At 61.6% G+C, this 57671-nt stretch carries 46 protein-coding genes and 2 pseudogenes (2 of these 48 running past the window's edge); 11 read left to right on the top strand and 37 right to left on the bottom strand.

Features of this window, described 5'->3' with window-relative positions:
- The 21 genes from V1277_RS14080 to V1277_RS13980 all read right to left on the bottom strand — a co-directional run.
- On the bottom strand, positions 1-2375 hold the 5' portion of the coding sequence (locus V1277_RS14080; protein WP_334416722.1) for a phage tail protein. It extends 1030 nt beyond the left edge of the window; the window shows 2375 of its 3405 coding nt (coding positions 1-2375); the start codon lies at positions 2373-2375; its stop codon lies beyond the left edge, outside the window.
- A gap of 72 nt (positions 2376-2447) precedes the next feature.
- Positions 2448-3437 carry a hypothetical protein gene (locus V1277_RS14075; RefSeq protein ID WP_334416721.1) on the bottom strand — a complete coding sequence of 330 codons (990 nt, stop codon included), beginning with the start codon at positions 3435-3437 and terminating at the stop codon, positions 2448-2450.
- A 29-nt stretch (positions 3438-3466) separates the two neighbouring features.
- Complete coding sequence (locus V1277_RS14070; RefSeq protein WP_334416719.1) at positions 3467-4807, bottom strand: hypothetical protein; 1341 nt, start codon at positions 4805-4807, stop codon at positions 3467-3469.
- Between the two features lie 375 nt (positions 4808-5182).
- Positions 5183-7378, bottom strand: coding sequence for a phage tail protein (locus V1277_RS14065; RefSeq protein ID WP_334416718.1), 2196 nt, complete (start codon positions 7376-7378; stop codon positions 5183-5185).
- Entirely contained in the window at positions 7375-9348 is a 1974-nt protein-coding gene (locus V1277_RS14060) for a hypothetical protein (RefSeq protein ID WP_334416717.1), read from the bottom strand. Before V1277_RS14060 ends, V1277_RS14065 begins: the two co-directional genes overlap by 4 nt.
- The gene (locus V1277_RS14055; RefSeq protein WP_334416716.1) at positions 9345-14216 is read right to left on the bottom strand and encodes a baseplate J/gp47 family protein; all 4872 of its coding nucleotides are present in this window, start codon (positions 14214-14216) and stop codon (positions 9345-9347) included. The genes V1277_RS14060 and V1277_RS14055 overlap by 4 nt, the downstream gene beginning before the upstream one ends.
- Before the next feature lie 179 nt (positions 14217-14395).
- Positions 14396-14815 (bottom strand): GPW/gp25 family protein, encoded by a 420-nt coding sequence (locus V1277_RS14050; protein ID WP_334416715.1) that lies wholly within the window; start codon positions 14813-14815, stop codon positions 14396-14398.
- A gap of 4 nt (positions 14816-14819) precedes the next feature.
- Entirely contained in the window at positions 14820-15116 is a 297-nt protein-coding gene (locus tag V1277_RS14045; RefSeq protein WP_334416714.1) for a PAAR domain-containing protein, read from the bottom strand.
- A 7-nt stretch (positions 15117-15123) separates the two neighbouring features.
- Complete coding sequence (locus tag V1277_RS14040; protein ID WP_334416712.1) at positions 15124-15756, bottom strand: phage baseplate assembly protein V; 633 nt, start codon at positions 15754-15756, stop codon at positions 15124-15126.
- Positions 15744-16853 (bottom strand): phage late control D family protein, encoded by a 1110-nt coding sequence (locus V1277_RS14035; protein WP_334416710.1) that lies wholly within the window; start codon positions 16851-16853, stop codon positions 15744-15746. Before V1277_RS14035 ends, V1277_RS14040 begins: the two co-directional genes overlap by 13 nt.
- The gene (locus V1277_RS14030) at positions 16831-17520 is read right to left on the bottom strand and encodes a CIS tube protein (RefSeq protein ID WP_334416708.1); all 690 of its coding nucleotides are present in this window, start codon (positions 17518-17520) and stop codon (positions 16831-16833) included. Before V1277_RS14030 ends, V1277_RS14035 begins: the two co-directional genes overlap by 23 nt.
- A gap of 9 nt (positions 17521-17529) precedes the next feature.
- On the bottom strand, positions 17530-18519 hold the full coding sequence (locus tag V1277_RS14025) for a hypothetical protein (RefSeq protein WP_334416706.1): 990 nt from the start codon (positions 18517-18519) through the stop codon (positions 17530-17532).
- Positions 18520-18560: 41 nt separating this feature from the next.
- A complete protein-coding gene (locus tag V1277_RS14020; RefSeq protein WP_334416704.1) occupies positions 18561-18983 on the bottom strand; it encodes a phage tail protein in 423 nt (140 codons plus the stop codon).
- 8 nt (positions 18984-18991) lie between these two features.
- A complete protein-coding gene (locus tag V1277_RS14015; protein ID WP_334416702.1) occupies positions 18992-19174 on the bottom strand; it encodes a DUF6760 family protein in 183 nt (60 codons plus the stop codon).
- On the bottom strand, positions 19171-19572 hold the full coding sequence (locus V1277_RS14010) for a hypothetical protein (RefSeq protein WP_334416700.1): 402 nt from the start codon (positions 19570-19572) through the stop codon (positions 19171-19173). Before V1277_RS14010 ends, V1277_RS14015 begins: the two co-directional genes overlap by 4 nt.
- A 17-nt stretch (positions 19573-19589) precedes the next feature.
- Positions 19590-20024: a phage tail protein gene (locus tag V1277_RS14005; protein ID WP_334416698.1), complete on the bottom strand. Its 435-nt coding sequence runs from the start codon at positions 20022-20024 to the stop codon at positions 19590-19592.
- 12 nt (positions 20025-20036) lie between these two features.
- Entirely contained in the window at positions 20037-21584 is a 1548-nt protein-coding gene (locus V1277_RS14000) for a phage tail sheath family protein (protein ID WP_334416697.1), read from the bottom strand.
- A 48-nt stretch (positions 21585-21632) separates the two neighbouring features.
- Complete coding sequence (locus V1277_RS13995; RefSeq protein WP_334416696.1) at positions 21633-22589, bottom strand: hypothetical protein; 957 nt, start codon at positions 22587-22589, stop codon at positions 21633-21635.
- Between the two features lie 22 nt (positions 22590-22611).
- Complete coding sequence (locus V1277_RS13990; RefSeq protein WP_334416694.1) at positions 22612-23355, bottom strand: hypothetical protein; 744 nt, start codon at positions 23353-23355, stop codon at positions 22612-22614.
- Positions 23352-23963 carry a Pvc16 family protein gene (locus tag V1277_RS13985; protein ID WP_334416692.1) on the bottom strand — a complete coding sequence of 204 codons (612 nt, stop codon included), beginning with the start codon at positions 23961-23963 and terminating at the stop codon, positions 23352-23354. The genes V1277_RS13990 and V1277_RS13985 overlap by 4 nt, the downstream gene beginning before the upstream one ends.
- A gap of 7 nt (positions 23964-23970) precedes the next feature.
- A complete protein-coding gene (locus tag V1277_RS13980) occupies positions 23971-26382 on the bottom strand; it encodes an ATP-binding protein (protein ID WP_334416691.1) in 2412 nt (803 codons plus the stop codon).
- A gap of 748 nt (positions 26383-27130) precedes the next feature.
- Between V1277_RS13980 and V1277_RS13975 the strand changes: the two genes are divergently transcribed.
- The 9 genes and pseudogenes from V1277_RS13975 (at position 27131) to V1277_RS13935 (ending at position 40046) form a co-directional block, all read left to right on the top strand.
- Entirely contained in the window at positions 27131-27769 is a 639-nt protein-coding gene (locus V1277_RS13975) for a response regulator transcription factor (RefSeq protein WP_334416689.1), read from the top strand.
- A gap of 218 nt (positions 27770-27987) precedes the next feature.
- On the top strand, positions 27988-30204 hold the full coding sequence (locus V1277_RS13970) for a hypothetical protein (RefSeq protein ID WP_334416687.1): 2217 nt from the start codon (positions 27988-27990) through the stop codon (positions 30202-30204).
- A gap of 162 nt (positions 30205-30366) precedes the next feature.
- Complete coding sequence (locus V1277_RS13965; RefSeq protein ID WP_334416685.1) at positions 30367-32778, top strand: hypothetical protein; 2412 nt, start codon at positions 30367-30369, stop codon at positions 32776-32778.
- A gap of 522 nt (positions 32779-33300) precedes the next feature.
- Positions 33301-34863 (top strand): patatin-like phospholipase family protein, encoded by a 1563-nt coding sequence (locus tag V1277_RS13960; protein ID WP_334416683.1) that lies wholly within the window; start codon positions 33301-33303, stop codon positions 34861-34863.
- 367 nt (positions 34864-35230) lie between these two features.
- Positions 35231-35544: pseudogene (locus tag V1277_RS13955) on the top strand (IS21 family transposase); the annotation flags it as partial.
- Between the two features lie 127 nt (positions 35545-35671).
- Positions 35672-36013 (top strand): hypothetical protein, encoded by a 342-nt coding sequence (locus tag V1277_RS13950; protein WP_334416680.1) that lies wholly within the window; start codon positions 35672-35674, stop codon positions 36011-36013.
- Positions 36014-36024: 11 nt separating this feature from the next.
- Positions 36025-36903 carry a hypothetical protein gene (locus tag V1277_RS13945; RefSeq protein WP_334416678.1) on the top strand — a complete coding sequence of 293 codons (879 nt, stop codon included), beginning with the start codon at positions 36025-36027 and terminating at the stop codon, positions 36901-36903.
- An 87-nt stretch (positions 36904-36990) separates the two neighbouring features.
- Positions 36991-37204: pseudogene (locus V1277_RS13940) on the top strand (GreA/GreB family elongation factor); the annotation flags it as partial.
- 754 nt (positions 37205-37958) lie between these two features.
- On the top strand, positions 37959-40046 hold the full coding sequence (locus V1277_RS13935; protein ID WP_334416677.1) for a hypothetical protein: 2088 nt from the start codon (positions 37959-37961) through the stop codon (positions 40044-40046).
- A gap of 32 nt (positions 40047-40078) precedes the next feature.
- On the opposite strand, the gene V1277_RS13930 is transcribed toward V1277_RS13935, so the two are convergent.
- The 14 genes from V1277_RS13930 to V1277_RS13870 form a co-directional block, all read right to left on the bottom strand.
- Positions 40079-40810, bottom strand: a complete 732-nt coding sequence (locus V1277_RS13930; protein WP_334416676.1) for a hypothetical protein — start codon at positions 40808-40810, stop codon at positions 40079-40081.
- 653 nt (positions 40811-41463) lie between these two features.
- Positions 41464-43095, bottom strand: coding sequence for a TnsD family Tn7-like transposition protein (locus tag V1277_RS35000; RefSeq protein WP_442894486.1), 1632 nt, complete (start codon positions 43093-43095; stop codon positions 41464-41466).
- A gap of 277 nt (positions 43096-43372) precedes the next feature.
- The gene (locus V1277_RS13925; RefSeq protein ID WP_334416675.1) at positions 43373-44854 is read right to left on the bottom strand and encodes a TnsD family Tn7-like transposition protein; all 1482 of its coding nucleotides are present in this window, start codon (positions 44852-44854) and stop codon (positions 43373-43375) included.
- Positions 44844-46307: an ATP-binding protein gene (locus V1277_RS13920; protein WP_334416674.1), complete on the bottom strand. Its 1464-nt coding sequence runs from the start codon at positions 46305-46307 to the stop codon at positions 44844-44846. The genes V1277_RS13925 and V1277_RS13920 overlap by 11 nt, the downstream gene beginning before the upstream one ends.
- 74 nt (positions 46308-46381) lie before the next feature.
- Positions 46382-48565 (bottom strand): Mu transposase C-terminal domain-containing protein, encoded by a 2184-nt coding sequence (locus V1277_RS13915; RefSeq protein WP_334416673.1) that lies wholly within the window; start codon positions 48563-48565, stop codon positions 46382-46384.
- Position 48566: 1 nt separating this feature from the next.
- A complete protein-coding gene (locus V1277_RS13910) occupies positions 48567-49367 on the bottom strand; it encodes a TnsA endonuclease N-terminal domain-containing protein (RefSeq protein ID WP_334416671.1) in 801 nt (266 codons plus the stop codon).
- Between the two features lie 199 nt (positions 49368-49566).
- Positions 49567-50244 (bottom strand): hypothetical protein, encoded by a 678-nt coding sequence (locus V1277_RS13905; RefSeq protein WP_334416669.1) that lies wholly within the window; start codon positions 50242-50244, stop codon positions 49567-49569.
- A gap of 121 nt (positions 50245-50365) precedes the next feature.
- Positions 50366-50566 carry a hypothetical protein gene (locus V1277_RS13900; RefSeq protein WP_334416667.1) on the bottom strand — a complete coding sequence of 67 codons (201 nt, stop codon included), beginning with the start codon at positions 50564-50566 and terminating at the stop codon, positions 50366-50368.
- A gap of 136 nt (positions 50567-50702) precedes the next feature.
- Positions 50703-51074, bottom strand: coding sequence for a DUF6634 family protein (locus V1277_RS13895; RefSeq protein WP_334416666.1), 372 nt, complete (start codon positions 51072-51074; stop codon positions 50703-50705).
- Positions 51075-51113: 39 nt separating this feature from the next.
- A complete protein-coding gene (locus tag V1277_RS13890; RefSeq protein ID WP_334416664.1) occupies positions 51114-52259 on the bottom strand; it encodes an AAA family ATPase in 1146 nt (381 codons plus the stop codon).
- 264 nt (positions 52260-52523) lie between these two features.
- Positions 52524-53342 (bottom strand): metallophosphoesterase, encoded by an 819-nt coding sequence (locus V1277_RS13885; RefSeq protein WP_334416662.1) that lies wholly within the window; start codon positions 53340-53342, stop codon positions 52524-52526.
- A 3-nt stretch (positions 53343-53345) separates the two neighbouring features.
- Positions 53346-53546 (bottom strand): hypothetical protein, encoded by a 201-nt coding sequence (locus V1277_RS13880; protein ID WP_334416661.1) that lies wholly within the window; start codon positions 53544-53546, stop codon positions 53346-53348.
- A gap of 5 nt (positions 53547-53551) precedes the next feature.
- Positions 53552-54091: a hypothetical protein gene (locus V1277_RS13875; protein ID WP_334416660.1), complete on the bottom strand. Its 540-nt coding sequence runs from the start codon at positions 54089-54091 to the stop codon at positions 53552-53554.
- A 1-nt stretch (position 54092) separates the two neighbouring features.
- Entirely contained in the window at positions 54093-54554 is a 462-nt protein-coding gene (locus V1277_RS13870; protein ID WP_334416659.1) for a hypothetical protein, read from the bottom strand.
- Positions 54555-55520: 966 nt separating this feature from the next.
- Between V1277_RS13870 and V1277_RS13865 the strand changes: the two genes are divergently transcribed.
- Positions 55521-55790 (top strand): helix-turn-helix domain-containing protein, encoded by a 270-nt coding sequence (locus V1277_RS13865; RefSeq protein ID WP_334416657.1) that lies wholly within the window; start codon positions 55521-55523, stop codon positions 55788-55790.
- 281 nt (positions 55791-56071) lie between these two features.
- Here V1277_RS13865 and V1277_RS13860 read toward each other — a convergent pair whose 3' ends face one another.
- Together V1277_RS13860 and V1277_RS13855 are read right to left on the bottom strand one after the other, a co-directional pair.
- Positions 56072-56422 carry a type II toxin-antitoxin system PemK/MazF family toxin gene (locus V1277_RS13860; protein ID WP_334416655.1) on the bottom strand — a complete coding sequence of 117 codons (351 nt, stop codon included), beginning with the start codon at positions 56420-56422 and terminating at the stop codon, positions 56072-56074.
- Entirely contained in the window at positions 56419-56643 is a 225-nt protein-coding gene (locus V1277_RS13855; protein ID WP_334416653.1) for an antitoxin MazE family protein, read from the bottom strand. The genes V1277_RS13860 and V1277_RS13855 overlap by 4 nt, the downstream gene beginning before the upstream one ends.
- A 715-nt stretch (positions 56644-57358) precedes the next feature.
- On the opposite strand from V1277_RS13855, the gene V1277_RS13850 reads away from it, so the two are divergent.
- Positions 57359-57671 carry the 5' portion of a hypothetical protein gene (locus V1277_RS13850; RefSeq protein ID WP_334416652.1) on the top strand. It continues 35 nt past the right edge of the window, so the window shows 313 of its 348 coding nt (coding positions 1-313); its start codon is at positions 57359-57361; its stop codon lies off the right edge, out of view.

The raw sequence follows: 57671 nt of genomic DNA, 5'->3' as shown, positions 1-57671 counted from the left end.
ACCGCGGCCGCCATCCGAGAGAGATTGCCGCCGACGATCGCCGCCAGGGTATCGAGGATCGCGTTGATCAAATCGACGAGCTGACGGCCGCGTTCGATGAAGAACATCACGATGTCGTAGATGGCCTTGCACGCCTTGATGAAGGCGGACGCAGGATTGAGCAGGCCTATCACCCAAGTGATGCCGGCCTTGATCACCTGCGTGATCACCATCTCGCGGATCTCGCCGAGCGCCTGCTCCTTGAGCGCGTCGAGCTTGTCCATTAGGAACCGCCATAGCCCGGCCGGTCCTTCGGTGATCAGGACCTTGAAGATTTCCGCGGTCTGCTCGAGCCGCGCCACGAGCGGCTCGCCGAGGAGCGCTACCGCGCGCGCGCGGATGTTTTGATAGGTGAGACCGAGCACCTCCAGGAACAGGCCGAGAATCTCCTTCGGGCCGAAGGCCGACGGGATCTTGATGCCGGCCGAGGCGAGCGCGCCGAACATCCAGGCGAGCAGCCCTTCCTTGAGATGATCGAGGATGTTGTCGACGAAATTCGACAGCCCGAGCTTGACGCCGTCGACGAGGTTGCCGAGAAAGCCGATCGGGTCGCTCAGGATCGCACCAATGATGCCAGCGGCGCGCGCCAGCACGTTGAGGAGCATGTCCTTGAAGGCGAGGATGGTCTTGATGACACCGACGGTCGCGTCGTAAATCCGCCGCCATAGGCTCTTGTTCTCTTCGCGCAGCTTCTGTTCGAGCGCGCTCACGCGCTTCTGCGATTCGCTGTATTGCTGAACCAGACTGTTGACGAGGCTGTCGCGGCGCTGGTCGATCTCGCCGTTCATCGCCTCGAAGTCGGCGCCGATATTCTTGTTCGCTTCCCGACCGAACTCCGCGACCCTCGTGTCGAGGCTTGCGACGAAGCGGTCGGCCTCGGCTTTTCCATCCTGGACGCGGCGCTTCGCCTGCGCGAGTTTGCCCTCGACATAGATGGCGACGAGCTCGATCGTGAACGAGACGCGGTTGTGGTAAGCTTCCATGGCTTTCGCCAGGGAGTTCTCGATGAGTTCCTCCCAGTCCTCGCCCCAAGTGGTCAGCCACGTGCCGACGCCGCCCTTCTCTTCCTCGAACACCCCCGCATAGTCTACCTCCGCCTGCTTAAGCCCGCCCCCGAACATCTCATTCGCCGTTCTCTCCATCTCGGCAAGGATGTCGGTGACGTCGGCGCGGGTCTGGTTCTTGATGCGCTCGAGTTCCCCCGTAATGTGCGTGCGCTCGGCGGCGCTGACATTCCGCGTCGTGGTCTGCTGGCCTGCGACCTTGCCGATGCGGGCGACGCGGTGACCGTGCAGCTCGCCGAGCCCTTGCGCTATTGAGCCCGCGGCGGTGGAGCGCGCCCGTACGCGCACAGCCGCTTCGCCCGCCCGGAGCTCATCCGGCATCTGCGCCTCGCGCGCCTCCACGTTCTGGCGCTCTTGCACGACCGCGGAGAACTCCGGCTCGTTGGCGCGCTGCATCTGCTCCTGGGTCACCGCGTTGTCGGCCATCAGCTGGTCGGTGGCATTGCGCTCGGAGGAGAAGTCGCCACGTTCGGCCGGCAACGGTTGCGGCACGACGCTGTCCGGCGCGACGGGCGCGGGCGGAGCGCCAGCCTGTTCGGGAGTCAGCGGGACCCCCCGCTCCAGCGAGCCCTCGGGAGGGGTCACTTCGGCACGCGGGGCGGCCGCCGTCGCCATGGGCGCAGCGGCTTGGCTGCTTTGCGTATGCAACTCACCGCTGACGACGGCGCTCGCGTTCTTTGCTCCTTCGCGTATCACACGCTCGGCCTCGCTCTCCGAGGTCGGCTTTTTCGTCGCGGCGATGGCTTGCTTGAGCCGCGCCCTGAACGCGTCGCGGTCGACTGCGCTTTCCACCCTCGCAGCCGCGGCGATGTTGGATACGGTGGCGGTGGCGATTCCCCGCCGCAGCTCCGTCTCCTTGGTGATGGCGCCGACGTGCGCCGCTTGAGCGGCGGCGCGAGCCGCCTTGCCCGGCTCTCGGGCGCGCGCGGCGCGCGCGCGGGCGGCGATGGCCCCGGCGGCAGGGGCGATCGCTTCGCGCGGCGCCAGCGGCGCGACTTCCGCTGGCGCTCCGGGTGGGGCCGCGGGTGACGGCGGGGCCTCGGCGGGCGCGGCCTCGGCGGTGGCCGCGGGCGCTTCCGGCGTTACTTCTGCCGTCGGCACTTCCGTGGCACCGGGCGCCGGTGCTGCCGGAGATGGCCCGAGTGGTTCTGGTGCGGGCGCGAACCGTGTCCGCAACAAGGCCTGCGTGCCGAGATTGCCGAACCGCAGCTGCAGAGCCAGCCCCGCGCTTGGCGGTGCCGTGAGCGCAAAGCCGCGCACGAGACTTCCCATCGCCCTCACGGGCCGGAGATCGGGAGCCGTCTCTCGGCGCGGCTCTGCGCTGGCGACCGGCATCGACAGCCCTCAAATGATCGGCGGCTGGGCGTCCGTCGGCGGAGTGGTCGTATCATTTCCTGCTTGTTCGCACTTTGCGCGCAAAGCCGCGTTGACCATTGGATCGGCAGCAAGCCGCGGCCGTATGAAACGGCGCACGCCGTGGTCGACGCGTCGCGAGTTCGGGTTTGCGGTGTCCTGCGGCAGCTGCGTATTCACCTTCGCCAGAATGACCCAGCCCTCGCCGCAGCAGCAGTCGCAGTCCCGGCCGCATTCGGCGCAGCCGCACCCGCACTCGCCGCAATAGTGATCGCGGTGGCAATCCCAATCCCATTCCTCTGGCCCCGCGTCACTTTGCTGCGTCCCCGTCGCGTTCGCCACACTTCTCACCGCATTGTCGGTCGACTTTGCCGCGGCCGCTTGCTTCGCCGTATCGTCCGCGCGCCGGGTGCGGGATCTCTTCGCCGCCGAGAGATCCGAGCCCACGTCGCGCTGGGCCGCTGCGTCGCCTTGCGCCTCGTCGCGAAGCAACATGGCGGGTCGCGTGCACATGCAGGCGCCCTCCGGCGGTTCCTCGAACAGCTTGATCTCGAAGCAATCCTTGCTGCGCGTCGGCTCGTGCGCGCTGCTTCCGTCCTCTGGTACGCAGACCACGTCGCGCGGCGCGCAGGAATGCTCGCCACTGCGCCGGATCGCGATCCAGAGGTCCTCGGGCAGCTTCTCGGCGCATTCGCTACCGAGCGTCTGCGGCTTGCACATCTCGATCGGATCGCCGTGGCAATCGAGCGCCACGCCGGGCGCCACCGTCACATTAAGATTGCCGCATTCGACCCGCGCCGTGACCTTGAATCCGCAGATCACCCCGCAGCCGAACAGCGAGCGGAACAAGAGCCGGCTGAGATTGCGCGTGTACCTGATGCTCTCGGTGAGGTCCTCGTCGAGCAGCACGATGCCCGGCGCGAAGCGCGGCCAGATCAGCGAGCCCGATACCTTGAGCGACGATTTCAGCTTGGCGGACATGGTGCGGCTCCTTTCAGATCAGGCGTGACTCAGCGGCGCGCGCGCCGGAGTTCCGGCGGTTCCGGCGCGACGCGGAAAGTGAAAGTGCACGTGCCGCCCGGCGACCCGTTGCCGGTCGGCGTGATCATCGGTCCGTTCGCATTGGCATCGACCTGCATGCGGCTGCAGGCGAGGATGCGGTTGCCGTCGATCGTCACCTCGACCAGCGGGTAACGGCGCTTCCGATCGTAATCGACGTCGAATTTTGAATCCCGCTGCCGGAGATTCTCGATCTCATCGCGGAACCAGCTGCGGCGGACCACAACGATCGCCCGGCGGGTCGTGTCGGCCGGGTCGTTGCCGGTCGGCGGATCCCATAAGAGCCGCGAGACCGGGACGCGATAGGGGACGCCCCAGCCGCTCGAGGTCTCGCGGAAGAAGGCTGTGATGGTGACGACGTCCGGGCGCAGCGTATCGACCAGCACCGGACCGCTGAATGCGATGCCGAATTCGGTGCGGCATTCGTTCTCGGGATCGTCGAGACCGGCTGTGTCGTTCTCCTTGAAGCTGTTGCGGAATTTCTCCCAGGTAACGATTCCTTCGCCCTGCGCCCAGTCGACCCAGCTGATCTGCGTGATGCGCGTGAGATCGCAGCCGCGGATCAGGTCAAACAGCATGTCGTTGCGCTTGACGATGCGCCGCGGCGGACATTCCTCCACCTCGCCAAAGACCGGGTCGCCACATTTGTCGATATCGATGATCTCGACACAGGCGAGCGGAACGGGATCGCACGGGTCGAGGCAAAGCTCGTCCCAGGCGCACAGATGCCCTTCGTCGCATTCGACCTCGGCCTTGCGCGACCAGCAGCACAAGGTGTGCTGCGGCCCGCGCGGGTAGGGCGTAAGCGTCCGCGGGGGGCACGGCTTGCACTCGCCCTGCTCCGGCGGTTTCTGTTCCGGCGGCTCGTCCGCGGGCGGCTTTTGCTCGGGCGGTGACTCACCTTTCTCCGGCGGCTCCTGCTCCTTGTCGGGCGGATATTGCTGCTGGCGCGGATTCTGCTGTTTGACGTCAGCTCGCTGTTGCGCAGGCCGCGCCGGCTGCCGCCGCTTCGGATCTTGCGACTCCGGCGAATATTGCTGCTCGGGCGGCGTCTCTGGATATTTTTGTTCCGGGGTGTCCGTCGACTCCACGCATTCCGGCGGCGGACAGCCGCAATCGCACGGACATTCGTCCTGGTAAGGCGGGCAGCAGACACCCTTGACGCGGGTGAGCGAGAAGACGACGGTCTCGCAGGTGCGATTCCATTCCGGGCAGCCGCAATCGCCGCAGGCGCCGGGCAGCCGCACCGGATCGACCGGCCCCGCTCGGCATAATGCACCGAGAGCAGCCACTTGCCCTTGCCGAGCGGCGTGTCGGACGGCTCGCATTTGCCTTTGTCGAGCACGAACAGATCGCGCTTCCGGACGCGATGTCGCTCCAGCAGCCCGATCTCGCGGCCGTGACGGTCGAGGGCCAGGCCGCAATCGGCGGTGAGTTCGCCGTCCTCAACCTTGACGCCGAGCCCGAACACCACGCCCCAGCCGAACATCGCGCGGTTCATCAGCCGCCGGCGTCCGATCATGTAGGCCTGCTCGCGCGAGAAATCCTCCGCGGTCATCACCTTGCGGCGGAAATAACGGTTGCGGCTGCCGGAGATGCAGGACGGATCGTCGTCGTCGCAGCAGCGGTGATGCTTCGTCATGGTGTCCATGGTCGCTCTCCGTGCATCATTGCAGCTCGAATCCAGTCGCAAGCCCGTCGGGTCGCAGCCGACCGGACGTCTCGCGGGACAGGGTGACGCGCCCGAGCACCGCGTCGTGGTCGAGGATTGCCAGCCGGTATCCGTCGAGCACGAAATTCTCGAGGCTGATGCCGGCGCCGGCGGCTGGCGGCCAACGCAGGGTCCACCGGATTCCGGCCGGGACGAAGTCGCTCAGCAGGACGCGCAGGATCGGATCGAATTGCCGTTGCTCGCGCGGGCTCGCGCTGATCTCGATGCGCAGTTTTCCTTCCATCGCGGCGAGCGGGTCGCAGGAATTGTCTTCGCGGCAGGGCAGCTGCATGCGCCCGAGCACGGCATGCGGGCTGCCCAGCACGCGCGCGCGGTTCGGCCGGCCGAGCAGCACGGCCGGCAGCGACGTTGCGCAAGCGCCGGAACGGGCGCCGATGATGATCGGCTCGAGATCGACCGCGGTGTCGACGATCCGCACGCGGCGGCCGGGCAACAGGCAGCGCAGCAGGGCGAGAACGCCGGCGCGCGTGCCGCGGGTCTTCAGGAGGATTCCGGCGGTCGTGATCAGCGCACGTTTCGCCCGCTCGGGCAGATCGTCGTGCCAGGGCAGGCCAAGCCAGGTAGCGAGGAAATCGAGCCATAGTGCCGGCGCGGTGTTCGGGTCGACCAGCGTGCCGAGACGCTCGATGCGCTCGTCGAGATCTTGCGTAGTCGCCTCGAGCACGGCGACGATGCGGCGGAGGAAGGTGTTGCGGCTTTCCTCGCTGCGGTAGATCGCGGGGAGGTGCCGTATCAACGACAATTCCGGATAGCGCACCCGCAATTCGCGCAGACACGGCGCGCGATCCGGCGCGGGGGCGCGCAGTTCGACCTCGAGCCAGAGCCACGGGTCGGGAGCGGCGTGCAGCGGCGCGATCCGGACCGGTTGCGGCGGCTTTTCCTCGCCGCAGCCGCGCGGCTCTTCCTGCTCGCCGACGAATTCGAGCGGCTCGCTCCACAATCCCTGCAGCGCGGCGGCGACACGTCGCCGGCGCATGCCTTGCGGCAGGCTCTTGTCCTCCGAGATGGCGACGACCTGGTCTTTTTTCGAGATGCTGTCGGTCGACGCATAACGCACGCGCATCATCGCGCCCGGCGGCAGCTCGGCCACGAGTTCGGCGCGCAGCCAGCCGCTGTCGCGGCCCTGCGGCGAGATCAGGAGCGGCGTAACGAACCATCCGTCGGCGAGGCGATGGCCGCTGGCCGCATCCGGAGTGAACCGGTGCAGCCCTTGCGCGTCCGCCACCCAGAGCGTGTCGCCGAGACCGGTCAAATCGCCGGCGGAAGAGGGGGGCGGTCCGCGGTCGAGATAATCGACCAGCCCGCCGCTTGCATCGAGAACGAGCACGAGACGATGTGCGGGTGACAAGGTGCTCGTGTCGTCCGGCAGTCGCGTCGCGTCGCCGGCGAGCAGGACGCGATCGGTACCGTTGCTGCCGAGCGCGAGCGAGACGACGGTCGGCGCGACCGCGTCAAGGGCGAGGGTGACGACCTGCTGGGGCGCTGCCACTGGAACGAAATGCAGCTTGCCCGCGGCGGGATCAAGTAGCACGAGAATCCGTTCGCGGCCGCCGATGGTCGTCAGGCAGGTGACGCCGGCCGGCACCGCGATCGACTGGGTGCGCGTGGCGTGCGCGCGCAGCCGATAGGCGCGGTGCTGTCTGCCGACCAGCAACCACAGGCCGTCGTCGCCGTCCGGCGCGATGTCGCAATCCTCACAACCGGGTGCGATCGGCGCGCCGGCGATCTGCGTCAGCGAGACGCTTTCCGCTTGCTGCAGACTGTCCGCGTAATAGCGGGTGATCGTCGCGCGCTGCCGGTCGAACGCCCACAGCCATTTGCGCCAGGCGACCAGCCGCGCGGCTTGCGCGATCGCGCCCGCCGCGTTGACGTCGCATCCGGGGTCCGGCGTGCAGGATTCGTCTTGCGGCGGGGGGCGCGTATGCAGCCGTCCGCCGCCTATCCAGAAGAGCTCGCCGCTACGGCTCACCGCTACGGCGTCCACCGCGCCGGCATATTCGTCGTCGGACGATTGCCTGAGCCGGGCCAAGGCGCTGAGCCCATCGTCGCTCAAGGAGAGGCGATCGAGCAGGCCGGCCTGCCATTGCGCCGAGGTAGCGAAGCGATAGACCTTGAGGTGCTCACCGTTCATGCGCAGCCTCCCCATGATCCGGCTTCACCGGATCCGCGCGATGCGCCCTCGACGGAGATGTCGTCCGGGCCGAGCAGGAGGCGGGGCAAGCCGTGTTGCGGGATCTGCAACGGCGCGACGCCGAGTCGACTGGGCCGGCTGCCGATGCGCAGGTCGCGCACCGCGACGACGCCGTCGAGCAGGCGCAGCCATCCCATGAGATCGTGCGGCGCGACATCTCGGCCGAGCGGCCAGAATTCTCCGCCCGGCGCGGCGGCGACCGGCGCAAGCCGTGCTTCGAGCAGACAACGAGCCTTCTCGACGATCTTTGCCGCATTGCGGTTCGGCGCGATTGCAAGCCGGGCGCGCAGGTGCAGGTCGAGGTAGCGCGGCCCGATGATGCGCACGCGGTCGCCGAGCGGAAGATGCGGCCGCAGCCGCCGGCGGAGCGCGCGCAGCCACGCCGCGGTTTCGGTCTCTATGCCGGGAATTTTTCCGGAATCGTCGCGCACGACGACGAGCGTGCGGGTCGCGCCGGCGTGGCCGGGCCGCCGGCGCGGATCGAACCCGTCGAGCACATGCGCGCGCCCGACCCGCAGGTCGCGGCAGGCGAGCGCCGCCGCCGCGAGATCGGAGTCGGTGACGAGCGGTCGCTCGGTCGCAACCTTTCTGCGCGCCTGGCGGCGCAACTCGGCGACATCGAGGCGGTCGACGCCGCCGCGCATCGGTTCCGGATTATGGAATTCCGCCCTTGTGTCGGGCAGTTTCCATTTCATGCCGGCGGGCAGATTGCCGCCGCTGCCGTCGCAGCCGAGGCCGGACACGGCGAGATCGGCTCCCGCTGGCGGCATTTTTCCGTTCACGCCGTTGCCGAAGCGGATCACCGCATTCGTGGTGTCGAAGGTGAAGACTTCATCGTTCGGCCCGGCCATGGTGAGAGCTTCGGACAGCGTCCACGTTTTTCGTCGTCCGGCCTCCTCGACCGTGACTTTCGGCGTCGCGACACCTTTGCCGAAGCGGGTGCGCCGGAAGTCGAGCGGTATTTGCTGATCCGGCAATCCGGTGCTCCGGATCGGAGGATCGCCCGGTGCAGGCACGTGCTGCTCGAGCTGCTGACGGATCGGGACGACGTTGATTGCGATGGCGGCGAGCCGCGGCGGCACCGGCAGTTGGGCGCTGCGCAGGCTTAGGCGCAGAATGCTCGGCGAGACAATCCGCGGATTCCAAGTGGGCGTGAGGTCGACGAGCAGGACGCCGCTGCGCGTAAAGCTGGCGGTCTGATCGTGCCAGATCGGCAGACGAATCGTGCGGTTCCCGCTCTGCAACTCGGCGCGCAGGCCCGCGCGCAAGCGTCCCTGCCGTGCGTCCACCGGATCGGACGGGTCTTGCGGCTTCTCTTCGGTCCGGAACCCGATCGACAGAAACGGGCGGTGCTTCGGATCGGGCTCCTCGGTCAACAGACGTCCATCGAGCGTCAGTTCAAGCCGCGCGCCGCGGCTTGGCGACGCCCCGAAGGGGAGGAGCACAGACCCGCGCGGCGGCTGCGCCGACGGCCAGTCGATCGCCTCGCCGGTGGCCGTCACGGTGCGCAAGGCGACGAGCCGCGCCGGGACGAGATAGACGTCGTGCGCGGCGGTGAAGCGAGGCGCTTCCGCCCGCGCCGGATCGATCCGCTTTCCGCGTTCGAGTGCAATGCCGGTCGGCAACAAGGAGGCGCCGGGCGCCGGCCAGATCAGGCCGCTTGCGGGCACCGGGCCGCGCGGACGCAGCCCGAGCAAGGCGGCATAGCCGAGCCGCTCGTCGAGGCGCGGATGTCCCAGCGCGTAGATCTGCTGATCCGCCGACCAGGCGAGGAGGTCGATGAGCGTGATGCCGGGATCGTGGAAATTGTGATCGGTCCAGTCCGGCGCGACTACGGGAATGAGCGAGCGGGCGCTCTCGAACAGGGCTTCGAAATCCGTGTCGTCGAGCGAGAGACGCAGCGAGGTCATGCGCGCGCCTCCTCGCCGAAGGTGATGTGCACGCCGTCCGGCGCGAGCCGCACGAGCGTATTCTCAGAAACGCGCACGGGAAACGGCGTCTTTTTCTCCGCGTCTGCCGCGTCGAAGAAATCGATCTCGCCGATGCCCAGCACGCCCGGAATGCCGACCAGCTTGCCGGCGACATCGTCCTTGCCCGGTACCACGCCGAGCGGCCAACCGGGCCGATCGAAACCGCCGCTGTTCCAATGCAAGAGATCCGCGATCGCTTCGCGGGCCTGTTCTTCGATCGAGCCGCTTCGCCCGAGCGACTCGACCGTGAGGTGGATCTCGAGGTCGAGCAATCTCGTCTCCGGCGCCTCGACACTCAAACGCCGGTCTCGCAGCAGCGGGCCCGCGCGGTCGCCGAGGTAGCGCTGCAACTCGCGTCGCATCGAGCGACTCGGCAAGGGCTCGTCACCGGCCAGGACGACGACGACGCGTGTCGAGCGTTCAGCGGCGATGCAGCGCGCCTGCGCCACGTTCGGCGCATAGGCCAGTGCCAGCCGTTCGAGGTCGCGTGGCGCGATCGCCCGGTCGCGATCCCACAGCCGTCCGGGCGCGTGCCGCAGCGTCTCCTCGGGGGTGGCGGGGTCGGCGCCGCCCGCGCCGGTCACGGCCGCGACGACGACGTCGACGCCGGGCAGGGGGGACACGAGTTGCAAGGTGCTGCCGGCTACAACGGCATTGCCGGCCTTACCTCCGCCGCGGCGATAAGTGATGGCGGCGATATTGTCGCGCCCGCGCGGCGGCACCACGCCGTGGCGGGCATCGCCGAACGCGATCTCGCCGGTGGTCTCGTCGAGCGCATAGACGCGCTCGGCGGGTCCGCAATCGAGCGGATCGATCACGCGCGTCCAGCGCACCCAGTTACCGGGCGCGCTCGGGATGTCGTCGCGCACGATCGACGGATCAGCGCGGCGCAGGTCCGCCATCTCGTCTTCGGTGAGCGGCTCGCGCACGCGCAGCTCGAGCGTGTCCGCCACCGCAGAACGGGCGCCTTGATCGAGGCTGTCGTCGAGCACTGGCGGCCGCGCGAGGAAGACCTTCTGGTTAGGCGCGCCGTCCGACGAGCCGAGGATCTCCAAGTCCTGCGTTTCCGCCGCTTGCGCCCACACCGCGTTGAGGAAGACGCCGTTGATCACCGGCTTCCAGTCGCCACCTTTCGCCGGAAAAATGCGCAGCCAGTAGCACGGCTGTCCGAACAGCTCAGTCAGGCTCGGCTCCTGCGGCGGCGCCAGCGAAAGGACGCCCGGTTCGGTCAGGCCGCGCGTCTCGTCGTCGGCGAGCAAGCGGTCGAATTGTCCTTCCCGCAAGCTCTCGACCCCGAGCTCTGGTTCGGTCGATAGTTCGGCCGCGTCCCAGAAAATGCGCACCGAGCCGTTTTTCAGTGCCACATCGGTGCCGAGGTAGAGGGCCTTCACTGTGTAGCTCGAGTCCGATGCGCCTTCCCCGGGGGGCGCGTCTTCGTCGCAGCTGCAGTCTTCCGATTCGTCGGAAGCTGACGGGTCGGCCGGCGCATCCTCGCAGCAGCGTTCCGGGGACTTTTGCTGTTTTGATTTTGGTCTCAGTTCTGAGAGCGCTTTCTTAAAAGACTGGAAAAGCTCGACGACGGCCGTTCTGGAGCGATTCGCATCCGACTGGTCGCGCCAAGCAAGATTGTCGCGGGTGATGATATGAGCCGGATAAGAGAACGAGCCCTCGTAGCTGATGGTCAAACTCACGACGCGCGGCGGACGCACTGTGTCGGTGTTGCGCTCGACGGTCTGCGGAGTGACGCCCTGGACGGTCGGGCCGGTCTTGAGCGTGAAGCTTTCGTGCCCATAGTCGCCGCCGATCAGTCGGGCGCGCACCCAATGGTTTGTGCGGCCAACGACGTCGGTCGGCTGAATGTCCGACGGGACCGTGAACGTGATTTGGCTTGAGCGGCGCAAATGATCGGTGCCATCATCGACTCCGTCGAGCTTCCACCACGTCTTTCCGTTCCAATATTCCCAGGCCAAAGCAGGATTTGCGGGAACGGCATAGTCTTTCCACTGCGAGTGCGCGGGGTCGAACGCGCTTGGCGGAACGAGGATCTTATACTGACCCTGCTGCAGTGCTGGCCGCGTTGTCCAGAATTTGGTCAGCAACGCCCAGGCGCTCGTTGGATCGGACGCAAGCGGCATAAGGCTCGGATCGGCGCGGGGGACGAGAATCCTCGGCTTCGCCTGGATGCGCTGGCGGGCCGTCGAGGAAAAACTCGCGAGCGCGAGCAGCGGTCGGATCGTCGTATTGAACGGCGCATTGGCGGCGCTGAGCTCCTCGACGTAGCGATACTCGAAGCTGGCCGTGTTCGGCAGATCGGCATTGACGTTGACAATTCGTCCGGCGGGGTTGGATGTGATGCGATAGATCTCCGTTCCGATCGTGACCGCTTTTCCCCGAGTGGGGGCGGTCGCGTCGTTCGCATCGAGCGTCAGTTTTCGCGCCGTGTTGCCGCGGCTGCCGCTATAGCGCGTGGGGTCGAGCAGTTTGAACAGCCGAGACGTCGCGTTAGCGGGATCACCTCGAAAATCCGTTGCGAGCGCATAAGCGGCCCGACCGCCGCCAAAATCGACCACGCGGGAAAGCTCATAGAAGGAAGCTGTCGAGGTGCCGTCGATGATGCGAACGAGCTCGGCCGTCGGCTCTACCGCGTCGAGGACGGCAGCGTCGACAAGATCGGCCGGCGCGAGCGAGACGGGTTCCATCTGCAGCTCGGCAAGCAGAACATCGGCGTCCTTGCCGGGAATCGCCACGAGCGTCGGTGTAAGGGAGTCGGCAGGGTCGGGAATCACCGCAACGCCGGACTCAAGCTTGCGGTCGCTCCACGGGGCGTCGATGACGACGGCCTCCGGCCAATCGAACGGCCGCCACAGCGCCAAATCTCGCTTCGAATTGGCCTGGCCGACAAGAAATACGAGCGTCGGGATCTCCCCGCCATTTGGCGGAACAAAGCTCAGCCCACACTCGACACTTTGCGGTTGAAGCGGAAGCGGCATGATGTCGGGCGGAGGAGGTGTACCCGAGGAGAGATCGTGCCGGATGGCGACTAATTCGCGCCCGACATCGCTCGTAGTGATGACGATGAGAAGCTTTTGACCGAGCCACAAGGCCAGCGGATTTGTGTCGGGCTTTCGGTTCGGCTCCGGCGAATTCTCGAGCTTTCGCCACACCCCCCCACTTAGAAGATGAAAATCGCCCGCCGAGTCCGCTGCAAGCAAATCGAATGAAGCGAGCGAAGGCCCGACGGCGGTGACGGTGGTGACAACAAGCGGAACGCCAGCCACCTGTGGCGTGACGTCCGCCCAATCGGTGTCCGGCTGCAGCGCCGCATGCTTGAGTAATCTTCCAGCGCGGACGGCAAAGACCTGGTGCCCGGCAGCGATGTCGCGCGCCAACGCGATCGCTGCGGTCTCTGCACCGGTGTTCTCTTTGGGCGTGCCGAGGCCATGCCACTTCCTGGCGGTGTCGTCCCAGATCCAGACTTCCTCCGCTTTGCCGGTGGCTGGCGATCTAGAGGCCACCGCAATCAGCCGCTGGGTGCCCGTGTCGAGCAGAGTAGGCATCACATCTTGCGCGAGCTGGATGATGCGCGCTCGCACATCTTTGCCCGGCGGGTCCTCGGGCCGCTTGATTGCGTCCCATTCGATGATTTGTTTCTGACGGCGATCGACTCTGACCTTGTACAGAAGGCCGTCTTTGCCGACGCCGAATAGCGTGACGATGCCGGTCGCTTCCGGAGCGACGACGAGCGGGCCGAGCGTGGGAGTGGGCAGCTCGAAATCCAGCGTGACTTTCGCTTGCCGCTTCGAGAAGGCCTCCGCGCAACCGATGTAGAAAGAGTCGAACAGGCGTGGCTCGCGGCCGAGCGGGAAAAAATCGGTTGTCGAGGGGATCGGCGCGATATTGGCGACGCCCTCGAAAACAATCGGTCTCGCTTTGTCGGCGCGCGATGTGACTCGTGCCTGAATGTTGCGCACCGGCTCGACTTCCGGTGAACCGACGCCCCGCAGCACCCGCAGCTTCTGGCCGTTGACTTCGCATTTTTCGATCGCGCCGGCCGGCTTGAGCAGCACGGGCTCGTGGGCGGAATTGAGGGTATGCTCGAGCGGCAGCCACTGGAGGACGTCGTCCTTCTTGCTCCAGTAAGACCATTGCGCGATTTCGGCCAGTTTGCTCGGCCGCAGGGTGATCTCCGCCGCCGCCTCGACGCTTAGCAAGTCGTCGTCGGCGATATAGAGCACATGCTCCTGCCAGTCGTGTGGTGCGGGGAGCGGCTTCGGATTGGTCCCAAACGGCGCGAACTGCCTGACCTGTGTGACCTCGGAATTCTCCGCCGCCTCGGCTTTGAGCTGCGGCTCGATGGTGACGAGATCGCCTTTCACCTCCTTCACTCGATATTGCTGACCGCCGACGCCGATCAGCATGTCCGGCGTGAGCCCGAGTGCCGGGCTCACCTGCAGCTGCGTCGCGCCTGCGCGCGCAACGCTCTTGAGCTGGCGTGCGATCGGCGGGGGGAGCTGAATGGTCGGATCGAACAGGCCGGGCGGCGGCTGAAAGATCTTGTCGTCGTCGACCGCGAACAAAGCCTTGATGCCGCCGGCGAAGATGCGCACATCCTTCTCGGTCTCGAACACCACCGAGCCCTGCTCGGTCTCCGCCTGCAGCCGCACGCGCGGGCCGACGAGGAGGGGAGGCAGGACCGCTGGCGGTGGCGGCGGTGAACGGCGCAGCACCGCTACCAGCCGCGCCGCCCGTGCGCCGCGCCCGCGGACGCCGATGAAGTCGAAGAAGTTGCGCAGGTTCTTTTCCGGCACGCGGTCGAGCCGGCGCGTTACTTCCGTCTCGATCCGCGCAGCGATCTCGAACAGGCCGTGCAGCCAGTCGCGGTTCGGATCGGCCGGCTGTACTTCTGGTAGCACGAGAGCGGCGCGGGCGACGAGCTCGGCGAGAAGCTCGCGCCGGCGGCGCGGTTCGATGCTGGGGTAGCGAGCGCTCACCGTTGCGCTCCTTCGCGGAAATAAAACGGATAGACCAGGTTCCCGGTCTGGTTCGTCGCCCGCACGCGATAATCGATTTCGACGAGGAGCTTGCCGTTCACGGCTTCGTCGCCCGTGGCGCGGATCTGCAAGAGCTCGATCCGCGGCTCGAAACGCGTGAGCGCGTCGCGCACCGTCTCTTCCACGCGGGTGAGCGCCGTGGTGTCCATCGCCGTGAAGACGAGGTCGTGGATGCCGCAACCGAAATCCGGCCGCATTACGCGCTCACCGCGGCCCGTGCCGATGATGATGCGGATCGACTGCCTGATGTCCTCCTCGTATGCCGCGCTCGCGACCGTGCCGGTGAACGGATCGAAGACGACGGGAAACCCCCATCCGCGGCCGAGAACTTTCTTGCCTTCGTCGATCGCGGCCATGCGTTCACCCGATCAGCACCGTGGGCGCGCCGAACGCGATCGCGTTCGGCGGTCCTGCCTCGACGACCGTGTCGCCTTGTCGCGCCGCTGGCAGGCCGCCGATCAGCACCGTCGTGCTGCCGACCGCGACGACGCCCCCGACATGCGGCTTGAGCCCGTCGACCAGCGGGCAGAGATGCGTATCCGAGCCCGCACGCCACGCCGGCCGGCCGCCGATCAGCACGGTCGGACAGCCCGGCCCCGGCGCGAGCGGCGTGCCGTGGCTCGTGGTGTCGCCGACTCGTGCTGCAGGCTGGCCCATGGCGTCCTCAATTGATCTGCACGAGCGTGCCGCGGATCGTCATCGTTGCGCCGGCCTTGACCTCCATCGTGCCGCTCGCGTCGAGCGTGATGGTGGGTGCGCTGATCGTGACCTTGCTGAGCGCTTTGACGTCGATCGCTCCGCTCTTGACCGTAATGCTGTTCCCCTGTCCGTCGTCCCAACGCATCTGCTCGTTTGTGAGCTCGAGGATCTGGCCGGACCGGAGCTTGAGATGCAGCGCGCTGTCGGCGCCGTCGTTGAACAGAATCTCGTGCTTGTCGCGCGAGCGGATGACGCGCAGGTCGTTCTTCCCGTCGGAATTGTTGAGCGGCGTCGCGTCCTTGCCGTTCCAGAGCGCGCCGATCACGAACGGAAAGCGGATGTCTTCGCGCTCGAAGGCCACGAGAACCTCCTGCTCCTTCTCCGGAAGGAAGTAGGTTCCCTGGTCGGCGCCGGCCATCGGCACAGCGATGCGCGCCCAGTAGCTCTCGTTCGGATTCTCGTACCACGGATAGCGCACCTTCACGCGCCCTAACCCCTCGTCGTCCTTGTTCTGTGTCACGACGGCGACGGCCACGCCTTTGACGTAGCCGCCGGCCTCGAGCGCGACTTCGCGCGGCGCGATGCTCAGGCCTTCCACAGCGTGTTCTCCTTCACCTTGAAGCGCGTGCGATAACCGCCGGAATCGAAGCGGTGGGTCGCCTCGCGCACGTAATAGGTTTTGGAAAAGCGGCCGAGCCCGCCGAGCGTGATGTTGTGGTCCGGGAGAATGTCCGGCAGCCCGATCGTCTCGCCCTCGCCGGTGACGAATTTCTCGGCATTCTCCTTGAGCAACGCGCGCGCCTTTTCCGACGCGTCCGCCTGGTCGAACACGGGCTGGCGTACGCGCAGCACCGGCTGTTTGCGCAGCACCGTCCTGATCTTGTCGCCGCCGCTTTCACTTCTCGGATCGCGGCCGGGCTCGTCGCCGTTCACCGCCTTGCCGACGATCTTGTCCTTGGTCTTGGCATCCCAGCCATAGACCTCGACTCTCGAGACCTGCCCGGCGAGGTTGCCGTCGGGCTTGAAGTTGAGCAGACCCTTGCCCCATTCCAGCGTGACGACGCCACTGCCCTGGTTGTTCGGCGGATGGAAATGCAGCGTGTTGCCGCTGACATAGACCTCGTAGCCGTTGCGCTGCGCGAGCTTGTTGAGGAACTCGAGATCGCCCTCCTGATTCTGCTCGATCTGCGGCTCCTCTTTTTTCGTCCGCAGCACGTTCGTCTTGAGGCCATGGAAGCCGGCGATTTCGATGACCGCGGCGCTGTCGTATTGCTTGACCCAGCTGCGCGTGTTCTTCCCGCCCATCATCGGGAAGGCATTGTCGTACCCGGAGATGCTCAGCTCCGGCGGTGCGCCCTCGGTGAAGCTCGTCGAGATCTGCGTGACGATGCCTTCGATCAGAACCTGCAGGTTAGCCACGTCGCCATAGCCCATCGCGATCTTGATCGGCGCCCCGAAAGCGAGCAGGTCGAGGAGATCAGTACGGCCGTCGCTGGCGAGGAATTGCCGCGTCTCGAAGTCGAACGCGTCGGCGACGGCGAAGCTGAAACGGCCGGCGCCGCCGAGCGTCAGATCGACCTCGGCCTGAGTGACGGCGACGGCATGTTCGCGCAGCAGATCCTTGTCGTCCACGCGCACCGCGAAAGCGGGGACGTACAGGTCGCCGTAGCGATCAGATAGCGCGGCGAGGTCCATCTTCGGGCTCCAGCGGCGGCAGGACCAGCCAGGTGCCGGGGCCGACCTGCCATGGATTGTCGATGTCGTTGGCGTAGGCGATCTTTCGCCACAAAGCCGGATCGCCGTATTCGCGCCAGGCGAGCAGCCACATGTTGTCGGAGGCGTCGAGGACGCGGCGCTTGGTGCGGTCCGAGGATTCGCGCGCCGGGCTCCGCAGCTGGCGCGGCAGCGTCAGGTATTCCTTGAAGGTGACGTTGACCGTGGCGCGAACCGGCGTTCCATCCGGTTTGAACAGCGTGAATTTCTGCGACACCTTCTCTAGGATCGCCTCGAAATGCAGCTTCCCCCATACGAAGCGCACCGGGGAGGGCGCGTGCAGCTGCGGATCGATCTCAAGCAGCCCGGCAATCTCCTTCACCCGTTCGTGCACCGGCTTCTTGTCGCCGCGCGCCTCCGGCTGGTCGGGATCGGTGTAGTCATCGAGGAAGAGTTCCATGCTGAGCTGGTCCGCTTCCCCGTTGATGAAGTGGAGGAGCGGACTGGCGAGCCCGGCGATCGGCGTCGCCTTGAAGGTGTTGCTGCGCTCGCGCGTATATTCCGCCGGATTGAAGAGGACGGTGATCGGCGGCAGGCTCGCCTTCGAGCCCTTCATCACTTCGATCTGCGCCTTTTCCAGCTTGTTCATTGCCGTTCCTCAGCCGCCGCGCCGCTCGCGCTCGACGCGCAGCTTCTGTTCGATGCGGCCGATCACCTCGTGGGTCAGACGGTTCATCGTCGCCGGATCGATCTGGATGGCGCTCGCGGCGGAAAGGCGCGGAGCGCTGGTCGCGGCGGAGGGGGGCGCAACGGGAGCTGGCGCGGCCCGGCTCGGGCTCGCCGCCGCCGGCATCGCGCGGCGCAGGCCATACGAGATGGTGTCGTCAGTCCGTGCGCCGCCCCCGGCCGGCGGCTTGCGCCACACGATATCGGCGCGCCGCGGCGCCGCCACCGGGCGCGATGGTTCCGGGATATGCCGAAACACCCGGTGCTCGGGTCGGGCGGCTCTGACGTCGTCCGTTAGCGCGAACGCGAATAGGCGAGGGACATTGGTCGCTGCGCGGCGCGTCGAGACAAGCCGCGATGCTGCCGGGAAAGCCACGTCCGCGTCAAGCGCAGCGCCTCGGCGCGACACGTAACGCTGCAGTGGCCACGCTAGGGGCATACGTTGCGGCGCGGTGGCCGGCCCGGAATGCGGTGCAAGCCCTAGGCGGAAAAGACGCGGCGGAAAGACGCGCCCCGCCCGCACGACGGCGCGCCGAGCGGAAGGCGGCCTGTTCTCCTGCGCGGCCGACAACAATCGCAGAGCAGTGCGATAGGCGTCCGGACGACGGTCGAGTTCACTGGCCCGTTGCCGCGCCGATCGCAAGGTCAGGACCGGACCGAGCCGCGTAAGAATCCGCAGCGCCGGCGCGTGTCGGGGCGCCGCTTGAACGGCTCGCTCGAGCAGAAAGTAGAGCTGCGCGCTCCAGGCGAGGACGACCTGCAGCCGATTGTCGACTTGCAGGATCCTGGTGGATTCGCTTTCGGCCGGAGCCGGCGGCTCGGGATGGGAGTGCCGCCAGGCCAACGCGAGACGAAATCGAGGGAGTCGGGGCGCGCCGGCGCAATCGCGCGGTCCAAATCGCGCGGGCAGGTAGCGCGCCATCCGCAATCGCCTTCGCACCGGCCATACGCGCAGTGTGATCATCATCCGGCCCTTAATCCGTGATGCGCAAACTCGACGCTTTCAACGAGCACCTGGTTGCCGACCGCGTCGAGATCGCCACCCGACCACTTCACCGGAAATGCGGCGTCCGCATGCCAGCGCTTCTTCTCTACGCCGGTCTCGTCGAGCACGATGATCGAGATGGTGCGCCGGGTGACCCGCCCTTCGACCACCGCGCGGTGCCAGTCCCATAGCTTCGCATCGACGGTGCCGCGCTCAAGCACCAGGTTGCCATAGGTCGTCAGGGTCGCGAATTTGTGCTCGTGGTCATTGACGCCGCCTTCGCGGTAGACGTCGACTTTCGTCTCGGCGTTGATCCCTTTCACCCGGTTGAACCCGCCCCACTGGACGCGGTCAAACTCGATCATGTAGCGATGCGGGCGCAGCGGGTCCGGACGTTTCATGGCTCACCTCAGTCGATCTCGAAAGGATTCGGCGGCACGCCGTCGAGCTGTCGGTTGATCGCCGAGATCTCGCGGCACCAGCGTCGTCGCTCCGCATGTTCGAGTTGCATTAATTCCTCCCGGCTCCAGTGCAGGTGGTAGGCGACGAAGGCCATCTCCTCGTAGAGCGCGCGCCGAGGATAGGCCTTCATACTTCCCCCACGACACCGAAGCCTCCGCGTTCGCTGAGCCGGCCATTGCCGGGCGCGGGTGGCCGCGATCCGTCAAGCCGCTGATCAGTCTCTTCGCTGCAGTTGATCTCTTCGTAGAGCCGCTGCAGGTAATCGAGGTCGGACGCGTAGAGACCCTCGATTACGTTGGTGTCGATCTCGGCGAGCGAGCCGAGCTTGACGATCACCCGCGCCAGCACGATCACCGCCAGATAAGCAGCGTTCTGCTGCACGCGCGGGTCGCGCAGTGGCAGGATCTCGTCGGCGGCGGTGGCGAGGCGCATGACGCCCTGGCGATGCAGCAGGCCGGTCGGATCGACATATCCCTTCGGCAGCGTGAACTCGACCTCGGTGCGCAACCCGTTGACGCGCGATGTCATGGTCGTACCTCCATTCGTCAGGCGACGCGCTCGACGCCTTCGTTGCAGAGCTCGAGCGTCTCGATGAAGACCTCGTTGCCTTTGCCGTTGAGATCGCTCGGGTCGTATTTCATCGGCCAGGCGCGATTGACGACGAAGCGCGCCTTGTCGGCGCCGGTCTCGTCCTGGACCGTGATGGTCACGGTCTTCCGGTTCTTCTGGATCTGGCCGTCGAGAATGGCCTTGTGCCAGTCGAACAGCTTCTTCGAATCGGTGGTGACTCCGAATTTGAGGGTCACGTTTCCGTATTTCGTTAGGCCCGAGAGCTTCATCACATGCGTCGGATCGGTGCCGACGCGGTCCTCGATCACATCCGTCGTCGTCTCGGCCAAAGCCGCCTCGTTGAATCCAATCTGAGCGATGCCGGCGATATCGACCCGGAAACGAAAATTGCGGAGGGGATCAGGGCGCATGGAATCCTCCCATCAGCGCTGCGCTTCGACAGTGTTCTGGAAGACGCGAAAGATAACGAACTCGGCCGGACGTACGGGCGCAATCCCGATCTCGCACACCAGCCGACCATTCAGGATGTCGTCTTGCGTCATGGTTGTGCGGTCGCAAGTGACGAAGAAGGCCTGATCCTCCGTCTCGCCCATCATCGCGCCAAGCCGCCACTGTCCGCGCAGGAATAGGCGAATCGTGTCCTTGACGCGCGCCCAGAGCTTCTCGTCATTGGGCTCGAACACCACCCACTGGGTTCCCTCGTAGATCGACGCTTCGAGGAAAATGAAGAGACGGCGCACGGATACGTATTTCCATAGCGAGTTGGAACTCAGCGTGCGCGCGCCCCAGAGCAGGATGCCGCGGCCGGGAAAGCTGCGGATGGCATTGATGCCCTTGGGATTGAAAGAGTCCTGGATCTTGTCGTCGATCCGGTATTCCAGGTCCAGCGTACCGCGTACGACCTCATTGGCTGGCGCCTTGAACACGCCGCGGTCGGTATCGGTGCGGGCGTAGATCCCGAGCACATGGCCGCCCGGTGGGACGAATCTCGGCAGACCGGTCTGCGGATCCGGGATCTGGATCCAGGGATAGTATAAGGCGGCGTATTGCGACTCCTGAATAGCGGTGCGCGGGTCCGCCGGCGTCGGCTGTCCCTTCTCGCAGTCGAGCACCGCGAATCGGAACTTCTGATTTTCGCAATGCCCGATGATCTTCTGCCGTGTCCCCTTGTCGACTATGCCTGGTGCATAGATCAGCGATACTTCACGGAACTCATCGAGCAGAAGGGCCGCGAGACCGATACGCTTGAGCGGGTCGGTATCCTCGCCAACATAGTCGTTCACGGCCGGCGGATTTCCATCAGCCCCGCCGCCAAGCGGCGCAAGGCCGCCGGTCGGCACGTTAGGCGTCGGTGTTGCGGCGAGGTCGACCTCGATCAGCGTTGAATTCCCGTTGATCTTCTTCTCGATAAAGTCCGTCGAACTTTCCGCGAGCGAAAGATCGTCGAAATCTTCCGCGCGTGCCGGCCGCGGCAGCTTGTCGGTATCGTCAAACGGGTTGAAGGGAGTAAATCCCGGCGGCAGCATGGTCCAATACGCGATCTGAATTCGAACGCCCAGCGGAATGGGATTGGTCGGGTTGTTCGGGTCGGGGACTTTGGTCGTGCTTTCTTTGATCTGAATGAAGACCCGATCGCCCCATGCTCCCGGGCCGAGCGCTCTGACGGTCAGGTCACCCGCTGCGATTGTCGACACGGCGGCCCCAGCCCGGTCGAGAACGCGGCATATAAAAACGCGCTTGCCGCCGTTGTCGAAGAAGCCGTTGACAGCGTGCGGCATGAATTTATCGCGCGCGAACACGCCGCCGAACCAGCGCAAATAGTCGTTATAAGCCGTGATCAAACGCGGCCGCAGAGGACCGCGCTCGGTCTCGCCGAGGAACGCGGCGGTGCTGGTGGCGACGCCTTCGATCGGCCGCGGACCGCGCTCGATCTCCTCGATATAGACGCCGGGATGCAGATATTCTGGCATGGCTGATCTCCGTCACGATCACAATGCGGCTGCTTGCGCGGGCCGTGGTTAGGGTGCGGGTTTGTCGCTGAGCGCTTTGCGGATCGTCTCGTCCTCGTTTTTCTTCAGCTCGTCGAGCCTCTTCGTCTCAGCCGCGAGGTCGTCCGGGCTTTTCTCAAAATCTCTTTCCGCTTCGGCGAGTGTTCGCCGCGCGTCCCGATATTGCGTCCAAGCGGCATCGATCTCTCGCTGTAGATCCGCCGTCGCAATCAGGTAGATCTTTCCGCGCTCCGGCCATTTCACGCAGCGCGGCCATCGGTCCACCTGGATCGGCGGCTCGCGCTGTGCGCCCGGCGCATTCGGTGTGACGCTCTGATGCGGCGGCAGCGCCTTGAACCAGAACAGATACAGGCTGATCTTCGGACTCGGACCGTTATAGGCGTCCTTGACATCCTTGATCGCCTTGTCGACGTCGTCGAGCTGCTTGCTCAATTGCTGCTCGATCGAGAGCCAGCCGTCGAGCTCGGCCTTCCTCGCCTCGACATCGACTTTGGCCTTCTTCAAAGTTTCGTGTTTTGGTCCCGGGTGTTTCGGCTCGAAACCTCCGACTACGTCGGCCTGCTTCTTGATCTCTTCCTTTGTGGGGCAGACACACTGGTCTATGATGTCGATCCAGTTCGGATAGTCGTTGATGTCTTTCCAGACTCGATCGAGCGCAGCCGCCTGCGCCTTCCAGCGTCCGACTAGCTCGTCACGTTTCTTGTCCGTGTAATTCTTGATCACTTGATCTCGCTTTTGCTTGATCGGCCCGAGCTCAGCCTTGAGGGTTTCCTCCAGCTTGCGCTTCCAGGTCTCCTTCTCGAGTTTCGTCAAATCGTCATCGATGCCGGCGGGCTGCCCCGCGCCGTTGCCGCCATTCGGCGCTACGCCGTTCCCGGCGCCAGCGGCTGTGTTGGCGGCCGCGGGTGATGCAGGCGGGGTCGGTATTGCTCTCTCTGATTCCTGCGGCTGGTTGGGCTCTGCCATAGGTCCCTCCTGACATTGACCGTCACACCGGATTGAGTTGTTCCCAGGCGATCACGCCGAAATTCGGCGTTCCCGGCTGCGGCGGTATGCTTCCGGGCGCGACCAACGTCGTTCCCGGCGTGACCAGCGCTTCGGGCGTCGCGCGGCGCAGCGCGCCGCGCGTGAAGACCAGACGGACGTTGATCTGCTGCGGTCCTCCGTCGGCAGACGCGCCGGGCGGCAGCAGCAGCGCGGTACGAAACTCGCCGTTAACCGCGGTCAAGCCCAAAGCGATCGAAGGATGCCAATTGCCTGCTTGTGTCGCGTCTTTCCATTGCGGCTCCACGGCCGCGCCGGCGAGGCGCGGCGCGTTCGCCGCCGCGGTTTCCTGCAGGCGTCCGTGCAGCTGGGTGACGCTGTCGGGGAACGGGTAGGCGGGAGTCGGCCGCAGAAGGATGCGCAGCCGCCGCGCCGTCTGATCGATCGGGATTGCCGGCTGCAGCGGATCTTCCGCCGGCGGATCCGGAATCGGCGCCACGTTGCGCGTCTCCGGCTCGAACGGCCGGTTCTCCGGTGTGACAGTGACGGCGTTCGGCCGTGCCGCGCCTTCCGCCAGCCAGACGAAATGCCCGCTGCGATTGACGATCGGCTTGCCGACGAGCCCGTCGGCCTCGACCCGCACGCCTTCACTTACCAGCGCGCCGCTGATCGGATCGACGAGCGCAACTGCGAAAAGGATCCTGCGCCGCAGAAGATCGGGAGCGGAGATGGGGAAGGGTGAAGTCATGCCGCCCTCACGCTGCCTGCTGCCCGCTGGCCGACATTTCGTCGGTCGTCGACCACCGGTCCGGCGACGGGCGTTTCCAACGCATCGATCCAGACGGGCGAGGCGAGATAGACGACGGAGGTGCGGTAGTCGACGTTCGGGAAGAGCGACCATATGCGGTTGAGTTCTTCCGTGGTCACTGGCTCGAGGCTGAGCCGCACCGTGTCGCCTTCGACCTCTTCACCGACCAGGAAGGGACCGTCCTGCAGCGCCTGGATCGCGAGGCCAAGGCTCTCCCAAAGCGTCTCCTGCAGGCCGACTTGCGCATCCGCCGGCTCGTCTGAAATCGAGCCAGTCGTCACGAGATAGAAGACATCCAGCGGCAGCGCGTGTTCAAAGAGCTGAGGGCCGTCCGCGGGCGTCTTTGGTGGCAGGATGCGTTCGACGTTGCGCAGAGCCGGGCTCGCCACCAAACGATACGGAAAGAGGATGATCAGGGCGTCCTTCGCTTTCGGCGAGTTCGGCGGACCGACGATGACGCGATCTGAGAAACCCGGGACCGCCGTCACCTTGGTCTCGATCCGCTGGGCCATCGCTCGCGTCACACGCTGGATTGCTCTCGCTTGCATGCCGCCCTCACGCCGCTCGTTCGGCGAGCTCGCGCTCGGCCTGATGCATGCCGATCTTGGATAGCTCGGCGCGCGTCGCTTCGATGAGATGCTTCATGCTGATCGGCGCGTCGGCAGCGGCCGCGGCGAATGCGGCGCGCAGCGTGATCTGCCGGATACTGCCGCCGGTGAGCTCCAGCCGCCGCGCGATGAAGCGGTAATCGATGTCGTCGCCGAGCGGTGCGCCGGCGAGGCATTGCCGCCAGATCGCCTCGCGCGCGATCGCATCCGGGACCGGGAAGTCGACTGTAAATCGGAAACGGCGCAGGAAAGCGGGATCGAGATTCTGGCGGAAGTTCGTAGTGAGGATCGCAAGCCCAGTGAAGGCCTCGATCCGCTGCAGCAGGTAGGCGACCTCCAGGTTGGCGTAGCGGTCGTGCGCATCTTTTACTTCGCTGCGCTTGCCGAAGAACGCGTCGGCCTCGTCGATCTGCACGACGGCGCCGCTGCGCTCGGCTTCCCCGAAGACGATGTCGAAATTTTTGTTGGTCTCACCGATATATTTACTGGGCAATTGGGCGAGATCGACCGAATAGATGAGGCGGCCGAGCGCGTTCGCGATCGCCTGCGCCGCCATGGTCTTGCCGGTTCCCGGCGGTCCGGAGAACAGCACTGTCACGCCGCGGCCATACGGGATCTGCTCGGCGAACCGCCATTTCCCGAACACGGTCGGGGCGTATTTGATGTTGCCAATGATCTCTTGCAGCTGATGGTGCCTATCTTCCGGGAGGACGACTTGGGTAAGCGTAAAGCTCGGCTCGATGCGCCGCGCGAAGCTCGGCAGCGTCGGACTCGCGATGCGACGGCTGGCATCGGCGATCTCAGCGACACCCGGCTGTTCGGCGCGGCCGTGGCCCGCGGCGACCGCCTGGGCAAAGCCGAGCGCGAGAGCCACGTCGCTCTCCGGCAAAGCGTATGTGGCCGCAAACCGGTCGGCTTCCTCTCGCGTTATTATGATACCGGACGCGCGCGTGGCCATGATGAGTGCCTTGGCGCGTTCTTCGACTGTAGTTGTCGAACGCTCGAGGATTGCTACCGCGCCGGCGAAAAGCTCACGGCTGCGTTCCGGCGCGTCGACGATGACGAAAATCGGATGCGCGGAGGCGGTCGAGAGTTGTAGCAGCACGCTTTCCACCCCAGTCAGGAGCTCGGGGCCGCAGCCGCTTGCATCGATGATCGGCACGAGCGCGAAGAGCTTGACCATACGCGTCGCGCGCGCCGCGAAATCGTCGAGCTCGCCGGCCGCCAGGCTGCGGAGCGCCGCGACGGAGATACGGATCGGCTCGGCTCCCGCCGCAAGCGCGGCGGCTTCCGCTCGGATCCGCCAGGCGTCGGGCTCATCGCCTGCAAGAAGCAAACGCGAGCCCGGCGGCGTGGAGGCGAGCTGTGCGTCGAGCCGTTCGCGGTCCGCATCGCTGGTGATCGCGAGGGACGCTCCCGGCCATGCGGCCAGGCGTACGGTGCGTCGTAGCTGCGGATCTCCGGCGAGCAGGGAGCGGTGATCGAGCAGCCAGTTGAGTAGAGCTCGATCAATCCGGAGCGGTTCGTCCGCAGCCCATCCCGCTTGACCCGTCTCCAGCAGGCGCCAGCGCGCGAGGCCGCCGCTCGCCGCCAAACTGCCGCGCACGGTCAAAGGGTCGCCGAGCAACGCGCAGACGAGGCCGAGAGTCGCATGCCGATGACTGTAATTGTCGTGCAGATACCCAAATGCGCGCTGATAGCGCAAGTCGAGTTCCGGAGCGAGGCAAAGCAGGAATGCCTTGCGCTCAAGCTCAGTGAGGCCGAGCCGCTCGCACATGACGGCGAAAGGCACGCTGTGCGCTTCCGCGGCGATTGCGGTCCCGACAGCGGCCCAGCGGATCGCGGCGTTCGCATCCTCCGGCGCGGCTGCATTCTCCTGTTCGAGCAGTTCAACCACTGTATCCCGGCCGATGGTGAGCCCGGGCAGCTCGTTGCTCGGTCGGCTGCGCTCGCGCGCAATGCAGCTTTTGAGCAGTGCGTCGAGCCAAAGGCGCGCCGCCTTGAGTGCTTGGGAATCCGCGGTCCTCGCTCGTGCAGTGGGTTCGGCCGAGGCGATGTGCGTATGGAGGAGCCGCGGGTGCGCGGCCGAATCGGACGTGCGCACGAGAGTACGTAGAATATCGACGAGTTCGCCGATACCAAGCTCACTCACGCTTGGTCTGATCTGCAAGCTTGGTGGGACGATGATCAACCTGACGACCGTGATCCGCCGTGCCCGATCCACCAATTGGCGCGCGAACTCGTCTAGCTCACCCTCCTCCCCAACAACGATAACAACATCTGCCGGTTGCTCCTGAAGAAATTGCTCGACCTGGCGCAATGATACGATCTGGCCGCCGATGAGGTGAAAATCGGGCAATCGCGAGAATGCTTCCGCTACTCCGCGGACGTAGAGATCGGATTTATTCTGAGCAATCAGAAGCCGTATCGGCGACAAGGTAATGCTCCCACGAAGCGTCACCTAGCATCTGCATTTCAAGAGGCTCGAACATGAGTCCGGAAGATAGAACTTTGCGCCCTGGCCGCTTGCGGATCTCGTTGATGGAGACATCTATCGATTGGTACAGGATCCGATAACTTTACAAACCGCGTTCACTGTAAACGGCCAAATCTTAGAGCTACTTAGCGGTCCGAGTTGCAGACAGGTGTGTACATCTGAAGGTAGGGACGCGCTGGAGACCTTAGAGCACGCGAGCGGGTTTTGTGCGCGCCAGATGATCGCCTCAACTCCGACGCAGGCCCCAAGGCTCGCTCGTCCGAAAGACCGAAATGCAGACAACTTCGGGAATGCGGACATGCCGCCGTGCACGAACTAATGAATTTATTCGCTGCTCCCGTTGCATAAGCTCCTGTTCTCAAGCTCCGGAAGGTTGGCGAATAGGACAAGTAAGAGGCTCGTCGGACATAGCGTTTGTGCTCCGATCCGTGTGAGCAATCACAATTTCAGCCCATTAGCAGGCAAACGCGTCCGCTGGCCCGGATCAGATGCGGTTCACTCGCCAAAACCGTTCGGCAATCGGCAATCGATCGCTCTTTGAGGTTGAAAAGAGCTTGGGGCGGCTGTATGGTATACTTTTGGTTGCCTAGGTGCTCAGTCCAGACTCGGGGTGGGGGCCTTGCGTATCATCATTGTCACGCCCGTGCGGTTGCTTGGCGAGGGACTGGCGACTTGCCTCAGCGGCAACGAAGGCGCATCTGTCCACGCGGTTGTGAACGATTTCGGCGCACTGCGCCGCGCACTGACTTCGGCCATCAATGTGGTGCTCATCGACGTCAGCTCCGGCTTTGATCTTGAGGAAGTGCGTTGCGTAGCTGCAGAACATCCGAGGCTTCGCCTGATCGCGATCGGCCTGCGCGAGCGGAGTGACGAGGTCATTCGTTGTGGTCGTGCCGGATTTGCCGCTTACGTGCCGCGGGACGCCCCAATCGAAACGTTGTGCGATACAATGGCGGCCGCAGTGGTCGGCCGGCTCACATGCCCCCCCGAAATCGCCTGCAGCCTATTGCGCCAGCTGTTCAACGGCGCCGCCCCACAGGCGGCGGCAAACAACAACGACCTCACGCGACGGGAAGGCGATGTTTTGCGGCTTCTGGGGCGCGGGTTTTCCAACAAGGAGATCGCACGCGAATTAGGTCTGAGCGTTGGAACAGTTAAACATCACGTTCATAGTATCTTGAGCAAGCTGGGGGTTCCCCGACGAACTCACGCAATGCGCAGGGTTCGTGAAGCACCCTGGATTGCGTAGCCTCAGGATTCGAAGCGGTGCGCCTACAGACTTTAGCCTTGTGGCGGCGAGTGCGAACATTAGCGTTCTGTCTTTTGACCATGGAGTTCGTGATTATCGTCTTCCGCATCAACCCTTCATCGGAGCAAATGGATGCCCCTCGTACACGAGAGTGAACAATAACAGCCCTGACGGAAGCGAACACGGTGCTCAGGGTGCTGACGGATAGGGGATGAGTCATGGGAGCGGCCAGACCCGAAGCGGGGTATTATCGGTGGAAAGCTCTAACCAAGGGCCAGAGGCGCGCTGCTACGGACATTCAAAGCTGGCTGCACGCGTTCTCGGAGCTCGGAATTCCGATGCGTGCCTCAGGAAAGAGTATCTTCGATTGGCAGCGGATCGACGAGAAGCGCGCGTCGAACGTAGTCGTCATCGACGGCCCGCGCGGCGCGGGCAAAACCAGTCTCATGCTGACGCTCGTGGAACTCTGGCGCCGGAGTCTGGCTCACGAGAAACTCGACGAGGCTTTAGCACCTGGCGAGATCGACCTCGAAGAGATCGCGCCGACATCCAGTGACCCGAACACAACCGAGCGGGAGGCCATTGAGCCGGTTCGCGGAAAGATCATTCCAATTCGCGTGCTCGACCTGGCGCCCCTTCCGCGATCGACCTCCCTTATTACGTGGGTCGCCGCGCAGCTCCGAGAATTCATCGATCTTCTCGACGAACGTACCGCTCCGGCGTTCTCAGACGTGAGCACGCACGCAGCCGTGCCCTGGGAGCCTGACTGGGACAAGGAACTGCCATCTCGGCGAGCATGGGCCGACCTAACAGCCAGCGCAGCATGGGGGTGGGATGACAATATCCAGGCTCGAAAGGGTACGCTCGATCCCGATGCGTACGCCGAAGAACTTCAGCAATCCGAACGGGCGCGTGTTGGCATCGTGGAGCGCTGGCGAACGCTCATTGGCGCGATTGTGAAAGATGCGGCCGAGCGGCACCCGAACCGTATAAGTGAGGAAGCTCGAATCGTCATTCCGATTGACGATGTTGATATGAACCCCCTGCGCACGACAGACCTGCTGGATTTTGTGCGCACCTTCTGGGACCCGCAGCTCGTTTTCATGTTGAGTGGCGATAGCGATCTGATTCTGGCAGCGCTCAAACGCTACCACACGAAATCCATGGGCGCGGATGACGACACCGCGGCGGGCTCCACGCTTCACGATATGGCTGCTCACGATATGGCTGCGCAGTCGTATGATAAGGTCGTGCCGCTCGCGCAACGATTCCGCATCAGTCCTCTTGAACCTACGGAACGTGTTGAGCTGCTTCGCGAACAACTTCCGAGTGACCTAAAGGAGCTGCTCCGCCGCGACCGGTGGGCGGCCGAAGCTTTGCCGCCCACGCTGCGCGCGCTCCACGACATGCGGCAGACGCTTTCCGGCCAAAGAACGAAGTCCGAAGTCATTGGCACCTTGTGGTCAACGGCGCTCGCGCAAGAGGCGCCTTCTGCTGAAGTGAGAAAGCAAATCGCTCAACATGTAGACCTCGGTCAAGACGGCATGCCTGCGATCGAACTGGATGTTGACGCGCCCGCCGAGCGGCTGGGTGAGTTCCGGATCAGGAACAGCAAAGAGCAATCGCACCATCGCACGCACCTCGTGCTGGAAGTCGCTTCGGGTCTTCGGCCATTTGAGCCCGAGGGCTTGAGTGGACGCATGCGCGGTGCGTTGCTGCTCGCGGCTGATCTCGCCGCCAACGATCCCGATGCAGCCTGGTCGCAAATTTCGATCGCTGGGCATGGTTATAAGTTCCCCGCGGTCCGGGCGCGAATATTGGCTTCGCTGGCCTCGCAGACCGACGGGGTGAAGCGGGCACATGATCTCCTCCGAAAGGGAGTGCGCTGGCCGCTGCCCGACTGGCCCGCGCCCGCTGATTTTGCCAGGTTTGCCGAGGAGTGGAGGAAAGTTATACCAGACATATTGCGAGGCCGCGATGGGAGCCCTGTAGCGGTGGAATTCCTTCTTTGGATTTGGCGTGTTCAGCAGGAACCGTCCGTACCGAACCTGCCGCCGCCGACAATCCCGACGACGCTGAGAGATGCTATCACCTTCATCCAGTCTGGAAGCGGCGCGACAATGACGCCACGCCAACATGCATACGTCGACTGGGCGGGAGCGCGAGCGCCACTGTTAGCAACGCCGGAATCGGGCCTGAATTGGTCCGCTGCTGGAGATATCCTTGCGGCGCGTAAGATTGGTCGGGGGCGTGATCCAGTCCACCAGGCGCGATTCGAACGCGCACGTATCACGCTCGAAACCCTGTCGAAGCAGTCGCTGCCTCGCAAGGAAGTCGATTCAGCGCTCACCTCAATCGACAAGGCGTTTGGCGACCACCCCTGGGTTCAGCGCTTTGGCGCATGGAAAGAGCAACTCGCACAAGACAAGCAGTAGTTGGAGAGCCCAGTGCCAGGCGCGTTGCCATACGGTTTTGTGCATGCGACGGCCCTGGCGTGGCCGTTTGCCTCGGAAGCGTCGTTCCTTATCGCGGCCTCCAGACTCGCCGAAAACCAACCTGGAGTTCTTGACGGACCGAGCAACCGACTTGCGAACTCGATGATCGACTACCTGCGCCCACGGGCTCGTGGCCTTTCTCTTGAGGTGCTTCGACAAGTTCAGGAGTCAGTCTGGTTCGCAGACAACCGGCAGGCGACTGGATCTCTAACCGTGCAGCTTGTCGCGCTCCTTGCCAATGCTGCGACGAAGCTACTGCGATTTGAGGGCGGGCGGGCCGTGCTCAGACTTGATCCTCTTGAGCAGCCTCAAACATCATCACGGTGGCGGTGGATTTCGCTCGCGCTTCCTCCTGATTTGTTGATCGCGGCGCTCGCAGCCGCGATCCGGCAGGTTCCGTCAACTGATTACGTCACCGTTATCCCGACGCACTTATGGCCGTTCCACGATGAGCTTTGCCTCGCAAATACGCATTTGCACTTCGGTGCCTCTGTCCCATTTGAGGTGCTCTGGACCAACCTAGTATCGCGAGCAGGCACAGATCCCAATGATCATCGTCGGCTGGATCGCGGCGGCCCCGCGCCACTCGACGGCGGCCGGAGCTTCTTGTCTTGGCTCACCGTCGGAGCGGTTGCTCGTGCACTGATGGCGGGCTATTTGTGGCAATGGGAGGATCGGCATCCACGCGATCGCGATGACTTTGCGACGTACACAGGCCGCGTTGCTGCCCGATGCATCAATCCCGGACTGATGATGCAGGCGCTCTCCGCAATTGCTCGTGGCGCCAATCCGCCGCCGTACACTCGTGTGCGCCCAATGCTGCGCGCGATTGCACCGTCGCGGCCACTCGATGTACGATCCGACCCGAGAGACGCCGTAGCCCGCGCGGATCCTATCGCGCGCTGGCTCAGACCGGGCGCGGCGCTCCCGGAGACACGTTTTCTTACGCGGGCGCTCGCGCGGCTCTTTGAACCGTCTACCGACGAACGCTTCACAAGAATCTTTTGGCAATACGTGCGCCTTCGCGGAATCGTCTACCGGCACGTGGTGCAGGAGCCTGGGACGTCCGGTCTCGACTGGTTCACCGCGCATTATAGCCGCATGACGAACTTGCGAGGTCATCTCGCCAACGCGGTGATGGCGTCGGCTCTCGAACTCGAGTCTCGCACCGGGCGGCTCGGCTCACTTGAAGTTCGTACTTCGCCAGAAGACAGTTGGGCGGCGACACGGAGTCTGATCGGGCAGATTGCTTGGGCGCCATCGCCAAAACGCGCAAACCCAGAGCGCGGATTGGTCTTACATTTCTTGAAGCAGCGTCCTGAGGGGAGTGCCGATTACGCGGATCCGCGCCAACCGGCGCACGGCTGTCGGTACGGCTCGTACTATTGGCGACGTCACATTGAGACGATTGCGATAGAAAGGGCCTTGCGGTTTCACCCACAGCTACTCGTGGTGTTGCGAGGCATAGATGTCTGTGCCCTTGAACTTGCGCAGCCCACCTGGGTGTTTCTCCCGCTAATCGCTCAACTACGTGCTTCGTCCCTGGGTGCATCGGCCGTATTGGCCCGGCACGGCAGGATTCCTCCCATTCGCGTCACTGTTCATGCCGGGGAAGAGTTTCGGCGCTTGGTAGAGGGCGTGCGCCGTGTTCACGAGCCAATCGAGTTCGGAGCGGTGCAAACTGGGGATCGGTTGGGCCACGCGATTGCGCTCGGCCTTCCGCCGGCGCGCTGGGCCCAGTACGCAGATGAAGTGTCGCAGCCCGCCATCGAGCGGCTGGATGATCTCCTATGGGAGATGGCACGCTACCGCGCTGGGGACCTACGCGCCGAGGCCGATCGGACTGAGCGGATTCGCGGGGAGATCGAGCGTCTCTCAAGGGATGTGTATAGCTCTCCATGCACGCTTGATGACTTGCTACGCGCACGCGAGCTTCGTCACATGCCGGCGGTACTACGCCGCCTCGGCTATCCGTTCATGCGCGGCAGACATCCGCCCGCAACACAGGACAAGGCCCTTCCGCTGCTATGGGAGTATCTGACGTCTGCGCGAGCTTACGTACGCGGTAATATTCCGGTTGCCGTCATCGCCGACAAAAGCGAAATCGCGATGCTCCAAGAGGCTCAACGCTTCTTACGCCACACGCTGGCTTCGCTATCCATAGCTGTCGAGGTAAATCCATCTAGCAACATGCTGATCGGTGATTTGCGCCTCGAAGATCATCCTGCATTCCAACTCTACCCGCTGCCCGGAGACTCGACTTTCGTCGGCGCGAAAGTATCTATCGTCTTGGGCGATGACGACCCTTTGGTTTTCGCGACAACGCTGGCTGACGAATATGCGCACCTGTACTTCTCGCTCATCGCGCGAGGGACCTCATCGAGCGACGCGCGGGAATGGTTGCACCGGGTTGCGGAGAACGCCATGCTCGCAAGATTCACACTGCCCGAATCCATACTTCCCGCTGGCATACAAGCCGGAGTAGCACGTTTGCGCAAGCGCGGCGGGCGATGAAACGGATTGAGACCACCAGCACTTCCTCGAGTTCTGATGCCCAGCGCCCCAGCTTTGGCCGCGGCTGCGCCAACGGCCCGTACTCGAACAAGGTCTCCCCCGACCTCAGCACCTTCCGGACCGTGTTCCGCGACACCTTTCGGTAGCGGGCGATCTCCTTGATTGTCTTACCCTTGACGAAGTGCTCGCGCCGTATCCGCGCAATCGTCTCCACGACCAGCATCCCCGACCACCTGCTTCATTCCAAAGCAGGCAGCGCAACAGCCCAACCTATAGGGGGTCAAAATTAACGCCGATTGACAAAAAACTGGTATGGTGGGGAAGAGCGGGACAGGTTGCCACCTGAACGGGGCGCGAGTTCCTCACATTTCATGTGAGCGCGTTGAGAGGCGAGCAACCACGTTACGGCGGGTTGGCAGGCGGCGGGGCCACGGCGGTTACGACCATCGGTGCCGTACTTGTACCAAAAAGGACGTCCAGCTCAGTTTGAGCGCGAACCAGGTCTCGTCGGAGAGGCATCCGATGAACGACAGCTACACAGCCAAGAAGAGATACAGGAATACCCCGCACGACATCTTTCCGTGGACGATCGAGTTGGCCTTGTCAGGAGGCGGGTTGCGCGCAACCGCTTTCGGACTTGGGGTGATGCTTTACCTGGTCCACTCCGGTCTCAACAAGAAGGTGCGCAACATAGCCTCCGTATCTGGCGGCTCGATCACGAACGCATTCGTGGCCGGCCGATGCGACTTCGCGACCGTGGACATAGACAGGTTCAGAAGCGACGTCGCCGCGGAACTTGCGCGACTGGTCGCGAGCCATGGATTGCTTAATGCGAGGCCGACCTGGATATACATCGTTGCCATCCTCGCAACCGTAGCCCTCCTACTGTACCTGACCGTCCTCCATTTCCTCTCGGTGCCTTGGGTCGTGACGGCCATAATGCTTCTGCTGCTCCTATATGGCCGCGGGGTTGTCATCACCGCGTGGATGAAGCGTACATTCTTTCCGGATGGATTGGACAAGCTGACTCTTGGCGACATAGCCGGGCACTCGGTCGATCACGTATTCTGCTCGACGGACCTTAATGAAGGGCAGCCAGTGTTCTTCTCAACGGCATCGGGTGGCCGCACTTACTCCGAGAGCTATGGCATTGTTAATCAGCCGCAGGTTCCCGTACTTGCCGCGGTTCGTGCTTCGGCGGCCTTTCCCCCTCTCATTCCCCCGATCTTGTTCAAGCCTAATGCTGAATGGACGAGCTTGCGAGGATTTGACTTCCAGACCGGGCTATTCCCGCAGGCGCTGTGGCTTACGGATGGGGGAGCCTACAACAATTTCGGTACCGACTGGCAACGCCTCCGCAACCACGTGTACTTCGATGCTGCCTTGTCGCCGGACGATATCCGTGCGTCTTCCTCCGGCATCGATGACGCCGCGATGAGAGCCAAAGTCGACAGCCATTACCGGAGCCATGGCGAGAGATACGGCCAGGTTCAACTCGTCGCGGACGCCTCCCAAAAGGGCCGCCCCAAGCAGCTCCTGAGCCTGCATTCGCCCGTGATCGGGATGTTGACCTACATGAAGCGCACGATGGACGTCATGTACGGAAGCACCTTGGATGCCCGTAGTGCGGAAGCAATAAGGATCGCCCATACCCGGATGCACCAATACCCGGCGAAATGGTACCCAAATTCCGCCTTGGCCGAGGGCGACCAGCTCTACCAGCACGGTATCGATCACGATTTCAATATGTCGGGGCCACTCATCGTCATTGCCCCGTTGTCGAAGGCACCTCTAGGGATCCTTCTGGAATGGGGTACTTCTGCCTTTGCGAATGCACCGGAGGAAATCGAAAAGCATGGGATCGTATACCGTGCCGAGCTCGAGCGCGCGCAGCAGGATTTCGGCGATATCTGGGAGGTCGGCGCAGTGAAAACAACGTTCTTCAGCCTGGGCCGAGGAGACACACTTCGACTTATCTTCAGGGGGTACGTCACGGCAAGAGTTGTCCTCACCGCCGCGTTCGCCCCGTATGTTCCGATCCCTCTTCCAGATCGGTTATGGTTCGAGGAGTTGATCGCACCCTGACCGCGAGACGAGCGGTCCTGGCGCGCCTTTCGACACTCGGCAAAGCCCGGTCTCTGACCAGCCAACCCCGGCCGCAATTTGGGTAACCTTGTGCGAGAACAGGCGCCTTGGCAGGAGGGCGCATCAGGCAGCGATGGGCGCCAACTCGATGCGCCAATCACACGTGGGGTCGGCCATTTCAGCACTCCTGGATTTTAATAGAGCCAAGCAGCCAGGTCTCGCGCGAAATCTATCGCCCGCCGCAAGTCTCCTGGGCATCTGCTGGTCCAGCTTGAAGCTAAGGGCATCGGTAGACCGACGTCCAAAATGGACCCCCTATAGGTTGGCTGTTGCGCTGCCTGCTTCGGACTGAAGCAGGTGGTTGGGGATGCTGGTCGTGAAGACGATTGCGCGGACACGGGGCGAATATTTCACCAAGGGAAAGACGATCAAGGAGATTGCCCGCGACCAGAAGATGTCGCGGACCACGGTCCGGAAGGTGCTGAGGTCTGGGGAGACCTCATTCGAGTACGAGCGTTTGGTTCGACCACGGCCAAAGCTGGGGGCGTTGGGCAGCTTGACGGGCTGGTAGCGAACGCGGCCAAACCGGCTCGTGAACGGCTGACGTTGATCCGGGTCTTCGAAGAACTGCGCCAGCGCCGCTATCACGGCCGTTACGATGCCGTGCGGCGTTACGCCAGGCTGTGAAGCGGGGAACGTATGAAAATTTGTTGGGCCGGACGTATTTGTTGTGGTATTTAACAGGGACTACCTGTCGCTGTATTATCGAGGAACTCCCGGGTAGAGTAAGCACGGGCGCGGGGCCGCCATGAAGACGCTTGCTGAAGTCATTGCGTGTTATGCGGCAATGTTGCTGACCTGCTGCCCGGCCAGCGCAGTTGAGGTCTTGGTAATTAAGTCGTACGCCGCCTGCAAAGACGCTGGGATCGTCGAACGGTTCGAAGCATTCGAGCGTGATAACGACGATCAGGGATATAAGCGCCTGTACATTGAAACGGGTATCAGCCGCGAGTGCATTTTCCTCAGACGCAATGAGATACTGATGAGCGGTGAGACGCGGGACCATTGGATATGCATCAAAGAATCAGACCGCGATCCTTGCTATTGGACTGACCAGGACGCCGTCCGGGTGCGCCGTGGGCGAAACTGAGGTGGCACGAGATGGATGTCATCGCCGCATTTCTCAGGGCTATTCCTAGTGCGGCGGCAAGTCCGCTCGCTTTCATTGCCTACCTGGCGACAGTCGTTGCCTGGGGTGTCATCGCGTATCGAGTCAATCGCTTCCGCGAGTTGATGAGGCACATCAAAACTCTACCCGAAAAGGATCGGCTGCCTGCGATCAAAGCGGAAATGGGGGTGGTCGATGTGCCAGAGGGCCTGACTGGCGAGCAGTATCTCCGGAAGCGAATACACACCTTTGTGTTCGTCGGTTGGTTGGTCCTGTGTGCGGCCGTTGCAACAGTTGGACTCAAGGCCGCCTTTGACGTCTATCAGCAGATGGTCAGGGCCGATAATCTGACACTCGAACTGCTCTTGCCTCCGAGTTCGCCATACATGAGCGCTGTGAATACCCTCGCCAATGGTCCGGTGATGGTATCGGAGGCTGCGGCTGAAATTAAGCCCAAGATGACTCAAGCGGAGCTTGACGAGGCAGTCGCACGTATGGCGCGCGAAGGCATGAGAGCAGAGCAAATAGCACAACGTTTGCGTCAATTGGCAGGAACCGATCGCCTCCGCCGAGCGAATGAAGTGCTATCAGGAGCGGCAGTTCGTCTCGACGATGCGTATTCCAAGCTTGAGGCTTGCTTTCGTCAGGTGCGGTGCCGTCCGGGATTCCAGGTCGCCACGCTATGCAAGGCGCTCGCATCGATAAGGGACTTCATCGTCGCCACAAACGAGTCCGCGAGGAACATAGCAGGTGTCAATTTCAATATGTCAGGCACAACGCCGATACTTGGTGGCGGGGCGATGGATGTCGATTTCTCTGCCGTCGGCGCAGCCAACGTCAATTACCTACTGAGCGTCGCGTGCGCCAGTTAGGCACCCTTGATCGCGCCGATCGTGCGCAGCGTTTGAGGTGGTGCGACCTACTTCATCAAAGTTCTTATTCGCGAACTTAACATGAAACAAGATCCGACAACGTTCGACACCGTCGGCTTCGGAAGCACGGTTACCTTCAGCCGGCGACGACGGACGCGTCCAAAAAGTGGGTGAGGACGAGGCTGACCCGAATAGGGTAGTGATCTCCTTCGTTTCACCGATCGCTAGGCTTCGATGGAAAAGTCCGTCGGAGACGTGATCGACGTCACGTCAGAAAATCGAAATCGTCGCCATCTCATAGCGATTGGCGACCGACCAAGCTTCAATTCTCGCGAGGCCTTCGAGTCCTTCGCGCGGTTCTGCCGGGCTCCATCGAGCCGGACCGCTCGTCAGCTTATCGTTCGCACTGCCCTTGGCCGACGACTCAGCAAATGTACAAATTGGCGGGGAATATACTCCGGCACGACGTTCAGGTGTGCGAGAGTTCAATACCCATCGCGCCTCCCCGTTCAAACAGATTAGCGACGATTTCGCACATGCTCCCGGCAACACCCGGCGTCACCAGCTTCTCGCACTTCGGCCGCAACACATCGCTGCGCGGAATCAGCCTGCCTGGCGGCGTAAAGCGTCCGAGTCATTGCGCCGTTGAGGAGGTGGTCGAGAAGTTAATATTCCGGACGCTTCAGTATCCGATACAAAAGCCGATTACCCGCCGAGGTACCTTGTGATAGAATTGTCCCTCGCTCGACCCAGTCCCGTGATGATCCGACGGGGTGCGCTCCATGTCTCTGACAATTAAATGTCGCCATAAGGCGGGCTGCATAGAGGTCGTCAATGTCCCTGGATCCGTGCGCGGCGCTGCCGGCGGGGCAGCTTTGCGCAAAAAGGCTGACACGCCGCAGCGCGAGGTTCTCTACCTTGAATGTCCGGACGGACACGTCGAACGGTACGAAATCGATATTCACCCTGATGGAACCGTCACTTTACCTGGGGAGTGAGCCATGGCACGGCGGGCTGGTTCCAATTCACCCACGCCTCTCGAAGAGGTAGCTTGGATGGACATACTGGTGAAGTCCTTTCCCCCGCCCGGGACGCAAGCCCTGTTCGACTGGACAAGCGGCTTGATCTTTCTCAACTGCGACGAAACGACGTATCAGTCTTACTTGAAGGGCGGCATTCACACCAATCCGGCGGAGGCGCATACGGTAACGCATGAACACGTCCATCTGATGCAGGCAGCGTCGTGCGGCTTCATGAATTTATGGATTCGACAACTGCTCCCGTTGCTAGGCAGGGCAATGAACGAACTCGGGTTGCCCAAGGAGTCGATGAAGGAGACCAAGGACATACTGAGGAATGCGGGGAAGAGACTCTCCGACGAGACGATCGGCGCGATCGAGGCCCACTGGAACATCCTGGACGAGAAAGGGCCGCTCGGACTTACCGTGAGTACGATCTTCGAGAGCCACGCATTGTTCGTTCAACTCCACCAGCATGTCGGGCCTTGGAACGAGGACATGATCCTTCGGATTGTTGAGAAATTTTCACCCGACCTGGAGTATCAGTACGCCTACGACATTGCGCGCCACTTCTTGTTGGATGCGGCATTCAGGGTCTTTCATCCTATCTGCATGACATCCTTGTGCTGCACTAGTCCCACGGACGCATTCGTGGCTCTGTGCCGGGAACTGAGGAAACGCGAATTGGTCGGCGTCGGCGAACGCCTGGACTGTGACGCATTCCTACGGTTGGCCAGAGATCTTCTTGGCGATTCCTTGATCGGTACTGCGGCAGACCTCGGGCCCGCTCCCCAACCTCATCCCATCTACTCGAAGTTCGGGGCTGGCACCAAGTTGGGAGCCCTGAGTTTCCCGGAGGCTGCACGGACCTTCGACAACCCGAGCGGATTGCTTGAGATGGCGATCGAGGAACTCGATGCGCCAAGCGTCCTTCGTCCCAGCGAGGACGGGATGCTAGTCAGGTCCGGGCGGACACCCGACGGTCGGATGAGGTACGACGAGAAGGACATTACTTTGGCCTTCCTCGTATCGGCCATCAATGCGCGCATACCCGTTTCGCGGCGCGGGTGGATGCAGGAGGCGAGAGCCAATGCCCGTTGCCGCTGGTTCCAGAATCACGAAAAGGGCATCATCGTGCTGAAGATCGCGCGACACGAGGATCCGGCCCCGACCGCGGCCAGGATCGCCGATCTGCTCTCCAGCGACCCTGACCCGAATGCGGACCCACCGATGCTTTCCCGCACCTGGGGCCGCTACATATTGCAATGGGATATCCCTCCCGGCACTGGTCTCGGCTGTGATCCGATCATGCGTAGCTTCGTCACCTCGTTGGTCGAGCGTGCGCCGTGGTTCCCATTACACCTCTGCATGGATCCAGTCCACCACGCGCCATTTATCACATGGTTCGGCAGTCTGGCCTCTCCCGACGCATGGACCGGCACCCGCTTCACCTTGACCCATCCATCCGTGATCGAAGCGCTTGTGAAGGGCATCGATGCCTGCTTCAGGCGAGGGCAAGAGATAGGGCAGGATCCAAGCGCTCAGGTGGTCGCCATGACCTCACCCTACAAGGAGAGGATGGCAGCGCGTCTCTTGGCGGGCTGCAAATATTGGCAGGAGCAACTCGGCCGGATCATCTTCGAACTCGACTTCATAGCGAACAATGCCAGGGCAGTCGAGATATCGCTAGGACACGACACAATTAACTTGAAGGTAATCGCCCGGGCGCTCGCCTTGATAGGCGATGTCAAGCACATCTTCGATCCGCCTGAGATCAACCGCGCCACCCTTGGGATGATCCTGGGCCGGCTCAAGCATGGATTCTCGGCGCTCGTCATTGATCGGCACCGGAGCAAGCTCCTGTCCGACTTCGGACACGATTGGGCTTCCTTCTGCATGGCGCCGGAAACTATGAACTTCGTGAGTTCAGATTACGAGATATCGCTTGAGGATGATAACACAGCTCTCGGATTTCTCGCGATCCTGCGGCCCGGCCCGCACCTCGATGAGAGGACGGACGCCTTCGAGTTATTGGCGATCATGGCACCGGAGGTCGAAAAATTGGAACGGCTCGGCGCGTGTTCGTTCCAGCGGGTGGACACGAACCGAATTGAGGTGGCGTGAACTGCTCCTCCATGCAGTGGAGTCTGGTCAGGTCAATTCACGGGTGCGGCCCGGAGCCGGGTTTCTGTCTTACCTGAAGTCCAAGTCGCGTTGACCGTCCAGGGCCCCTTTCCCGGGGCTGGCATTTCCAAAACCCACGCACCTTTCTTGTCGCTGGGAACGGATACGATCTTCGGAGGAATCCCTTCCCCATTGCTGACCTCGACGCGTACGTCGGCGTCCGGACCTGCGGTCCCGGAGAGAAGAAGACGCGGTTCCTCCCCCTCACGGCGGAGTATCATACCAGTCAGTTTCGGTACTACTGGCGTCTCAGCAGGGGTGGATATCGCCGTCACGATGATTGCCACCGCAACCGAAAGGACTGCAGCCGCACTGAGTAGAGCGGCGCCTACCAATCGCCGCCCAAGCCTGCGGGCTATCTCGTCGTGGGCACGCTCCACTGAACTCGGCGAATTCGGCATGAACTCCACCTGGACGTGCGACTGCGACCAGAGTGCGGCACCGTAGGCGGCCAGCAGCAGCACTGCTGGCAATGCGAGCAAAAATGACTGTGTCGCGGTGAACTGTCGGGTCGAGATCGATACGCCAACCACCGCCACCGCGGTGTACGCGCTCCAGAACCAGGCGATTCCGGTTGTCAGCGACTTTGCAGTCGCGATCCTAGACGTGACGGCTCCGCTGCGGAGTTCGATACCTCGCTGTAGCCAGAACGATTGTCCGACTACCTTGGGTCCGACTACCTTGGGTGCGCCATTCTCAGCCATGCTCAGGATCCGGCAAGGGCTGCTGCGATCTCAGAGGCCATATGAACTCCGACAGAGTATGCCATACGTGACGGTACCGCGGAATCAGAATCAAAGTGGATTTCAGCAACCAAGTGGACACATGATCGCGCTGTGAATCTAATCACAGAGCCAATCCAAGGACATAGCATCGGATAGCACGGCGACTGCCGCCTTTCCGACGTCGCATCCTCAGGGAGTCGTAGCTCCAAAAATCGAGAGTCATTTCAAGGCGATCCGCTTCTGGTGCGACCAGTCTTCTTTGGCGAGCGCCCGGTTGGGGAGACAAGCGCGACCGCTTGAGCCGCCGCCTCGGTCGGAATCCCGAGATTAGTCAGCACGCCGATCTGCTCTTTTCGCCGTTGCTCGGCGATCGCCAGGCCAGCCGCCGCATCGTCGGGAGACGGCGGTGCGCTGCCTGCCTCGCGCTACATCATGCCGAAGGATGCGTACCCATACATGTGCGCCACGGTTTCGAGCAGCTTTGAATAAAGAAGAGGACGGCCAATGTCTTTCCGGAATCGCGCGAAATCCTTGGCAACAAGTTTAGGTCGCGCAACAGAGGCAACGTGGAACATTCAACCATCTCCGATCGCTTGCCATAAAGCGCCGCCGGCTAGAACCAAGGCCGTGCATCAACCGTTCATCGCTGACTTACGTTTTAGCCACTCCGCTCGTGACTCTCTCACTCGGGACATCTCCGCTCGCGAAAGTGGCAAGCTTCGTAACCTCATGTAAAGGGTAGGTCTGCCGATCTGTCTGCAGATTGCGATGCAGCTGACCTGCTGGGGCGGCATGACAGATAGGAGAGCCCTTGCGCCATCCCCAATTTCCGACGCTATGGCCGCGTCATCTTGGACACTGATCGCGAACCTTTTCGGAGTCTTCGACTGCTTCCGCTTTCCTTGCGCAAGGATCCAATCTCGGTCCCACTTTAATAGCGATTCGTAGGCGGTTTTAGATCTTGCCTCCTTCCATTCGGCTCGCCATTGAGCGATAGGCTTTGCTTCTCGGTCGTGTCTTTCCGTAGTGCCCTTGATCAACCGACCAACAAGCTTGCGCGATAAGCCCATCCGTGCCGCGACGTAGGTAGGTGAGGGCTTCTCTTTGTATAGACGGCGCGCCTCACGTACGAAAGTCGATCCATAGCGAAACGGTTTGAGGACAATCGGGACAGTGCAATCGCGCTTGTCAGTATCTCTAAACGAGAAAGCGTAACCACAACTACAGTATGCGGCAAAGTACTCGCCACGTTCGGCTGATTTCCGGCGAACAATATCCTTTATTCTAAAATCCACAGGATGTTCTGCGTAGGGATTTGGACACCTTATGTGACTGGTCAGCCTGGGCTTGATTTGAAGATCTATCTTCCTCGACTCTAATTGTCGTTCTAGGAAAAGCTGCATAAGAATGTGGAACAACGGATGTTCCAAATGCCCGTGTAAGAGCTTCTGGACCTGAGTGAAATGAGAGGAGATCTTGATCCCAAGTTTGTTCAGAAACTCAGTGCCATAAAATTGATAGAAGTCGTCCGCGACCCGCTTTGCGTCGAGCTTCTGCACGGCAAATTCATAGCCCAGCCGAAGGGCTGCCTGTCGGTAAAGGTGCATCGGATGGGAGAGACTGAGCCATCTCGGCGAAGGCGAGGTCATCAAGCTTAGGCATCGACGGGCAACGTCGAGAGCTAATTGATGCTCACTCTCGGTCAACGTCTCGCATTCGAGTGCGTCGGGGCACCAAACCGTTGTCGCATCATACAGGTCATAGTTTGCTGAGCTGCGGGAGACGCCGTTCACCAATATTTCCTTATGCTCACTGCATAGCAGTACCCCGCTGAGTTGGTGCTGGCGCCGCCAGTATGTTTCGCCGAAGGTGTCGAGATCACGACGAACGCACGACCTGCAGTACCGTAGGTGCGTAGGCGTCGGCACGCCCACGCGGCCATTGAAGCTCTTTTGATGTCTTCGTTCTGTATAGAACTTTTGCGCAGCCTGAACTCCGCTCATCATGTAGAACGTATCATACGGATACAACGTATGCCGATCGAGAATGTCTAAAGCAGACAACTTCCACGTTGAGTACGTTCGTTGCGCAAGTTCATTTAGATTCTTGCCATACGTTACCGGGACGTACTTGGTTTCCGCGACTGTTCTGCGGAATCCGTCCTTTGAGCTTGGTTGTAAGTATGACTCGTATCGAGCAAAGACCGAGTACAATAGTTCGCCCTCATAGGGACGCGGAAGAGAGAGGTTGCACGCTTCTGGCATTCGGACTGCTATCGGATGCGGAAGTCTCTGATTGCTTTTGCAATCTAGGTGAGCATCCTCGATTAGCAGTAAGACCCTGCAGAATCCCTGTGTAGACCGTTAGAATCTGAGCATTCTAGGTTGGCCTTGGTCCGGAGCGCGTCCCGCGTTGCATTCGCATCGATGTGACCAACCGGGCTCTTGATCGTTCTTAAGATCGCTTCTCGATCGGAACGGCTTATCGCAACTGCCGACGCACGAATGAGCCAATCCGCCGCGTTGAGCGTAGGGAAGAGGACTATGCACCATTGGTCAGTGATCCGCGCCGAATACTCTGGCGGACGCCTCCAAAGTGATTGGTACGATGGGTGTTCTTGGTCGTTCTCTTGTCCCGTCGTATCCAGTCGCCGTCCCAACGAAGTAATAATTGATAGGCAGCTCTTGATTTCGTTTCTTTCCATTCTGCGCGCAAGTGGGGAATCCGCGTGGCATCGAGTTCATTCCTGCTCTTTTCGCGCTTCACCAGGCGGTCCGCAACTCTGTGAGACACTCCCATCGTCTCCGCCACATATTTGACAGATGGCTTCTTCTTGTGGAGGCGCCTTGCTTCGTTCTCCATGGCTTTCCCATACCCACTCGTCTTCAAGACGAGCGGCATGTAGAGGTCGTCTTCGCGGCTTCCCGCGAAGGCAAACATGAAGCCGCAGGAACATCTTGCGTGATAGTATTTCGCGCCGTCTTTCGTTCGCCGGAGCAATATGTCGGGAATTCTGAAGCCCTCGTCATGCCCGGCGTAAATGTTCGGACATTTCCATTCCTGCCGAGTTGTTCCGTTTACTACTTGAGGCTTAAGACCCGATCGGGATGATTCGAGTCCGCCTTCGAGAAACAGTTGAACGAGGATGTGGATCACCGGGTGATTTGTGCCAGCTCCATGCAAAATATGGCGGAGAGCACTCGAACGTTCGGATAAACGGCAACCGAGCTTCTCGAGAAAAGTCGCCCCAAAGAATCCGAGCAGATCTCTGCCGAACTTGTTGGTATTGAGTTTTGTAACGCCGAAGCCGTACCCGTTCTCGATAGCAGCTCTTTCATACCGCGAGCTAGTATTGGAGGTTAGCCAAATCCCTACACCTCCGTTCAAGAGAGCCGCCGACCGCTTCGCGATCAATCGAGCAAGAAGCACCTCGTTCGTGCTCAATGTAATGCCTGGTCCGAAAGCTGCGCTGCAATGCGCGGTCGCATCCAGCGTAGTTGCATCGGCTCTTTGCGAAAAAGGGGCGGTCGAGTCTCTCAAAAGCTCGTCATGCCGGACGCATACGAGCGTTCCGCTAAGCTGGTGTTGTCGTCGCCAATAAGTTTCGCCATAACCCTGTATATCTTCATGCAGGCAGGAGGCGCAGAATCTCAGAAATTTGGGTTCTGATACGCTCGAATTGCTCATCCCCAGCGCGGTAGGCCCGCCATGCGGGTTGTTGGTCATAAAGCACTCGGTACATTGCAAGTGTACTTCAGGCTTGAGGAACGCTCCATTAAACGGAAGCAGAGTGTGGCGATCGAGGATTTGCAGCCCCGAAAGCCCCCAAGTCAAACGTGTCTTTTCAGCGAGCCCCGCGGCACCTCTCACATATCTCATCGAAAACCACTTGTGATCATCGATCGACCGGTGGGCAGAACTAATCACCGTCGGCTGCAAATATGCGAAATGCCGGGCGAACACTGAATACATCAGCTCGTCAGGATAGGGACGAGGCAGACAAAGATTCATGCTATCGGTCATCCAATTCTGCAATGAGCCCCGCCGCTGCCAGTGCCTCGATCGGATCCACATTGGCCGCCTCGGCCTCCTGGACAGTTGCTACTAGTTTGTTGGCAGCGGAAGGAGATCGGGCGTTCTTGCTCAAGGTCGCCAATTGCTCGAACCCAATTGCGTCGGCGTTAGCGCTTGAGACGACCTTGTCAACGATAGCCCCCACCAGTTTAGGGTCTTGGCCAACATGAAGCAGATTAGATGTCAAACGTTTGCGTTGCTCGTTGACCCGCTTCTGCGCCATCTTAAGCGTTTGCGCCTGTTTTTCCGGATCCAATTGCTCGTTCAGTTGAGTGATGCCCGCAGCAAGCAAGTCCTCGAAATCGCTGATTCGCTTCTGATTGCCGCTCCGCAAAGCTTCCAGGGCAGGACGCAAGAGAGCAAATTTCTCCTTCGCCACTTTGTTGATCAAGCCCACAGTGACTCGCTCCGTCTTGCCGCGGATCGCCTGCAATTGAACTAATTGGAACAGGCGGACGACGAGTGCGCTGATCCCCTGCGTCTGCGCATAGAATGCTTCCGACAACTCGGGGCTCAGGCGCTCAGCGTTCTGTAGCCATTGGTACTTCCAGAGCGCCTTTAAGAAGAAATCCCAGTCTTGATCTCGCGCCATGCGATCCCAAGTCGTCGACCCATGGTCGCTCAATCTTCTGGCTTCGCGAAACAGCGTATCAAGGAAGCCCTTAGCTTTAGGCGTGCCTAGCACGACGAACGGAACCTTCACTTCGTTCGCGAATGTCACGAAAAAATTGAGCATCTTGGCCGGCCCAACCCCTGGGGCGGAAAGAAGATGCTGTATCTCGTCGACCACCAGCACGCCGAGGTGATGTTGAGCCGAGATCTTTGCGACATCCAGGATGAGTTTGTCGATGGTAGTGGTGCGACCAATCGACTTCGCATGGTTCGTTCCGAGGGTTGTGTCAATCTTTGCGATTATCGACAGCAGCAGTTGCTTCAAGCTGCCATCCATCGGACAGTCAACCTTCAACCAGACGAGCTGCAAAATGCCGTGGTCCACGTGGCTGAGCGCCTGGGGAAAGAAGGAAAGTGCCCGTTCGACAACGGTGCTCTTTCCTGCGCCCGACACCCCGAAAAGTGAGAAGGACGGAGCAGTCGACGGGCCGGAGGTCTCTATCGGCCGAATCTCGCCTCCCATGCTTTGCCGATAGAAGTGTACCAGCGACTTCTTGAATTCCGGTCGGACCGGATTGCGATGCACGTAGCCACTATGGATCAGCAGCCCTATCTGCTCAATGATGTGCGCATGAGCAGGCATCATGACCAAGTAGTTGTTTAGCCGGCTGACGCACAACATGCGATGGGTCTCTGGAAGTGTGCGCTCGGTCTCATCGAACCGTGGTTTGCGTCCAAAATGTGGGAGCATCTGTTCTCCCGTCCTGAGCGGGGGCAGCGCTTCGATCAACGGGTTTCCCGCACATTCTGCCAAACTCGAGGGCCTGTAGATTGCCGGAATCAATTCCAAATGCATGTTATCCTCTACGGTTCGAGATTTTTGTCGCCTGCCTCCAGGCGCTCGAGCATGTTGCGAATGTCAGCCTCATACGAATCCGATGTGTCCTCGGGCGTTTGCGGGAGTAGCGCTACCGAGGGGGCGAGGTCGGGCGACAAATCGATCTTCTCGATGGGCCGTTGAAAGGCCTTCTCTGCAGCGTGATTACTCCTGATCGCAGAGACCTGCGAAGCGATTGATGCGTTGGGGTCGTCGACTGCCCGGGCCTTGGCAAGCGCTTCCTGTTCGATCTTCTCCATCTCCAGGTCAGTTTCGATCCGCTTCGCTTGACGAAGGTCTTCGCCGGAAGCCTGCAGCACCTTTGCAGCAAGCTCCTTTTCCTCGTATTCGAAAAGGGACTTGCCCTTCAGCTCTAGGTACGGATCCAGGAGACGGCAGATCTCATAGCCTCGAGGTGTCTTCGGATCCCAGATGTAAAGTTTGTCCAGACTGCGAGGATCATAGGAAACCTTAACTGTCCATTCTCCCTTCAATCTCGCCTTAGAAAACCAGCCGGCCGCATCGGCGGTCTCAGTGGAGTAGTAGCCACCCTTAAACTTAATTCCCTTCTCCGTCACGCGTGCGGAATCCATCTGCATAACCGCCAGCGCAACGTCTTCCAAACGCAGTTCTCTCAACAATCCACTGCGGTTCTCGATTCCCCACTTCCAACGATTGAGAGGCGTTGAGGCCATCCCGTCCGTTGTCATCTCGGTCGGCGTGTCGATGCCATCGACCGTCTCGCGATTGTGCTCGAGAACCGCGAGTATGACGATCTTCGTGAAGTCCGTCAGGTCCATTGCCGAGTCGCGCCTGTAGTCGCGCGCGCCTCTAGTGCCGAAGTCCGGTTTGACATATCCGGGAGTGAACTGCTTGAAGATCGCAGGCACCACGCCGAAGCGTCTCTCAACGATGCTCTTGAGGTCTCCACGACCTGGACTGGTGTTCTCGATCTGGATTCGAAGGGAGTCCACGATCCGTCTTCCTAGCCGGACGCTCAGCAATTCCCCTCGATCGGCCAGAATTGCCCGCGGAGCGTGGTGGGAAGGCCACTGGTCGTGGTCGATCTCGATACCGAACTCACGACAGAATTCGACCTTTGGCGTGACCATATTGGTCAGCGCCATCATCGCTCCTATCCATGAAGGTCCTTCGAATCCGACGTAAATGCCGACGATGAGACGGCTCCAGACGTCAATGACGAAGTATATGACGGGGCGCCCGACGATGCGTCGACGATCGAATTGTGAGCGCAGATAGACGTCCGCGATTGTTGCATCAATCTGAAACTTGTCGCCTGGACCGCGCGCATTTTGCTCGCCTTTGCCAAGTATCTCCCGACCTTCCAGATCGAACTTCTTTTGACCGTGTCGGGCTCGGAAACGTCGATTAAGAGAATGATAGTTTCTGAGAAAATAACCGAACTGCCTCAGCGTGGGTTTCTCTTCGATGCCTGCGATCCTTCCAGCACGGACGTCCTCGAGTTGCTGCGGGAAGAACAAGCCAACGACGTAGTCCAAGGACTGTTGCTGCGAAGGCGCCTTTTCGTTGAGATAATGATCTGCGCCTACTTGCATCATCCGCCGCAAATCGTCATTTACCGAAACGCCGACGCCAGGCGTGATCGTTCGAGGGCGCCCAACCTTCCGTCCGCTGACGATGTTTCGTGGCTTGCCTGGTCCGCCGCACTTCGAGTAGTCAGGACGGATAGCGTTGAAGGTCATGCCACGCTGCCAATAGCGCATTATGGCTGTGACGACGGTAGGTCGCGTCACGCCCGTTGCAGCGGTGGTTTCATCAATCCTGCGCTTGCGCGTCGACTTGAAGAGCAGGTTTCTGCCGCCTTCGTCGCCTAATAGATGAAGGATGATGTCCCATTGGCGGTCATGGGCTCGATCAGCGGCCGAATCCGTTTCATCATCCGGCGAGAGGCGGATCGGAAAAGGTTCATCATATTCGATGGCGAAAGAGGGTGGATCGAAAAGAAAGCCAGCAATCAATGCCGCCCGGTCGTATGGGACGGGCCATGTCTTTTCGTTCACGTCGAAAAACCAGATCCTGTCGCCAGAATCGTCCACATGGACGATACGAAACAGCCGTCCGCCATCGACGGTCTCCTTGATCAGCATGCGCTCGACCAAGGTGGGGCCTCTACGTTGCAATAGTGTCACTCTATCTCTCCACGACTGAGAATCGCGAGGCCGGAAGGTTCGACAGGTTACTGACGCTCAGGTCCACGAGGAGAGCCTTCTCGCTGAGCATCCGTCTTGCCGTGCTAAGTGTACGGCCGGCCGCCAGCGCCAGTCGCCCGTCTACGACGCTGCAAACCGTGCGCAACGGAAAATCACCAAGCCCCTCGATCGCGTCGACCAGGTGCTCACGGACCGTCGGTTCATCAGGGGGTTCGGTCATTTGGTCGCGCAGGCAATCGAATATCCATTCGAGATTGAAACTTACGTTGCCTCTGAGGCTCGACCCCGGAATGATGGCCCAGGTCACGCCCTTCTTTTCCCAATAGGTCCTCTCGATATCCAGTTTCTCCATCGTACGTCTGTCGAGCAATTCGTCGTCCGGCTTCACAGCGTAGGCTCGCTCGATCGGTCCCGAAGAAGTCGAACGGGTGACGAGAAGATCGGTCGTCATGACTATGTAAACGCCGTTGATCTTCGGATGTTTCACACCGAGCTTGGTCGCGATCTCTAACGTTTCGTGGCGCGGCAGCGGAAACTGCTCCCTGATATCCAAAGTGCGGTCGTCGAAGCATTTGCGCAGAAAAGCGTAGTACTCGAGGTCGGACAGCAGATGATGCTCGCGACCGGTCACCGGCCAGAAAAGGCGGTGGCACTTGCCGAGAGAGGGGATGTCGGAGACGGTCAACCAGGGCGTGTAGCTCGCACCGATCCCCAGTCCTCGTCCCTCACGCAGGAATTTCGCGATGCGTTTTTCAGTCCATGCGTAACGTCGACGAGCCATGACGGCGACCTTAGGAAGGTGAACAAAGGATACATTCACCCGAGGTCATCACATCGAACGAATTGCGCTCAGACCGTAATGCCCTCCGGTAAAAGTGAAGTTGATGCACGACTCGCGCCGGAACTGTTCGGCTTCAAATGTGGCCGGTGGTTTCCAATAGGATAATGCGATCGGACGGATTGCGTTGATCGCCGAAGGTTCAATCTCCATAGCTAACCAACGTACGCGGACCGAGCGGCCCCGCGTTCAAATCGATCCGGACGATGCCCGCGCAGGCGAGCGCCAAAATGGCTTCTCTATTCGAACTAAAGCCGACCAGCGAGGCAAGAAGCTCATCCATGCCGACGGCTCCTCGCTTGCGAAGTTCTGCGAGAATCTGCATGCGCATATGCACCGGCACCGTTCGTCCGGCATGCCGCCAGATTTCCCTTTCATTTCCATGTCGCGGCTCTGCTGCGATTTCCGCATCCGTCATTGTCCATCGACGGATACCCATGCCTTGGGTAACTTCTATTACCTGCTGCGTCGGTCGCTTCGACGGCAGGATTTCAAGCAGATGACGTCCACTTGCGTTTCTGGCGAAGATCGAATCCGCGCGAATGCGCACATTGCCCGATACGATCTCTTCGAAGTAGTCGATCGCAACGACCGTATGATCGAGCGTCAGGTGGATGAGCGCATCTCTTATCGCCAAGTTGTTCGCAGGAACGGCTTTGATCGTCTTGACCGAATGGAAGGTGCAGAAATGCTCCACCTCGTGAGCTCCGAATTCCTGCTTCGTGCGTTGCGGAAGAGACTGAGGTGCTTCTCGGGATAGCGGAAAAATGAGATGCCAATCGGCTTCGGCGCTTCCTGATTGCAGGATGGCCGATGTCACATGCGGCGTTTTCCAAGGCTTCGATTTCGTTAACTACGGTTTCGACCCGCTACATGCTCGAAAGAGAGTCCGCCCGTCAGGTCTAAGAGCGGCCGGCATCACCTCCACCCGGGTTGCCGAGTTAGAGTTCGACGAAATCCGCCTCCATGATCTCCTCGCAAGCTTTGGCCAGCAACGCAAAGACGCTCTGCCTGCGGTCGTATGCACGTAGAGTGCAAGCCGCGTGGCGGGACTTGGCGCCGGTCAGCGGATTGGCGCTCTCTATGGCCTCTATTCGGTAGTCCGAGCGATCGGCCAGATCGCTCAAGTTTGCGATGCGCATCGATCCGATCCGGCGACGGTGGGATTCGTATCCGCCGGGAACGAGGTCGATAGTGATGACTAGCAATGAGCCCTCCTATTGGCCATTGATCGGTGGTTCTAGCTTGATCGTTTGAAAGAGCCTGGCGTCGGCGGTCTTACGAACTTCCTGTCCGGGAAGCCGGCGTCACTTTTTGCTCACTGGTATCGGCTTCGTCATTACCGCGCCCGCCAAGCAGATAGACCCGATTCCAGGTGCGCGCCCACTTCCGGCTACGGTCGAGCCAGATCAGTTGTGAAGTATAGATCCTGGTGCCGTCGGAGTGCTGGGGATGGCCGGCGACGCTTCCCACCAGAACTAGGAGCATGGCCTTAGGATCCTCCTTGCGGGCAACGTGCACGAAGACTGCGCGCCAGTGCTCAAGCAACGGTGCGCGCCCGATCTCGATCGAAGAGGGCACTTCTCCCTTCATATAGGACTCGAAGTCGCGCCTTAATTGCGCCATCGCATTCTTCTCTTTCATCGACATGTTCGAAATCCCGGTTGTGCCACGCGACTCGAGAGGCATTTAGTGTCTCACGGCGGTGGAATTGCGCGCCGCGACGGTGGGCGCCACGATTCTCTGAAGCTTACGAATACTGAATCCTGCTTTCTCCCAGGCGCGCCCCATTACCTCGATCTCGTCGTTCGCGAGGGGCCAAACGAATCCTTGCTCGCCACTCTCGAGTGCGAGCTCCTGCAGCACACTGGCCGCTAGGGCCGGGAGGTCTGGAAGTCGCGGTGCCGGCACCTTGACGATGCGATAGCGGTCCTTCAGCGGCGTCGGCAATTCCTCAACGCTGTTCGCGGTCGCGATATGCGAGATCCAGGACAGATCCAACTCAGCATCGAGTGAGACGTCGCGGTAGCAGCACGCGGTTTCGCGCTCTAGAAATGGCAGCAGGGCATCCCACAAGCGACCATTGCGCGACGATGTGCCCGCTTTGTCGATCTCGTCGACCAGCACGATGGGGTTTGAGAGCTGTGTCTGGTTGACGGCTCGCGCGGGCGCCGATGGAACCGTGTTACCCCAGCCCTTCGGGCTGCCACCAAACATGTTGTCGCTCGCACCTCCGCCGTCATAGCGGTACACTCGGACGCCAAGCAGGTCGTTGAAGAGTCTACGCACCAACCGCGACTTGCCGACCCCTGCGGGACCCGTCAACAAAATCGGCGAAAGTCGCACCGGTTCACCTTCACGAAGGTCGCGCAGCATGAGGTCGATTGCGCCAATGGCATAAGGATATTCGGCCATCAGCTTCGTGCGCACCGCCTCGATATCTGTGGCAAGCCGCAACGGCAGCTTGGCGTCCACCAGGCCCTTGAATTCGGACTGGTAGTTGTTGAGTTTGGTTGCTTTGCCGCTCGGCATGACGACGATGCCCGGTTCTTCCGGCTCGCCTCTCTGTCCACCTTCGTTCTGAACGCGCGCCGGCGGTAGACCTTCCGATGGATCGTCTCGGTCTAACATTTCGATCCGAGCAATCCAGAAGATACTGCTGTCATTATCTGCGAAATCACCCCGAGCGGCTCGCCACCAGACGCCCAGAAGCTGCAGAACATCGTGCTTAGTAGCCCTTGCCATCGGCCATTCCCACAAATGTTCGATGGCAAAGGCAAGCTGCGGCAGAACGATCTCGAAGGTCTGTGGCTTGGTCGGATCGGCCGCCAGCATCAGTGCACAAAGCGCTCTCCTTGCCGTGGCCTGCGGCGAACAACAGGTCGGCGAGATTTTTACATGCCTCTTTGCAACGCTCCTTCTCCCCAGACCAGAAATCCGCAGCGGTGTCGTCCCTTGGCACGTCGCCGATTTCTTTAATGTGCGACCAGAAAAGCCCCGCTGCGGGCGGCCAGCCGCGTTGCCAGAGGAGCTCTATCGGTAGGGGTACTGATGATAAATCTATTGACGAGCGGTTGCTTGCAGTCACGTCAGCCTCCCTCAGATTTCGACGACGAAATAGAGATCGAAGCGTGAATTGTCCCAAGCTAGGCCGGGCCTCCACGGGCCGTAGCCCTTCGGGTTCGACACCACACGCGTGTGACCGATGACGGTATCCTCGGACTCGTGCGTGTGCCCGAAGATCCAGAGATCCGCCGGCCGCAAGACGCCGCGCCCGTCGTCGGGTCCCGGCGACATCAGCAGCGTCAGGTCGCTGCGGTAGGCGGCGGTCAGGATGTCGTCCGCGGTCGGAGAGTCGGATATCCACAGCTCCACTGCATGCGGCGCATGATGAGTGACCACGACGATCGGTCCGGAATGTGCCTTGCGCAACTCGGTCTCGAGGAATGCACGCGATTCCTCATGACGCGCAAGCGCGTGCGGCGGCCGAAAGCGCTCGACGTACCGGTTGACCCGAATCTTCCTGAAATCGTTTATCCGCTCGGCGGCGATCGCCATGGCACGCCGCTGGTCGCCGAACAGGGCAAAATCAGTCCAAAGCGTCGCTCCCGCGAAGGTGACGTTGCCGATCCGAACGGTCTCGTTCTGCAGCACATGTACGTTGGTGCCGACGGCGGCTTCCTTCGCCTTCTCGACCGTGCGGTCAATGTCGACTCCATAAAATTCATGATTGCCCATGATGTATACGATGGGCCGATCCGGCACGCGCTCGCGCAACCACTTCACCCCGCGCTCCGCTCGTGGAATGAGGTCGCCGGCGATGATAAGGACATCGAAGCGCGGGCGCAGGGCCGGCGGCGGCAGGTCCCAGCCGCGCGTCAGCTCCAGATGCAGGTCGGACACGATCCACAAGCGCATTGTCTAGGTCTCGGTGTCGGGCGGGTCGCTCTCGGCAAGCTTGGCCAAGGCGGTGATCAACGGATCGTCGGCGGCGACCTCTTCGATCGAGAGCGCGAACTGGACATCGACGAAGCCGCAGCGCGGGCAGACATGCCGTCTGGCGTATACATCGTATACAAAGGTGACTTCCTCGCCGCAGGCGCGGCAGCGGAAACGGGCCATTTTCGCTACTCCTCGAGGGCTTCCGGCGGGATGGCTACGAATGTGTCGGTGGCGCGGTCGTAGGGGCGACAGAAGAAGACGCGCATATCGTGCAGCTCCGTCACGCGGATGACGTGGAAGCTCTCGAGGCCGGCCTCGATGCGAACGGGTTCGCCCTTTGCATGCGCAGGGCAGCGCGTCATCCACACCCCGCCATGTCGGTGCAGCCGGCCTGCTTCGCCGCATTCCTCGCAGGTGCAGGCAGACCGGGCCTCTGCCAGCGCGATCGCCTCCTCGATCTTCCTCCTGGACTCGTCTGAAAGCTCACCGCGCCAAGAGAAGCGAAGTGTGCCGTACCTCTCCTGGATCTCGAGGATGCGGAGCCAGCCGCCGCCCTCGGCGATTGCGGCCTCGATCCTGGTGGAGAGACGCTCCAGCAGATCGCGCCAGCCATCACCGCAAGTGGGATAACCCTGTGTCGCCTCGGGCGCGCCGACCGACGGGTGAAAGAGGTTCGAATGCGCCTCAATCAATTCGATCCGCCAATCCTTCTTGATCGGAGTCATCTCACTTCTCCTCAATTGCGAGAGTGCCTGGATCGACATCGACGAAGCTGTCGGTCGTCCGATCGTAGCGGCGATAGGTCACTCGTGACTGGCCGCCGACGATTCGTCGAACGAGATGGACGTTCTCAAACCCGGGTTTGATCGCGACGGGCTGCCCCTTAGCGTGCGCTGCGCAGCAGGTGCTCAGCACGCCGCCTGCGCGATACAGCCGACCCTCTTCGCCGCATTGCTCGCAGGCACAGGCGGACCGGGCCTCCGCCAGATCGATGGCTTCCTCGACCTTTTGCCTAGAGGCATCCGAAAGCTTGCCGCGCCAGCAGAACCGAAGCGTGCCGAACTTTTCTTTGACCTGGACCACTTGGAAGGTATCGCCGTCGGTAAGTGCGGCGGCGATCCGAAGGCAGACGCGATCGAGAAGATCACGCCAGCCTTGTCCGCAGGCCGGATAACCTTGTGCGGCCACGGGGGCCCTGGCAGGAGGATGAAATAGGTCCCGGTGGTCATTGATTAGGATGATTCGCCAATCACACCCGGAGTGGGTCATCCTATTGCTCCAAGCTTTCAGAGGTCTCGGGCACGCGTTGGAACGCTCGACAGAGCCGTTCAAGCGAACGTTCTCGCCGAAATCGTCGTACTCGTCTGAGTGCTCTTAACCGCGAGAGGTCTTACTAACGGGCATGCAGCCAGCGAAGACGAAGCCCATGGCAGATTGGATCTATCTTTGCCCTGCGCCTTAATGCCGAAAGCATCACAACTCGTGCAGCCGGATCACCTTCGAGGGCGCAGCAGAGAACAGCTGAGACGACAGCGTCCGTCAGAGGATTTCTCATCCCGTGGCTCTTGAGCCTATTTATGGCGATCCCGATGGCCGCCGCCGCATCTCCCCCAACTGCCCGAAGCCAATCGCAATCCGCCACTAGGTTGGTCTTCAAGAGCGCCTCACGTAGCGCTCTTACATCCCGCTTACTGAAGTCATGTGGGCTTCGAATACGCCACCAATGGATCGGCGGGGCCGCCAGCCGGCCGGCCAAAGCCGCTCGGACGTTCGTGCTTGGCAGCTGATTGCCCTGAACAACGCTTCCAGAGGTCATGCGCATGCGCTCCTCCAATCGCAAGGTGGTTGTCACTGAACGGTAAGTCGAATGCTTAGGTAATTCCGCACTGGCGGTGCCAACCCCGGCCCCGCCATCCCGGTCGCGCTAAGGACTCATTTGCCCACTTTCCTTGTCGGCCGAGACAGAGCCGAGCAACGTCATTTCCTTCCGGCCAAAGGACCTGGCAAGGATTGCGTTGTAGGATTCGATTGCTGGTTTGATGGCGTCTCTTATCCCGCCCGCTCAGACGCCATGCTTAACAACGTCTTAATAATAACAAATCCGAAGGCGGATAGGAATATCCGGAAGCGGGCTGGGAAGAAAAGTCCTAAGTTATGGTTAACGCCTCGGATCCGACCATCTCGCCCGCGCAGGTTAGAGCCGCGCGGGCCTGGCTAAACTGGAATCAGGACTACCTGGCGAAAAAAGCTCGCGTATCCAAGAATACCTTGAATCGCTTCGAGCAGGGGCTATCCGTGCCATATTCCGAGACGTCGGATCGTCTGCGCAAGACGCTCGAAGCGGCGGGAATTCGATTTATGTTTCTCAAGACGGTCGCGATAGGAATATCCTGCGCTCCCCCCGTTGATAACGTTTCCGAGTAGAACGACAGCGCACGCGCCAGCCGACACCAGCTTCGATGCCCGCTTCCTTTCCGCCTGCCATGATCAAGGAGCTTCGTCACCTGCTCGCGTCGGCAATTGCCGACGCCAAAGCCTATGACGTTCCGGCCTTATGCCGTCGTCTCAAGCTGGGCGACGGAGGGGAACAGGAAGCCTTCGCCAGCAAGTATAAATGGCTATCCGGATTTTCGTGTTGAAATGTCAATGCTCTTGGAATGGCCGTCCGTGTGGGCGGCTCGGCGCTCAAGGCAGCGGCCATGGCCTCATTTTCTTCTGCTTCTGGGGGATACGGCCATACCGAGGAACACCATCATCGCCTGATTGAGCCGTACCATATCCTCGTCGTCGAGACGCCCAACACGACTGCCGACCTTAGCCTTGGGAACGGTTGTGATTTTGTCTACCATCAGCCGGCATGTCGAGAGCAAGCCGTTGCGCTCCTTCGGCTCGTCGATGAGCCGGAACAACGGCGCATCGGTCGGATCGGTGGTGAAGGCGCAAATGGTGATGGAGTCGGTCGCGTCGAAACTGTCGTCCTGCACGATGACGACGGGGCGCGGCTTGCCTGCGTAATCCTTGCCGCCAGCGACGGTCCAGATTTCACCGCGTCTCATTTATCGTCCAGGTCGGACACGTCGTCGATGAAAGCCTGATCGTCGCGGGCATGGCTGCTGGCCGCAACAGCAAGTGACTGACGATGAGCCTGCTTGCGGAAGGATGAAGCCCGCACATCGGGCACCCAAAGCTGGATAGGTCGCAAGCCCTGTGCCCGCAGCCTCTTGCGATGTTCCCGCACCTTCATCCGACCAGGCTTGGGCCTTGAGGCAGTCGCCATCGGTTCCCCATGTTTGGTTACATGTAACCTAGCATAGTCGCATCCGATTGGCCAGCCATTTTGCCGACTGCCTCGAGGGCTGCCCCGGGTCCGGGCGAACATCTTCAATCTGGTCGGCGGGATGCCGTTCTGGAGCAGCATCGAGGACACCTTGCGGAAGCGGACGCTCAAAGCCCATCGAGGAGAGCGTTCTAACTACATAGCTCGGTTTCCGTTCTAGAGTTTTCCACGTTGTTGATGAAGGTGCTCAGCGCGGGATGGGGCGATGCACAGCTAATGGACCGATCGAGAGGTGGGCTAACGACCAAGATAAGTGCTTGCGTCGATACCGACGGAATTCCCGAGCTTTCTGTCCGCCTCAACGGTCGCGGCACAGGTCTGCATCTCCTTACTTCCGGCTGCGGACGAGCAACGTTGTCCGCTGCAGTGTGCAAGACTTGTCATCTCTAGGCGATGCCCAGGTGTTGTGTGATGACGTTGGATCGCACGGGAGCTCGCCCTTAGGCTCAGGCCAGGAGCGAGCCATCTCGTCGACTTAGACGAACTTGCAAGCTGGCGACCGCCTCTTGGTTCTCCTCACTCGCACTAGGCACCAACCCCGCCCTAGCGGGTGTTTCCGCCGACGGGGCGACGAAATCCTAAAGACAAATATCACCAAGCTGGCCTATGATGCCTCCTGGTTGCATTCACGTGAGTTATTTCCCGGAGGTAATACATGGTCATGGTCGAGTCTAGCCCCGACCCGCTCGAGCCTATATTCCAAAGCTTCGAGAAGCGTTCGGGTTGGAAACTGAGTCAGCAGGCGAGGATAATCCTCAAGGAGGGCTTGATCGCGGCCCAGACCGACACGCTTGGTCTTGGAGATTTTGCGACGGTCGTCGACCGTGATCCGGTTGCGGATCGAATTGTCAAGAAGATGCCCAAATTCCTGGACGATCTCCAGAAAGAAGCGGATTCGCGTGAAAAGGTCGAGAAAGTCCAGAAGACGATCGGCGGCGTCTTCGTACTCCAGAACATGGGCCGTTGGC

Source organism: Bradyrhizobium sp. AZCC 1588 (genome assembly GCF_036924735.1).
GTDB lineage: Bacteria > Pseudomonadota > Alphaproteobacteria > Rhizobiales > Xanthobacteraceae > Bradyrhizobium.
The sequence above is the reverse complement of the archived record's forward strand: the minus strand, read 5'-3'. Positions and strand labels throughout refer to the sequence as shown.

What these genes read in the sequence shown, in the direction of transcription:
- V1277_RS13985 (WP_334416692.1), bottom strand. Translation starts at nt 23,963, where the DNA reads ATGCAAGCGAGAGCAATCCAGCGTGTGACGCGAGCGATGGCCCAGCGG.
- V1277_RS13960 (WP_334416683.1), top strand. Translation starts at nt 33,301, where the DNA reads ATGAACGACAGCTACACAGCCAAGAAGAGATACAGGAATACCCCGCAC.
- V1277_RS14005 (WP_334416698.1), bottom strand. Translation starts at nt 20,024, where the DNA reads ATGCGCCCTGATCCCCTCCGCAATTTTCGTTTCCGGGTCGATATCGCC.
- V1277_RS13970 (WP_334416687.1), top strand. Translation starts at nt 27,988, where the DNA reads ATGGGAGCGGCCAGACCCGAAGCGGGGTATTATCGGTGGAAAGCTCTA.
- V1277_RS14000 (WP_334416697.1), bottom strand. Translation starts at nt 21,584, where the DNA reads ATGCCAGAATATCTGCATCCCGGCGTCTATATCGAGGAGATCGAGCGC.
- V1277_RS14050 (WP_334416715.1), bottom strand. Translation starts at nt 14,815, where the DNA reads ATGGCCGCGATCGACGAAGGCAAGAAAGTTCTCGGCCGCGGATGGGGG.
- V1277_RS35000 (WP_442894486.1), bottom strand. Translation starts at nt 43,095, where the DNA reads ATGCCAGAAGCGTGCAACCTCTCTCTTCCGCGTCCCTATGAGGGCGAA.
- V1277_RS13860 (WP_334416655.1), bottom strand. Translation starts at nt 56,422, where the DNA reads ATGAGACGCGGTGAAATCTGGACCGTCGCTGGCGGCAAGGATTACGCA.
- V1277_RS13855 (WP_334416653.1), bottom strand. Translation starts at nt 56,643, where the DNA reads ATGGCGACTGCCTCAAGGCCCAAGCCTGGTCGGATGAAGGTGCGGGAA.
- V1277_RS14015 (WP_334416702.1), bottom strand. Translation starts at nt 19,174, where the DNA reads ATGAAGGCCTATCCTCGGCGCGCGCTCTACGAGGAGATGGCCTTCGTC.
- V1277_RS13885 (WP_334416662.1), bottom strand. Translation starts at nt 53,342, where the DNA reads ATGCGCTTGTGGATCGTGTCCGACCTGCATCTGGAGCTGACGCGCGGC.
- V1277_RS13925 (WP_334416675.1), bottom strand. Translation starts at nt 44,854, where the DNA reads ATGACCGATAGCATGAATCTTTGTCTGCCTCGTCCCTATCCTGACGAG.
- V1277_RS13895 (WP_334416666.1), bottom strand. Translation starts at nt 51,074, where the DNA reads ATGTCGATGAAAGAGAAGAATGCGATGGCGCAATTAAGGCGCGACTTC.
- V1277_RS14065 (WP_334416718.1), bottom strand. Translation starts at nt 7,378, where the DNA reads ATGAACGGTGAGCACCTCAAGGTCTATCGCTTCGCTACCTCGGCGCAA.
- V1277_RS14025 (WP_334416706.1), bottom strand. Translation starts at nt 18,519, where the DNA reads ATGGCGCGCTACCTGCCCGCGCGATTTGGACCGCGCGATTGCGCCGGC.
- V1277_RS13930 (WP_334416676.1), bottom strand. Translation starts at nt 40,810, where the DNA reads ATGGCTGAGAATGGCGCACCCAAGGTAGTCGGACCCAAGGTAGTCGGA.
- V1277_RS14060 (WP_334416717.1), bottom strand. Translation starts at nt 9,348, where the DNA reads ATGACCTCGCTGCGTCTCTCGCTCGACGACACGGATTTCGAAGCCCTG.
- V1277_RS14035 (WP_334416710.1), bottom strand. Translation starts at nt 16,853, where the DNA reads ATGGACCTCGCCGCGCTATCTGATCGCTACGGCGACCTGTACGTCCCC.
- V1277_RS13880 (WP_334416661.1), bottom strand. Translation starts at nt 53,546, where the DNA reads ATGGCCCGTTTCCGCTGCCGCGCCTGCGGCGAGGAAGTCACCTTTGTA.
- V1277_RS14010 (WP_334416700.1), bottom strand. Translation starts at nt 19,572, where the DNA reads ATGACATCGCGCGTCAACGGGTTGCGCACCGAGGTCGAGTTCACGCTG.
- V1277_RS14075 (WP_334416721.1), bottom strand. Translation starts at nt 3,437, where the DNA reads ATGTCCGCCAAGCTGAAATCGTCGCTCAAGGTATCGGGCTCGCTGATC.
- V1277_RS14030 (WP_334416708.1), bottom strand. Translation starts at nt 17,520, where the DNA reads ATGAACAAGCTGGAAAAGGCGCAGATCGAAGTGATGAAGGGCTCGAAG.
- V1277_RS13900 (WP_334416667.1), bottom strand. Translation starts at nt 50,566, where the DNA reads ATGCGCATCGCAAACTTGAGCGATCTGGCCGATCGCTCGGACTACCGA.
- V1277_RS13865 (WP_334416657.1), top strand. Translation starts at nt 55,521, where the DNA reads ATGGTTAACGCCTCGGATCCGACCATCTCGCCCGCGCAGGTTAGAGCC.
- V1277_RS13890 (WP_334416664.1), bottom strand. Translation starts at nt 52,259, where the DNA reads ATGCTGGCGGCCGATCCGACCAAGCCACAGACCTTCGAGATCGTTCTG.
- V1277_RS13950 (WP_334416680.1), top strand. Translation starts at nt 35,672, where the DNA reads ATGAAGACGCTTGCTGAAGTCATTGCGTGTTATGCGGCAATGTTGCTG.
- V1277_RS14020 (WP_334416704.1), bottom strand. Translation starts at nt 18,983, where the DNA reads ATGAAACGTCCGGACCCGCTGCGCCCGCATCGCTACATGATCGAGTTT.
- V1277_RS13910 (WP_334416671.1), bottom strand. Translation starts at nt 49,367, where the DNA reads ATGGCTCGTCGACGTTACGCATGGACTGAAAAACGCATCGCGAAATTC.
- V1277_RS13965 (WP_334416685.1), top strand. Translation starts at nt 30,367, where the DNA reads ATGATCGACTACCTGCGCCCACGGGCTCGTGGCCTTTCTCTTGAGGTG.
- V1277_RS13990 (WP_334416694.1), bottom strand. Translation starts at nt 23,355, where the DNA reads ATGACTTCACCCTTCCCCATCTCCGCTCCCGATCTTCTGCGGCGCAGG.
- V1277_RS13875 (WP_334416660.1), bottom strand. Translation starts at nt 54,091, where the DNA reads ATGACTCCGATCAAGAAGGATTGGCGGATCGAATTGATTGAGGCGCAT.
- V1277_RS13945 (WP_334416678.1), top strand. Translation starts at nt 36,025, where the DNA reads ATGGATGTCATCGCCGCATTTCTCAGGGCTATTCCTAGTGCGGCGGCA.
- V1277_RS14045 (WP_334416714.1), bottom strand. Translation starts at nt 15,116, where the DNA reads ATGGGCCAGCCTGCAGCACGAGTCGGCGACACCACGAGCCACGGCACG.
- V1277_RS13995 (WP_334416696.1), bottom strand. Translation starts at nt 22,589, where the DNA reads ATGGCAGAGCCCAACCAGCCGCAGGAATCAGAGAGAGCAATACCGACC.
- V1277_RS13935 (WP_334416677.1), top strand. Translation starts at nt 37,959, where the DNA reads ATGGACATACTGGTGAAGTCCTTTCCCCCGCCCGGGACGCAAGCCCTG.